Annotated in this window: 53 protein-coding genes, 3 tRNA genes and 1 pseudogene (2 of these 57 cut by a window edge); 36 read left to right on the forward strand and 21 right to left on the reverse strand. The window is 49.9% G+C overall.

Going from position 1 to position 57,671, the window contains the following annotated elements:
- The 4 genes from glnA to lipB all read right to left on the reverse strand — a co-directional run.
- Positions 1-1,399: the 5' portion of a type I glutamate--ammonia ligase gene (glnA, locus tag AC9UCN_RS04140; protein ID WP_509524027.1), read on the reverse strand. 26 nt of this gene lie to the left of the window's left edge; the window shows 1,399 of its 1,425 coding nt (coding positions 1-1,399); it begins with the start codon at positions 1,397-1,399; the stop codon falls past the left edge of the window.
- Positions 1,400-1,489: 90 nt separating this feature from the next.
- Positions 1,490-2,191 carry a DUF4191 domain-containing protein gene (locus tag AC9UCN_RS04145; RefSeq protein WP_509524030.1) on the reverse strand — a complete coding sequence of 234 codons (702 nt, stop codon included), beginning with the start codon at positions 2,189-2,191 and terminating at the stop codon, positions 1,490-1,492.
- A 13-nt stretch (positions 2,192-2,204) separates the two neighbouring features.
- A complete protein-coding gene (lipA, locus tag AC9UCN_RS04150) occupies positions 2,205-3,212 on the reverse strand; it encodes a lipoyl synthase (protein WP_509524033.1) in 1,008 nt (335 codons plus the stop codon).
- Entirely contained in the window at positions 3,209-3,844 is a 636-nt protein-coding gene (gene lipB / locus AC9UCN_RS04155) for a lipoyl(octanoyl) transferase LipB (RefSeq protein WP_509524035.1), read from the reverse strand. The genes lipA and lipB overlap by 4 nt, the downstream gene beginning before the upstream one ends.
- Positions 3,845-3,919: 75 nt before the next feature.
- Between lipB and AC9UCN_RS04160 the strand changes: the two genes are divergently transcribed.
- On the forward strand, positions 3,920-4,660 hold the full coding sequence (locus AC9UCN_RS04160) for a hypothetical protein (RefSeq protein ID WP_509524038.1): 741 nt from the start codon (positions 3,920-3,922) through the stop codon (positions 4,658-4,660).
- Here AC9UCN_RS04160 and AC9UCN_RS04165 read toward each other — a convergent pair whose 3' ends face one another.
- The 3 genes from AC9UCN_RS04165 to AC9UCN_RS04175 are packed head-to-tail and all read right to left on the reverse strand — an operon-like array spanning position 4,661 to position 9,006.
- Positions 4,661-6,061, reverse strand: coding sequence for a 2-oxo acid dehydrogenase subunit E2 (locus AC9UCN_RS04165; RefSeq protein WP_509524041.1), 1,401 nt, complete (start codon positions 6,059-6,061; stop codon positions 4,661-4,663). It abuts the gene before it with no gap.
- A gap of 31 nt (positions 6,062-6,092) precedes the next feature.
- The gene (lpdA, locus tag AC9UCN_RS04170) at positions 6,093-7,472 is read right to left on the reverse strand and encodes a dihydrolipoyl dehydrogenase (RefSeq protein ID WP_509524043.1); all 1,380 of its coding nucleotides are present in this window, start codon (positions 7,470-7,472) and stop codon (positions 6,093-6,095) included.
- A 58-nt stretch (positions 7,473-7,530) separates the two neighbouring features.
- A complete protein-coding gene (locus tag AC9UCN_RS04175) occupies positions 7,531-9,006 on the reverse strand; it encodes a leucyl aminopeptidase (RefSeq protein WP_509524045.1) in 1,476 nt (491 codons plus the stop codon).
- Between the two features lie 30 nt (positions 9,007-9,036).
- On the opposite strand from AC9UCN_RS04175, the gene AC9UCN_RS04180 reads away from it, so the two are divergent.
- Positions 9,037-9,957: a proteasome assembly chaperone family protein gene (locus AC9UCN_RS04180; protein ID WP_509524048.1), complete on the forward strand. Its 921-nt coding sequence runs from the start codon at positions 9,037-9,039 to the stop codon at positions 9,955-9,957.
- Here AC9UCN_RS04180 and AC9UCN_RS04185 read toward each other — a convergent pair.
- Complete coding sequence (locus tag AC9UCN_RS04185) at positions 9,946-10,785, reverse strand: SDR family NAD(P)-dependent oxidoreductase (protein WP_509524051.1); 840 nt, start codon at positions 10,783-10,785, stop codon at positions 9,946-9,948. The genes AC9UCN_RS04180 and AC9UCN_RS04185 overlap by 12 nt on opposite strands.
- A gap of 181 nt (positions 10,786-10,966) precedes the next feature.
- Between AC9UCN_RS04185 and AC9UCN_RS04190 the strand changes: the two are divergent.
- Positions 10,967-12,376, forward strand: a pseudogene (locus AC9UCN_RS04190) (RNA polymerase sigma factor); the annotation flags it as partial.
- Positions 12,377-12,410: 34 nt separating this feature from the next.
- Here the strand turns inward: AC9UCN_RS04190 and AC9UCN_RS04195 are convergent.
- Positions 12,411-12,623, reverse strand: a complete 213-nt coding sequence (locus AC9UCN_RS04195) for a DUF7455 domain-containing protein (RefSeq protein WP_509524053.1) — start codon at positions 12,621-12,623, stop codon at positions 12,411-12,413.
- Between the two features lie 148 nt (positions 12,624-12,771).
- On the opposite strand from AC9UCN_RS04195, the gene AC9UCN_RS04200 reads away from it, so the two are divergent.
- Positions 12,772-14,853 carry a DNA gyrase/topoisomerase IV subunit B gene (locus AC9UCN_RS04200; protein ID WP_509524055.1) on the forward strand — a complete coding sequence of 694 codons (2,082 nt, stop codon included), beginning with the start codon at positions 12,772-12,774 and terminating at the stop codon, positions 14,851-14,853.
- On the opposite strand, the gene AC9UCN_RS04205 is transcribed toward AC9UCN_RS04200, so the two are convergent.
- Positions 14,850-17,243, reverse strand: a complete 2,394-nt coding sequence (locus tag AC9UCN_RS04205; RefSeq protein ID WP_509524057.1) for a DNA gyrase/topoisomerase IV subunit A — start codon at positions 17,241-17,243, stop codon at positions 14,850-14,852. The two genes, AC9UCN_RS04200 and AC9UCN_RS04205, sit on opposite strands and share 4 nt — an antisense overlap.
- 33 nt (positions 17,244-17,276) lie before the next feature.
- Between AC9UCN_RS04205 and AC9UCN_RS04210 the strand changes: the two genes are divergently transcribed.
- Entirely contained in the window at positions 17,277-18,383 is a 1,107-nt protein-coding gene (locus AC9UCN_RS04210) for an alkaline phosphatase family protein (protein WP_509524059.1), read from the forward strand.
- On the opposite strand, the gene sepH is transcribed toward AC9UCN_RS04210, so the two are convergent.
- Entirely contained in the window at positions 18,380-19,342 is a 963-nt protein-coding gene (gene sepH / locus AC9UCN_RS04215) for a septation protein SepH (RefSeq protein ID WP_509524062.1), read from the reverse strand. The two genes, AC9UCN_RS04210 and sepH, sit on opposite strands and share 4 nt — an antisense overlap.
- 156 nt (positions 19,343-19,498) lie before the next feature.
- Here sepH and AC9UCN_RS04220 point away from each other — a divergent pair, with 156 nt between their 5' ends.
- Positions 19,499-19,780, forward strand: coding sequence for a DUF4193 family protein (locus tag AC9UCN_RS04220; protein ID WP_509524064.1), 282 nt, complete (start codon positions 19,499-19,501; stop codon positions 19,778-19,780).
- Here the strand turns inward: AC9UCN_RS04220 and AC9UCN_RS04225 are convergent.
- Positions 19,777-20,235, reverse strand: coding sequence for a DUF3093 domain-containing protein (locus tag AC9UCN_RS04225; protein WP_509524066.1), 459 nt, complete (start codon positions 20,233-20,235; stop codon positions 19,777-19,779). The two genes, AC9UCN_RS04220 and AC9UCN_RS04225, sit on opposite strands and share 4 nt — an antisense overlap.
- A gap of 25 nt (positions 20,236-20,260) precedes the next feature.
- Here AC9UCN_RS04225 and dut point away from each other — a divergent pair, with 25 nt between their 5' ends.
- Genes dut through dxs form a run of 5 tightly spaced genes read left to right on the forward strand, consistent with a single transcriptional unit; the run spans position 20,261 to position 26,637 of the window.
- Complete coding sequence (gene dut, locus AC9UCN_RS04230; RefSeq protein ID WP_509524068.1) at positions 20,261-20,695, forward strand: dUTP diphosphatase; 435 nt, start codon at positions 20,261-20,263, stop codon at positions 20,693-20,695.
- Positions 20,696-21,277 carry a DUF3710 domain-containing protein gene (locus tag AC9UCN_RS04235; protein ID WP_509524071.1) on the forward strand — a complete coding sequence of 194 codons (582 nt, stop codon included), beginning with the start codon at positions 20,696-20,698 and terminating at the stop codon, positions 21,275-21,277.
- Positions 21,274-21,945 carry a DUF3159 domain-containing protein gene (locus AC9UCN_RS04240; RefSeq protein ID WP_509524073.1) on the forward strand — a complete coding sequence of 224 codons (672 nt, stop codon included), beginning with the start codon at positions 21,274-21,276 and terminating at the stop codon, positions 21,943-21,945. Before AC9UCN_RS04235 ends, AC9UCN_RS04240 begins: the two co-directional genes overlap by 4 nt.
- Positions 21,946-21,997: 52 nt before the next feature.
- Complete coding sequence (gene acnA, locus AC9UCN_RS04245) at positions 21,998-24,679, forward strand: aconitate hydratase AcnA (protein ID WP_509524076.1); 2,682 nt, start codon at positions 21,998-22,000, stop codon at positions 24,677-24,679.
- Between the two features lie 17 nt (positions 24,680-24,696).
- Positions 24,697-26,637 (forward strand): 1-deoxy-D-xylulose-5-phosphate synthase, encoded by a 1,941-nt coding sequence (dxs, locus tag AC9UCN_RS04250; protein WP_509524079.1) that lies wholly within the window; start codon positions 24,697-24,699, stop codon positions 26,635-26,637.
- On the opposite strand, the gene AC9UCN_RS04255 is transcribed toward dxs, so the two are convergent.
- The 5 genes from AC9UCN_RS04255 to AC9UCN_RS04275 are packed head-to-tail and all read right to left on the reverse strand — an operon-like array spanning position 26,588 to position 30,472.
- Positions 26,588-27,871: an HRDC domain-containing protein gene (locus AC9UCN_RS04255; protein ID WP_509524081.1), complete on the reverse strand. Its 1,284-nt coding sequence runs from the start codon at positions 27,869-27,871 to the stop codon at positions 26,588-26,590. The genes dxs and AC9UCN_RS04255 overlap by 50 nt on opposite strands.
- A 1-nt stretch (position 27,872) precedes the next feature.
- Positions 27,873-28,442 (reverse strand): DUF3000 domain-containing protein, encoded by a 570-nt coding sequence (locus AC9UCN_RS04260; RefSeq protein ID WP_509524084.1) that lies wholly within the window; start codon positions 28,440-28,442, stop codon positions 27,873-27,875.
- A 48-nt stretch (positions 28,443-28,490) separates the two neighbouring features.
- Positions 28,491-29,141, reverse strand: coding sequence for a dihydrofolate reductase family protein (locus AC9UCN_RS04265; RefSeq protein WP_509524086.1), 651 nt, complete (start codon positions 29,139-29,141; stop codon positions 28,491-28,493).
- A complete protein-coding gene (locus AC9UCN_RS04270) occupies positions 29,138-29,569 on the reverse strand; it encodes a SufE family protein (RefSeq protein ID WP_509524088.1) in 432 nt (143 codons plus the stop codon). The genes AC9UCN_RS04265 and AC9UCN_RS04270 overlap by 4 nt, the downstream gene beginning before the upstream one ends.
- Positions 29,570-30,472: a sulfurtransferase gene (locus tag AC9UCN_RS04275; protein ID WP_509524090.1), complete on the reverse strand. Its 903-nt coding sequence runs from the start codon at positions 30,470-30,472 to the stop codon at positions 29,570-29,572. It lies immediately after the preceding gene.
- Positions 30,473-30,520: 48 nt separating this feature from the next.
- Here AC9UCN_RS04275 and zapE point away from each other — a divergent pair, with 48 nt between their 5' ends.
- Positions 30,521-31,543 (forward strand): cell division protein ZapE, encoded by a 1,023-nt coding sequence (zapE, locus tag AC9UCN_RS04280; protein WP_509524092.1) that lies wholly within the window; start codon positions 30,521-30,523, stop codon positions 31,541-31,543.
- Here the strand turns inward: zapE and nhaA are convergent.
- On the reverse strand, positions 31,506-32,669 hold the full coding sequence (nhaA, locus tag AC9UCN_RS04285) for a Na+/H+ antiporter NhaA (protein ID WP_509524094.1): 1,164 nt from the start codon (positions 32,667-32,669) through the stop codon (positions 31,506-31,508). The genes zapE and nhaA overlap by 38 nt on opposite strands.
- Before the next feature lie 151 nt (positions 32,670-32,820).
- On the opposite strand from nhaA, the gene AC9UCN_RS04290 reads away from it, so the two are divergent.
- The 5 genes from AC9UCN_RS04290 to mqo all read left to right on the forward strand — a co-directional run bounded on the left by AC9UCN_RS04290 (position 32,821) and on the right by mqo (position 35,928).
- Entirely contained in the window at positions 32,821-34,080 is a 1,260-nt protein-coding gene (locus AC9UCN_RS04290) for an ammonium transporter (protein ID WP_509524096.1), read from the forward strand.
- A 97-nt stretch (positions 34,081-34,177) separates the two neighbouring features.
- A tRNA-Gly gene (locus AC9UCN_RS04295) sits at positions 34,178-34,249 on the forward strand.
- Between the two features lie 24 nt (positions 34,250-34,273).
- Positions 34,274-34,344, forward strand: a tRNA-Cys gene (locus AC9UCN_RS04300).
- A 10-nt stretch (positions 34,345-34,354) separates the two neighbouring features.
- Positions 34,355-34,426: transfer RNA gene (locus AC9UCN_RS04305), tRNA-Val, on the forward strand.
- 35 nt (positions 34,427-34,461) lie between these two features.
- A complete protein-coding gene (mqo, locus tag AC9UCN_RS04310) occupies positions 34,462-35,928 on the forward strand; it encodes a malate dehydrogenase (quinone) (protein WP_509524098.1) in 1,467 nt (488 codons plus the stop codon).
- Here the strand turns inward: mqo and AC9UCN_RS04315 are convergent.
- A complete protein-coding gene (locus AC9UCN_RS04315) occupies positions 35,925-36,497 on the reverse strand; it encodes a VIT1/CCC1 transporter family protein (protein WP_509524100.1) in 573 nt (190 codons plus the stop codon). The genes mqo and AC9UCN_RS04315 overlap by 4 nt on opposite strands.
- A 201-nt stretch (positions 36,498-36,698) precedes the next feature.
- Between AC9UCN_RS04315 and thrS the strand changes: the two genes are divergently transcribed.
- The 12 genes from thrS to AC9UCN_RS04375 all read left to right on the forward strand — a co-directional run bounded on the left by thrS (position 36,699) and on the right by AC9UCN_RS04375 (position 48,940).
- Positions 36,699-38,603, forward strand: a complete 1,905-nt coding sequence (gene thrS, locus AC9UCN_RS04320) for a threonine--tRNA ligase (protein WP_509524549.1) — start codon at positions 36,699-36,701, stop codon at positions 38,601-38,603.
- Positions 38,604-39,131: an HIT family protein gene (locus tag AC9UCN_RS04325; RefSeq protein ID WP_509524103.1), complete on the forward strand. Its 528-nt coding sequence runs from the start codon at positions 38,604-38,606 to the stop codon at positions 39,129-39,131. It abuts the gene before it with no gap.
- 30 nt (positions 39,132-39,161) lie between these two features.
- Entirely contained in the window at positions 39,162-40,055 is an 894-nt protein-coding gene (pdxS, locus tag AC9UCN_RS04330; protein WP_509524105.1) for a pyridoxal 5'-phosphate synthase lyase subunit PdxS, read from the forward strand.
- A complete protein-coding gene (gene pdxT / locus AC9UCN_RS04335) occupies positions 40,056-40,631 on the forward strand; it encodes a pyridoxal 5'-phosphate synthase glutaminase subunit PdxT (RefSeq protein ID WP_509524108.1) in 576 nt (191 codons plus the stop codon).
- Between the two features lie 41 nt (positions 40,632-40,672).
- Positions 40,673-41,428 carry a YebC/PmpR family DNA-binding transcriptional regulator gene (locus AC9UCN_RS04340; RefSeq protein ID WP_509524110.1) on the forward strand — a complete coding sequence of 252 codons (756 nt, stop codon included), beginning with the start codon at positions 40,673-40,675 and terminating at the stop codon, positions 41,426-41,428.
- Between the two features lie 2 nt (positions 41,429-41,430).
- Positions 41,431-41,985: a crossover junction endodeoxyribonuclease RuvC gene (gene ruvC / locus AC9UCN_RS04345; protein WP_509524112.1), complete on the forward strand. Its 555-nt coding sequence runs from the start codon at positions 41,431-41,433 to the stop codon at positions 41,983-41,985.
- Between the two features lie 13 nt (positions 41,986-41,998).
- The gene (gene ruvA, locus AC9UCN_RS04350; RefSeq protein WP_509524115.1) at positions 41,999-42,574 is read left to right on the forward strand and encodes a Holliday junction branch migration protein RuvA; all 576 of its coding nucleotides are present in this window, start codon (positions 41,999-42,001) and stop codon (positions 42,572-42,574) included.
- Positions 42,571-43,566 (forward strand): Holliday junction branch migration DNA helicase RuvB, encoded by a 996-nt coding sequence (gene ruvB, locus AC9UCN_RS04355; protein WP_509524117.1) that lies wholly within the window; start codon positions 42,571-42,573, stop codon positions 43,564-43,566. Before ruvA ends, ruvB begins: the two co-directional genes overlap by 4 nt.
- Positions 43,567-43,633: 67 nt before the next feature.
- A complete protein-coding gene (gene yajC / locus AC9UCN_RS04360) occupies positions 43,634-43,963 on the forward strand; it encodes a preprotein translocase subunit YajC (protein ID WP_509524119.1) in 330 nt (109 codons plus the stop codon).
- 15 nt (positions 43,964-43,978) lie between these two features.
- Entirely contained in the window at positions 43,979-45,718 is a 1,740-nt protein-coding gene (gene secD, locus AC9UCN_RS04365) for a protein translocase subunit SecD (RefSeq protein WP_509524122.1), read from the forward strand.
- Positions 45,711-46,661: a protein translocase subunit SecF gene (gene secF / locus AC9UCN_RS04370; RefSeq protein WP_509524125.1), complete on the forward strand. Its 951-nt coding sequence runs from the start codon at positions 45,711-45,713 to the stop codon at positions 46,659-46,661. Before secD ends, secF begins: the two co-directional genes overlap by 8 nt.
- Positions 46,662-46,708: 47 nt before the next feature.
- Complete coding sequence (locus tag AC9UCN_RS04375; protein ID WP_509524127.1) at positions 46,709-48,940, forward strand: RelA/SpoT family protein; 2,232 nt, start codon at positions 46,709-46,711, stop codon at positions 48,938-48,940.
- Here AC9UCN_RS04375 and AC9UCN_RS04380 read toward each other — a convergent pair whose 3' ends face one another.
- Together AC9UCN_RS04380 and AC9UCN_RS04385 are read right to left on the reverse strand one after the other, a co-directional pair.
- Positions 48,941-50,179 (reverse strand): DUF349 domain-containing protein, encoded by a 1,239-nt coding sequence (locus AC9UCN_RS04380; RefSeq protein ID WP_509524129.1) that lies wholly within the window; start codon positions 50,177-50,179, stop codon positions 48,941-48,943.
- Positions 50,180-50,210: 31 nt separating this feature from the next.
- Positions 50,211-50,990: a peptidylprolyl isomerase gene (locus AC9UCN_RS04385; RefSeq protein ID WP_509524132.1), complete on the reverse strand. Its 780-nt coding sequence runs from the start codon at positions 50,988-50,990 to the stop codon at positions 50,211-50,213.
- Positions 50,991-51,111: 121 nt separating this feature from the next.
- Here AC9UCN_RS04385 and AC9UCN_RS04390 point away from each other — a divergent pair, with 121 nt between their 5' ends.
- The 7 genes from AC9UCN_RS04390 to mltG form a co-directional block, all read left to right on the forward strand.
- On the forward strand, positions 51,112-52,377 hold the full coding sequence (locus AC9UCN_RS04390; RefSeq protein ID WP_509524135.1) for a replication-associated recombination protein A: 1,266 nt from the start codon (positions 51,112-51,114) through the stop codon (positions 52,375-52,377).
- 167 nt (positions 52,378-52,544) lie between these two features.
- On the forward strand, positions 52,545-53,174 hold the full coding sequence (rpsD, locus tag AC9UCN_RS04395; RefSeq protein WP_509524137.1) for a 30S ribosomal protein S4: 630 nt from the start codon (positions 52,545-52,547) through the stop codon (positions 53,172-53,174).
- 23 nt (positions 53,175-53,197) lie between these two features.
- Positions 53,198-53,545, forward strand: a complete 348-nt coding sequence (locus AC9UCN_RS04400) for a DUF948 domain-containing protein (protein ID WP_509524140.1) — start codon at positions 53,198-53,200, stop codon at positions 53,543-53,545.
- 2 nt (positions 53,546-53,547) lie between these two features.
- Positions 53,548-53,829, forward strand: a complete 282-nt coding sequence (locus AC9UCN_RS04405) for a hypothetical protein (RefSeq protein WP_509524142.1) — start codon at positions 53,548-53,550, stop codon at positions 53,827-53,829.
- A 6-nt stretch (positions 53,830-53,835) separates the two neighbouring features.
- Positions 53,836-56,493, forward strand: coding sequence for an alanine--tRNA ligase (alaS, locus tag AC9UCN_RS04410; protein ID WP_509524145.1), 2,658 nt, complete (start codon positions 53,836-53,838; stop codon positions 56,491-56,493).
- Positions 56,494-56,964, forward strand: a complete 471-nt coding sequence (ruvX, locus tag AC9UCN_RS04415; protein WP_509524147.1) for a Holliday junction resolvase RuvX — start codon at positions 56,494-56,496, stop codon at positions 56,962-56,964. It begins immediately after the preceding gene.
- Positions 56,954-57,671 carry the 5' portion of an endolytic transglycosylase MltG gene (gene mltG, locus AC9UCN_RS04420; RefSeq protein ID WP_509524150.1) on the forward strand. The gene runs 350 nt beyond the window's last position, so 718 of the gene's 1,068 nt are visible here — the first part of the coding sequence; its start codon is at positions 56,954-56,956; its stop codon lies off the right edge, out of view. The genes ruvX and mltG overlap by 11 nt, the downstream gene beginning before the upstream one ends.

A 57,671-nucleotide genomic window follows, 5' to 3' on the forward strand; every position in this document is an offset into this window, starting at 1 on the left:
CGTAAGGGTGCGGACGAAGTGCCAAAGGAGCGATTTCCTTTTCTCTCTTGTAAGAAATCCAAGTTTCGATTAGATCCTTGGTAAAGACATCACCTGCAAGCAAGTAGTCGTGATCTGCCTCTAGCGCCTGCAGAACCTCTTCCAGGGTTCCAGGAACCTGTGGGATCAGCTTTGCCTCTTCTGGTGGCAATTCGTAAAGGTCTTTGTCCACTGGCTCGTGAGGTTCAATACGGTTCTTGATGCCATCAAGACCGGCCATAAGCATCGCTGCGAAGGCAAGGTAAGGGTTTGAGGAAGCATCTGGCGCGCGGAACTCGATGCGCTTAGCTTTCGGGTTGGTTCCAGTCATTGGAATACGAATAGCGGCAGATCTGTTTCCAGCTGAGTAAACAAGGTTCACCGGAGCTTCGAAACCAGGAACTAGGCGGTGGTAGGAGTTAACGCTCGGGTTTGTAAAGGCAAGCAAGCTCGGTGCGTGTTTTAGGATTCCACCGATGTACCAGCGAGCCATGTCGCTTAGACCACCGTAGCCACTCTCGTCGTAGAACAATGGCTTGCCGTCTTTCCACAGTGACTGATGCACGTGCATACCTGAACCGTTGTCGCCAAATAGCGGCTTTGGCATAAAGGTTGCAGTCTTGCCAAATGAGTGAGCAACGTTTTTCACAATGTACTTGAACTTCAAGATGTCATCGCCGGCGTGAAGAAGGGTGTCAAAGCGGTAGTTGATTTCACCCTGACCTGCGGTGCCAACCTCATGATGGCTTCGTTCAACTGACAATCCTGCAGCTTCTAGTTCGAGCACGATCTGGTCACGAATGTCTGCGTGCTGATCTACTGGAGAAACTGGAAAGTAGCCTCCCTTATAAGGAGTCTTGTTAGCCAAGTTTCCGCCGGACTCTTCTCGACCGGAGTTCCAAGCAGCCTCGGAGCTATCGATGAAGTGGTAGGCGGTGTTGGCCTTAACTTCGTAACGAACATCGTCGAAGATAAAAAATTCTGCTTCTGGAGCAAAGAACGCAGTGTCTGCAATACCAGTAGTAGAAAGGTATGCCTGAGCCTTCTTGGCAACCTGACGAGGGTCACGGCTGTAGATTTCACCAGTTCTTGGGTTGTAAATATCAAAGATCATGTTCAGTGTCTTCTCAACTCGGAAGGCATCCAAATATGCAGTTGTTACATCGGGGATTAGCTGCATGTCTGATTCATGGATGGAGGCAAAACCCCTAATTGAAGAGCCGTCGAAGAGTTGACCGTCAACAAAGAACTGCTGGTCGATCATGGCAGCTGGAAGGTTGAAGTGCTGCTGCACACCAGGCAGATCGGTGAAGCGAACGTCTAGAAACTTTACGTCGTTGTCTTTGATGTATTTGACTACTTCTGCTGCGGTTTTGAACATTAGAGATCCCTTCAAATCAACTGGTTATAGACAAATCTTAGCTAGCTAGATGTTTCAAGCTGTTTTAGGAATGTTTCGGGAATGTAAAATCTACATTCTCCGGCCGGCGCGCATCCGGTTAGGGTCAATGCCCTTCGGGATCGGTATGTTCAGCCCAAGGCCCGCTAGCCGCTTGTTGACAACAGAGATTTCTGCTCGGCTGAGGGTCCTTTTGAGCTTGTAGATGGCCTTGGTCAAGGCATGCAGCGGAACTGAACCTGGTTGGTCATTCACCGAAAGCACTGACACGGTTACTCCAGGAATAGCCCTTGAGACCTTGCGTTTTTCGTCTTCGACTATCTGCCTCAGGCGCGCTGAGCTTCCTTCGCCGATTAGAACAACGCCAGCTCGGCCAACAGCTCGATAGACAGCGTCGCGGGATTTAGGGTCTACTGCAACTGGCATATCACTTGTCGAGTAGCCGCGCTTTAGAGTCGCAGTAAGTACGGCAGCCACCGCGCCCGGTTGGCCAGAGATTCTCATGAACGCAGCGCGTTCGGCTCTTCTGGAGAGCACACCGAGGGCCAAAAGAATTGAGAACAGCACGGTCGATACCGACCAGAGGAATATCGAGAGCGGGGAGTCCATAAAGAACAGCAGGATAACTACGATTCCAGCCGCCATTGGTCCAACAAAGGAAAGTATTCCAAGTGGAACAAAGTTCTTATCAGCCTTGGCGGTTAACTTATAGACCTGCCAAAGTTGCTTGATTCTGCCTGGCTCTTTTTTAACCTTTGGCTTTTTCTCTGCCATCATTTCCTTCTTGTTATGCAACAGCCTGCGAGAAGCCATCTCTTGCTGCAGCTTCTGCTAGGTGTTGGAGATTCTCTGGCACTGGAAGCCCCTTTTTGTTCATCGATTGAGCCCACAGTCTGCCCGCACGATAAGAAGACCTGACCAGTGGCCCGCTGAGCACTCCCAAGAAGCCAAGCTGCTCCGCTTCATTCTTGAGCTCAACAAACTCCTGCGGCTTGACCCAGCGTGAAACTGGATGGTGCTTTGGAGTTGGTCGCAAATACTGGGTAATAGTCAAGATGTCAGTTCCTGCATCATGCAAATCTTTCATTGCTTGGGAGATCTCTTCAATGGTTTCGCCCATCCCCAGTATCAAGTTTGACTTTGTTACGAGGCCATATTCTCTTGCCTGAGTGATTACATCAAGCGACCTCTCGTAACTGAAGGCTGGGCGAATCTCCTTGAAAATGCGTGGAACTGTTTCTACGTTATGAGCGAAGACCTCTGGCTTAGCGTCAAAAACTTTCTTTAGTAAAAGTGGTTTACCTGAGAAGTCAGGAACTAAAATCTCAACACCGGTGCCCGGAGACTTCTTGTGTATTTGCTTGATGGTCTCGGCGTAGAGCCAAGCACCCTCATCTGGAAGATCATCTCTTGCAACTCCGGTGACGGTCGCATAGCGAAGCTGCATTTGCTTTACCGAAACGGCAACACGGCGTGGCTCATCAGGATCGAATGCCACTGGCTTGCCAGTGTCGATCTGACAAAAATCGCAACGCCTGGTGCACTGCGAGCCACCAATCAAGAAAGTCGCTTCGCGATCTTCCCAGCACTCGTAGATGTTTGGGCAACCAGCTTCTTGGCAAACAGTGTTTAGATTCTCAGCTTTAACAAGTTTTTGCATGGCCTGATACTCAGGACCCATTTTTGCAACTGTTCTAATCCACTCAGGCTTGCGCTCAATGGGAATGGCCGAGTTTCGAGCCTCGATTCGAAGCATCTTTTTGGCAGGCTTTTCGCCCTGGTCGATCTGGCTCATAGGACAACTTTAGCAATGTCGGTCAGGCGCAGCTTTACTCGCTCAGCAGCCATAGCCGGAGTGACCAAAGTGCCAGTCAGTTCAGTAATCGAGCTGGTCCCAGCATCATCAATTCCACAAGCCACGATGTGATCATAGGCATCAAGTGAATTGGAGCAATTCAAAGCAAAGCCATGCATGGCTACCCGCTCGGAGACCCTGATGCCAATAGCCGCAACTTTCAAGTGGGTGTCACCAGTTGGAGCCCAAACTCCCGAGCGGCCTACCACGCGCTCAGTGGCTAATCCAAAATCGCTACAGACGTCAATTAGCACTTGCTCGAGAAAGCGAACGTAACCCACAACGTCAAAAGGCTCTGGAAGTCTCATAATCGGGTAGCCAACCAATTGGCCAGGGCCATGCCAGGTGAGCTTTCCTCCACGGTCAACCTCGATGACCTCGGTGCCATCATCTGGTCGTTCGGAGTCTTCAGTTCTTTTGCCCGCTGTGTATACGCTGCTGTGCTCTAGCAAAATGACAGTGTCGGGCCTTGACTTGGCGACCACTTCCTTGTGAACCTCGCGCTGCAACCGGAGACCTTCGTTATAAGCGACAAAGTCAGGTTCAAATCCTGCAACTAGAAAATCGGGCACTTCATAAGTCTAAGAGTTATCCCAAACCTTGAATCAAGCTCTCACTTCTTTGCCCGCTCAAACTAGCGTTTAGGGATGCGAGCCGTGGTAGCAAGAAAACTGACAGCGTCGGGATACTCAACAGGCAAGAAGCTAAAGCTTGCAGGCGTTGAGGCCATCTGTGTCCAGGAACCAATCGGGCACTCGATGTTGCTTGTTTCAAATGTTTTCTATGGACCAAGTTGGGCTCAAATATACAAATCAGTTGAGCATCTCAATCCGAGCCCAAGCCTGATAACTCTTGGAAAAACTCCTGCTGTACTAATAGCAGACACAGCTAGCAACAGAGAGCTAATCGGGAGCCTTTTTGAACGAGCAAACACTTCGCGGAGTAAGCAAGTGCATCTAGATGGGGTCGGCTTTGTTGAGCTTGAGAACAAAGCAAAACCAGAATTGAAACTTTTCGCTTTACCTCTGATTTCTATCATTTTGGTAGTTGTCCTCGGGCTCTTCTGGAGTAGCAGCCAGCAGCAAAGCCAGCAGCTAAACGAGGGCACAGAGGTAATTACAGTTGCGGACTCTTGCATTGTTGATGCGAACAAGTCTGAGTTTGAGCGTTGGCTTGGTGAGTCTTTAGAGAAACAGCCAGCACTTAGTGCGGGACAAGAGATTCAAATGAACACTGGACTTGGTGAGATGACTGTTCTTGTTGAGAGCGTCATCGGTTCAGCAGCCAAAGTATCAGGTGTGGCGGAATGTAGCGATGGAAGAAAACGCGCGATAAACCATCGAGTGGACACTTCTGGTTCCGGTGTGGTTTTGGAGCTGGGGCAGTAGTTAGATTCCTAGGTTTGCCTGGAAGTTTGCAGACTCAAGTCTTGCCTTCACATCTACCAAGAACCTGGAAGCATCGGCACCATCAATTAGACGGTGATCGTAGCTAAGGGCTAGATAAACCATCGAACGAATAGCGATTGATTCTTGGCCATCAGCAGTTGTGATTGCAACTGGCCTTCTCTGAACAATTCCGGTTCCCAAAATTGCAACCTGTGGCAAGAACACAACAGGAGTGTCAAATAGTGCTCCACGTGAACCAGTGTTAGTCAAGGTGAAGGTGCCACCCATCATTTCATCTGGCTTTAGTTTGTTTTCGCGGGTTCTTGAGGCAAGGTCTGCGATCTGAACCGCAATTTGAGCGAGGTTCAAGCTCGCAGCGTCCCTGATTACCGGAGTTAGCAAACCACGCTCAGTGTCTACCGCGAAGCTAATGTTCTCGGTCGGGTGGTAGTTGATCATCTCGCCCTCAATAGAAGCGTTGAGCTTCGGGTGAGATCTAAGAGCTTCGGCTGCAGCTAGGAAGAAAAACGGCATGAAGTTCAGCTTGGTACCGGTTGCCGCCTGGAAAGCTGGCTGGACCGCCTTGCGCATTTCGGCAATTCTTGAAACATCAACCTCAACAACAGTTGTTAGTTGGGCCGAGGAAACCATGGAGGCAACCGCGCGTTCCGCGAGAACTTTTCTCAGTCTTGACATTGGCTCGGAAGTTCCGCGCTGCGCACTAACTGGTGATGGAACGTGAGCGGCAGAAGGCACAGACATCGCTTGTGATGTTCCGGCTGTTGCCGACAAAACATCTTCCTTGCGAATTCTTCCACCTACACCGGTGCCAACTACTCGAGTTAGATCCACTCCGGAATCTTGGGCGAGTTTACGAACAAGAGGAGTTACGTAACCCGCGTCCATCGATGCAGCGGCTGCGGGTACGGCAACCGGTGCAACAGGAGCTACTGGTGCAACAGGAACTACCGGGGAAACTGGAGCCGCTGGTGTGTAAATCATTGGGGTGGAAACCGGAGCTACAACTGGGGGAGCAACGGGTGCAGGTTGCGCAACCGGAGGTGCAACTGGGGGAGCAACGGGTGCCGGCGGCGCAACCGGAGGTGCTACCGGTGCTTGCGCTACTGGCTCTGCTGCAACCGGTGCAGCTGGCGCGGCACCGGATCCGCCGGAGATGATTACAAGAACTGCGCCAACTCGCACTGTTTCGTCTTCTTGGACCAAGATTTGCTCGATAACTCCAGCAACAGGGGAAGGGATCTCGGTGTCCACCTTATCGGTTGATACCTCTACTAGGGGTTCGTCAACAGCTACGCTGTCTCCAACTTTTTTAAGCCATCTAGTTACTGTGCCTTCGGTTACTGACTCACCGAGGGCTGGTAGCACTACTGATTCGCTCATTTTCTAAACTCCTTGTGGGTATTTTCTAATTCTAGGCGTGGGCGTGCAGCGGCTTACCGGCAAGGGCTAGGTGAGCCTCGCCGATAGCCTCGTTCATGGTTGGGTGAGCGTGAACCAAGCTGGCAACATCCTCAGGATATGCTTCCCAGTTCACAATTAGCTGCGCTTCACCAATTTGCTCTCCAACTCGAGAACCGATCATATGAACACCAACAACTGGTCCGTTGTTTTGGCGAACGAGCTTGATAAATCCAGCGGTTCCAAGGATGTTTGACTTTCCGTTTCCAGCGAGGTTGTACTCGTAAGTTGAAACGTTCTCGGCACCAAACTTTGCTTTTGCTTTTGCTTCAGATAGTCCAACGGAGGCAATCTCAGGCTCGCAGTAAGTGACCTTTGGGATGCCGTCTTCATCGATAACGGCTGGCGCTAATCCTGCGATATCTTCAGCGATGAAGATGCCCTGCTGGAATCCACGGTGAGCTAGCTGTACGCCAGGAACAATGTCTCCTGCTGCGTATACCCCTGGAAGGTTTGTTTGTAGGCGCTCGTTAGTGATGACCCAACCACGATCCAGCTTCAGACCCTGCTCTTCGTAACCCAACCCTGCGGTGTGTGGTCCACGACCAACAGCAACGAGCATTAGTTCTGCTTCGACGCGAGTTCCGTCTTCCAGAACTGCGGTAACAGAAGTGTCGGTTTGCTCAACACCTGAGAAGCGAACGCCAAGTTTGTAGTCAATGCCACGCTTGCGATAAGCGCGCTCAAGAGCCTTGGAAATTGACTCTTCTTCGTTTGGAACAAGATGAGGTAGGCCTTCGATAATTGTTACTTCAGCACCGAATGAGCGCCAGATAGATGCGAATTCCACACCGATTACTCCTCCGCCAAGAACGATGACGCTTTTTGGCACGAAGTTGAGCTTCAGTGCGTGGTCAGAGGTAATGACTCGACCACCAATGTCTAGTCCCGGCAAGGTCTTTGAGTATGAGCCGGTTGCTAGAACAAGATTCACTCCCGTGTAGGTATCACCGTTCACGGTGACAGTTTTTGGGCCGGTTAGTCGACCTTCACCGGAAACCATAGTGATGTTCTTACCGGCACCAACTAATCCAGTAAGTCCCTTGAAAAGTTTGTCGACAATTGAGTCGCGGTAGGCATTGACTTTTGGCATGTCAATTGATCCGAAGGTGGCGTTTATGCCAAAGGAGGCAGCTTCTCGGGTGTTGTCCGCGATCTCTGCTGAGTGAAGCAGGGCCTTGGTTGGAATACAACCGCGGTGTAAGCAGGTTCCGCCAAGCTTGTCCTTTTCGATTAGAGCTACGGTCTTGCCTAGCTGCGCTGAGCGAAGAGCGGCTGCGTAACCGCCACTTCCACCGCCAAGGATTACAACATCGAATGAGTTATCAGACAAGGCGAATTCTCCTAGTTGTTGGATTCTTATGGGGACCAGAAGAGTTTACTACTGTTGCCTAGTTGGCCAGGTCACGCGCCAGCTGGACCAGAGTTCTCACAGTTACCCCAGTAGCACCTTTGGGTGTGTGGCCGTAGGCAGCAAAGTCGTTGTTGGCGGGACCTGCAATATCAAGGTGGGCCCAGGCTGGCTTCTTAGCCTGATCGGCGCCAACAAACTCCCTCAGAAACAGACCACCGATAAGCATTCCACCGGCTCTATTTCCGATCTTGACGTTTGCGATGTCGGCAATGTCGGAATCAAGAAGCGGTCTTAGCTCTTCGGGAAGTGGCATATGCCACACTAGTTCACCAACCGACTCGGAGGCTTTTTCTACCTTCTTTACTGCTGCTTCGTCTCCCATTAAACCGGCATACCTATTACCTAAAGCGATGGTGGCAGCTCCGGTTAGGGTCGCCACGTCAATCAGGTAATCAGGAGACTCCTCAACGGCCATAGACAAACCATCGGCGAGAACTAAGCGGCCTTCGGCATCGGTGTTTAGAACCTCAACGGTTTTTCCGTTTCGGATCTTGATGATGTCGTTTGGCCTTGTTGCTGTGCCCGAAGGCATGTTCTCTGCAAGGCAAAGCCAAGCGGTGGCTTTTACCTTTATACCTAGAGTTGCAATCGCAACCAGCGCTTGCATAACTGCTGCCGCACCAGTCATGTCGTATTTCATGCCAACCATAGACTCGGCGGGTTTTAGAGAAAGACCCCCGGTATCAAAAGTGATTCCCTTGCCAACTAGGGCAAGAGATACTTTGGCACCAGCAGGCTTGTATTCCAACTTCACAAGACGCGGGGGCCTAGAAGAACCCTTGCCAACGGCATGGATTCCTCCAAGACCTGCGGCGACAAGATCCTTTTCTTCCCAGACCTTTATTTTTATCGGAAGATTCTTGGAAGCCTTTTTTGCGTGCTGGGTCATGACCTCCGGGTATAGATCATTGGCTGGCTGATTGACAAGGTCACGACATGCATGCACCGCTGAAACAACAGTTTCAACCGAGGACAATTCCGCAGGCTTCGGCTTTGATTTGGAGACGATAGTTACCTTTGCAAGGCTGCGCTTTACCGGCTTTGACTTGTAGTTCTGAAAATCGTAGTTGCCAAGCAAGAAGCCTTCAAAAACAGCCAAGGTTTCAGACGCTGATTTCAGCGGAACATCGATAACCACGTGCTCAGCTGCGCCGAGCTCGCGCGCTGCGACGCCGCCGATGAACCTGAAAGAGTCAAGGTCTTTCGAAGGGCCTAACCCAATCAAAAGCACGACGCTCGAACTTGGCCCTGAAACCTTTGTGGTTTTGCCTAGCGCCGCACTTACTCCAAGGGATTCCAAGTTGATGGATGCCAAGAATTTGGCATCAAGGCTGGAGTGGGTAAGAGCTGACTTTGCTCCATCTGCTTTTACACCTATTACATAGGCGGTTGCTTTAGTGGCTGCTGGAGAAGTTTCGCTGATGGCGTGCTTAAGTTTTGTCATGTTGACCATGATAATCGAGCCAGTGCTTAGGATTGAATCATGTCATCCGAGCCCATCTATCACTTCGAGCCTGATCACCAAGAGATTCCTGCTGGCCTGCACCTGATTGCTGGCTTAACTGGGTTCACTGATGCCGGTGGAGTGCTGAATCAGTTTTCCGAGCATATTTTTGCAAATCTAGATTCTGTTCAGGTTTTGCACTTTGATAACGACGAGTTGCTGGATTACAGATCCAGGCGACCGGTGATGTTCTTCGAGAAAGACCACATCGAAGATTACGAGCCAGCAAGTTTGGCGCTTTATCTAGTGCATGACGAAGTGAACCAGCCCTTTTTGTTCCTGCATGGCTATGAACCAGATTTTCGCTGGGATGCATTCACCGACGCGGTTTTGAGGCTCATCAAGCGCCTGCAGGTAAAAGATGTCACTTGGCTTCACTCAATTCCGTTCCCAATTCCGCACACTAGAGAAACCGGTGTTACGGTTTCTGGAAACCGGATGGACATTGTCAACCAGCTTTCCGAGTGGAAGCCCCAAACTCAGGTTCCTGGCAACGTCTTGCATCTTCTAGAGTTCAAGGTAGCCAAAACTGGGCTGCCGATTGTTGGTTACGTATTACTCTGCCCGCACTACTTGGCCGACAACGACTTCCCGCAAGCCGCAGTTTCTGCTTTTGAGCTAGTTGCGTCTTCAACCGGGCTGGTCTTTCCAACTGATGACCTTCGAGACGACGGCACAGAGTTTCTGACCAAACTAAACGATCAGATTTCAGAGAACGCCGAGCTGCAGAAAATGATTGCAACTTTGGAGCAGGGTTACCAAAACGAAGTGACTGGCCCGTCAAGAGCTCCTATTAGAAAACCTGCAGTAAAGTTACCAAATGCGGAAGAAATCGCCGCCGAGCTAGAGGGTTACCTTGCCTCAAGGCAAAGAAACAAGCCCGACGAATCAAACGATTAGTTTTTTACCGGATAGATTCTCAAGAATTTTCCAATTCTCACCGAGCTCGTTAGGTGTTAGCCTCGCTGGAATTTTTGCGGAGGCCGAATCTCCCCACAGCTCCAGATATTTTGGACCAAGGTAAGAAGCGCCTGGGATCTCATTGTTAGTAGCAGCCTCAACAATCGGTCTCGCACCTGCTTTTGCCGATTGGGCAAGAAATGACTCAAAGAATCTAGTCGTCTTTGGCCCATAGGGTTCTGCACTTGCAAAACCTGGGTGAGCAGCCAACGACGAAAAACTGCCTGAGCCTAGAAGGTTCTCGAGCTCTAGCGCGAAGGCAAGGTTTGCAAGTTTGCTTGCGCTGTAGCTCATCCCAGCTTGGTAGCTCTGCTTGGAACCAGCGGGTCCAAGTTTGCTAGGTGCGAATCGAGCAATTATCGATGCAACGGACACGATTCGAGAAATTCCTGCACGATGTTTTAGTAGATCCATCGTGAGAGCAAAGTGACCTACCGCGTTTACGCCGTAGTGGTATTCGACTCCGAAATCTGTTTCGGCGTAGTTAGAAAGTATCTTGGCTCCGGCATTGTTTACCAGCACATCCCAGGTGCCATAGTTGGCGCGATAGGCAGAAACAAACTTGTTGATTGATTCCATTGATGCCAGATCAAGCTCCATCATTGAAACCTTGGACATTGGGTTGGCACTAGTGATTCTTGAAACCGCCGCATTACCTTTGAGAGTGCTTCGACTCGTGATTAGCACCTCGAAACCCTTGGAGGCTAGGGCAACTGCGGTTTCGAATCCAAGCCCAGTATTGGCCCCTGTGACTATCGCTAATGGCATGTATCCAAGGCTAGATCAGGAATAGTTGAAGCCAAACCAGGGTTCTAGATCTTCCAAGGTGCCGTGTACAAGAACTGCTGTAAATAGGTGCCATAATTGAAGAAGACCCAGTCGTCGAAGCAACTTTTCGACTTGACATGGGTCTTAGTAATTCCCGAAATCAAGGCATCATCGAGAGGTTACATTGGCAAAGGCGACAGTAGCTACAAAGAAGGCTTCCCCCAAAGCCTCCTTGAAGGCCGACCCGAAGATCAAAAAAGCTGCCGGCGCAACCAAGGCAGATCCCAAGAGCTCGAAGCCCAAGACTTCTTTGAAGACGGCTTCCGCAAAAAATCCCAAGCCTGCTAAACCTGCCTCAAAGAAAGCTACGAAGTCTGCCGCGGTGAAGCCAGCGGCAAAGTCTAAAGCGAGTTCTAAGGGACCGGCAGTAAAGGCTAAGAAAACTGATTTAAAAACCAAGCCTGCAAAGTCCAAAATATCCGACCTTCCCGAAGATGAGTTAGACGATGTTGATGTCGACGTCCTGGAGTCTGTGGAGGACATAGTCGCGGACGTAGCAGAAGCGGTTGATATTACTGCGGTCGAAATTGACTTAGCAGTTGAAGAAGTCGAAGAAGTAGTTGTTCCAGGTGGCGGATTTGTTCTAAAAAACAACGAAGACGATGACATTCCGGCTCAGACAACAACCATTACGGGTGCAACAGCCGACCCAGTTAAGGACTACCTAAAGCAAATCGGTAAAGTTGCTCTTCTAAATGCCGAACTTGAGGTTGAGCTCGCAAAAAGAATTGAAGCTGGATTGTTTGCCGAAGAGAAGCTCGCTGGGAAACGTCAGCTTTCTAAAGATCTAGAGCGCGATCTGCGTTGGGTAGTAAAAGACGGACAGAAAGCAAAGAGCCATCTTTTGGAAGCAAACCTAAGACTCGTTGTTTCGCTAGCGAAGCGTTACACCGGTCGCGGAATGCAATTTTTGGATTTGATTCAAGAAGGAAATCTCGGACTTATCCGTGCTGTGGAGAAGTTCGATTACACCAAGGGTTACAAGTTCTCTACCTATGCAACTTGGTGGATTCGCCAGGCAATTACTAGGGCCATGGCGGACCAGGCAAGAACGATTCGTATCCCGGTTCACATGGTTGAAGTTATTAACAAGCTAGCCAGAGTGCAAAGGCAGCTGCTTCAAGATCTTGGACGCGAACCAACCCCAGAAGAGCTAGCTAGAGAGCTAGACATGACACCTGAAAAGGTCGTCGAGGTTCAAAAGTATGGGCGCGAACCTATTTCCCTTTCCACACCACTGGGTGAAGATGGCGACAGCGAGTTTGGCGACTTGATTGAAGACACTGAAGCCGTGGTTCCAGCCGATGCGGTTGGCTTCACAATGCTGCAGCGCGAGCTGGAACGAATTCTTGGTTCATTGCACCCGCGCGAGGCTGGGGTTATAAAGAGCAGGTTTGGTTTGGGCGACGGAGTTCAAAAGACTCTAGATCAAATTGGTGAAGAGTTTGGTGTGACCCGTGAGCGCATTAGGCAAATTGAGTCTAAAACAATGTCCAAGTTGAGGCACCCTTCTAGATCGCAGATGCTTCGAGACTATTTGGAGCAGTAGCTCAAGTCTTTAGAAATTACTTGCTAAGCAGTTTGGCGGTTTCGTCTAGCCAGCCTTTTGCAATTGGCTCTAGCTTCGCCTTGTTGGCGTTTCCGTGATGGGCACAAAATAGCAGCTCACCAGTAGCCAGTGACGCACGAATGTAGGCCTGAGCTCCGCAGGCGTCGCAGCGGTCAGCCGCACTTAGCACTTCACTTGGGTTCTGATCCTGTGTTTCTAATGGCTGCATATGTTTTGTTTCCCTTCTGGCTCCTATTTGAGCACACCAATCACTTGCTTTCGTTCAAATTGACCCATATTTCGCTAACTGCGAAGTTATTTCCCGACTTCGGGTGTTTGGATGCGCTCAAGGGCTTGGCCGAGATTAGCATTTCAGAGTGGCAACCGAAGACTATTCAGCTAGACACCTCTCCGTCCTTGAAGGGCTAGAGGCCGTTCGGAAGCGCCCTGGCATGTACATCGGTTCAACCGATGGCCGCGGATTGATGCACTGCCTCTGGGAGATCATCGATAACAGCGTGGACGAGGCGCTTGCTGGTCACGGCAAGCACGTCACCATAGAACTGAATAAAGACGGCAGCGTGACCGTAGAAGATGATGGCCGCGGTGTGCCTGTTGATATTGAGCCAAAAACTGGACTTTCTGGTGTTGAGGTTGTTTTCACCAAACTGCACGCTGGTGGAAAATTTGGCAGCGGATCTTATGCAGCCTCCGGTGGTTTGCACGGTGTTGGCGCCTCTGTTGTCAACGCTTTGTCCGAGCGATTAGATGTTGAAGTTGATCGAAACGGTCAAACCTACGCCATGTCTTTCCATCGTGGAGAACCAGGGGTTTTCGACGACAAGAAATCCATTTCGCCGCAAAGCCCCTTCAAGGCATTCGCCAAGAAAAGCGAACTGAAGATTCTTGGAAAAGTTGCCAAGAACAAAACCGGCACCAGGGTCAGGTACTGGCCAGACCCGCAGATTTTCGTAAAAGAGACCGCCTTCGATCTCAAAGACCTTGAAGACCGAGCAAGGCAGACCGCCTTCTTGGTTCCCGGATTAGTTCTTTCAGTAGTGGACAAGAGAAGTGGCAAACCAACCAAGCAGCAATTCAAATTTGATGGCGGTATTTCCGAGTTCGTTGACTACCTGGCACCAGATGCTGCCCTTACGGCTATTTGGAGGCTCAGGGGAGAAACCGAGTTCACCGAGACCGTTCCCGTCCTAGACAAAAAAGGCAACATGGTTTCCACCGAAGTCACTAGAAAGTGCGAGGTGGATATAGCTCTTCGCTGGGGAACAGGATACGAAACCAGCTTCCGGTCCTTTGTGAACGTAATTGCCACACCTAAGGGCGGAACCCACGTAACTGGCTTCGAGCAGGGAGCTGTAAAAGCCATTCGCGCTGAAATCGAAGCAAATTCCAGAAAGCTAAAGCTTGGAAACGACAAGGTTGAAAAAGAGGACATCCTGGCAGGCCTCACAGCTGTTGTTGCTGTTCGCCTTGCAGAGCCACAGTTCGAAGGACAAACCAAGGAGATTCTTGGAACGCCAGCAGTAAAAAACATTGTTGCTGCAATTGTTGCCAAGAGGCTAAACGAGCGATTCTCTTCCGGCAAGCGTGATGATAAGACCCAGTCTGCTTTGGTTTTAGAAAAGATTGTTGCTGAAACAAAATCGAGGGTATCGGCACGAACCCATAAGGAAACTCAGCGCCGGAAGAATGCTCTCGAGAGCTCATCATTGCCAAGCAAGCTAGTCGATTGCAGAACTTCGGAAACTGAAGTTTCAGAACTGTTCATTGTCGAGGGAGATTCAGCTCTTGGAACGGCAAAGCTTGCTCGCAATAGCGAATACCAAGCTCTTTTACCTATTCGCGGAAAGATTCTCAATGTTCAAAAGGCTTCGGTCGCGGACATGCTTTCAAACACAGAGTGCGCCTCAATCATTCAAGTATTGGGTGCAGGTTCTGGACGTAGCTTTGAGCTGCCTTCCGCACGATATGGCAAAGTGATTTTGATGAGCGATGCTGATGTCGATGGTGCTCACATTAGAACTTTGCTTCTAACTCTCTTCTTTAGATACATGAGGCCCCTAGTGGAAGCCGGAAGAGTTTATGCAGCAGTTCCACCGCTTCATCGAGTGACTGTTATTAATGCTGGCTCCAAATCCAACGAACACATCTATACCTATTCGCAAGCAGAGCTTGAGAAGTTGCTTGCAAAGCTAAAGACCGCGAAGAAAAGTTACCAAGAACCAATTCAGCGCTATAAGGGATTGGGAGAGATGGATGCCGAGCAGTTAGCGGAGACAACCATGGACCGATCAAAGCGCGCGCTTAGAAGAGTCACCGTAAAAGACGCTGCGGCGGCTGAAAAGATGTTCGAGCTATTGATGGGCAACGAAGTCGGTCCGAGAAGAGACTTTATTATCGACTCAGCAGATACACTCGAGCGCGAACGAATTGACGCTTAAGCTAAGCCGATAAAACTAATCGCAGGCGCTGCATCTCCTGATGTGTCGCGCTTCTGGATCTCATACTCAATACCGATTGCCTTACCTTTGGCATCTAGTAATTGGAAACTTTCAGGTCCCGCATAAGCCAAAGCAATCTGATCCCTAGCCTTGGTGAACTTGTGAGCCCTCATACCTCCGGTGGCGCGGCCTTTCTTCGGGAATTCGTCAATCTTGCTGACTTTTAGTGCTCCGGGATCAGTGCCGGGAAGTGCTTTTGAACTGTTTGCAATCGTGAGCACGATGTTCTTGGTTTTTGCTTTCAAGACCCCAAAGTAGACAACTTCGGATTCGGTCTTTATCCCAGCCATTCCGGCTCCATTTCTACCCTGAGGGCGAACGGTCTTGGCGTCAAATCGAAGCAGTTGCGCGTCTTGGGTTATAAAAACTAGCTCATCATTTTCTTCCGAGAGCGCTGCCCCCACAACTTTGTCTCCAGCCTTCAGGTTTATGCACTCAAAGTCCGATTTTTGTGGGAAGTCTGGCAGTACTCGCTTGACGGTTCCATTCTTGGTTCCCAGCGCGACGATACTCTTTTCGTCAACCGGAATGACGGCAACAACTTTCTCCTTCTTGCCAAGGCCAAGAAACTCGGCGGCAAGTGGACCGGGGTTTTGAGCACCGTAGTCACCGACTGGGATGTCCCCGATGTGTGTTCGAAGCATTCGACCCAAATCTGTTATGAATACAACATCTGATCTCGTGGTCGATGAGAACCAGTTCCTATAGCCGACTTTTCTTGAAGCTGGGGCTTCGGGTGACTCAGAGCGAAACACGCGCCCATTTGAAGTAAGAGTGATGGCTGTGGGGGAGTCGGTTAATTGCGCGGAAACTTGCTCTTTGCCACTTGACACCGGTGCAGTTGTTTCTTCGGCTTGGATTGATGTCCTGCGGTCATCACCGTAGTTGTCGGCTACCTCTTGCAGCTCTGTGGCAACTAATTCTTTCAAGATCTTGTCTGAAGACAGAATCTTCTCAAGTTCTTCGATTTCCTTCTTGAGCTGCTTCTTCTCGTTGTCTAGTTCTAGCTTGGAGAACTTAGTTAGCCTTCTTAGTCGAAGCTCCAGAATGTATTCGGCTTGAATGTCCGAGAGCTTGAATTTCTTCATGAGCTTTGTTTTGGCTTCTTGGACCTCTTCGGAGGCCCTGATGATCTTGATGACCTCGTCGATTGCGACGATTGCAAGGAGCATTCCTTCGACGAGGTGCAGTCTGGCCTGACGCTTACCCAGGCGGTTTTGACTGCGCCGTTTGGTTACAACCACCCGGTGTGCTAGATACACACCCAACAGGTCTCGAAGCCCAAGGGTTTGGGGTTGGCCATCAACTAGAGCAACGTTGTTGATACCGAAGCTGTCTTCCATCGGGGTGTAGCGGAACAGAAGATCAAGAACAACTTGTGGGTCAAAGCCAGTTTTTAGTTCAATAATCAGCTTGAGTCCGTTGCTTCGATCGGTCAAGTCGATTACGTCTGAAATGCCCTGCAATTTCTTGCTGTTGACACCTTCTTTGATCTTCTCAATAACTTTTTCTGGGCCAATCAGGTAAGGAAGTTCAGTTACCACCAGCCCCATTCTTCTTGGAGCAACGCTCTCGACCGCAACTCGCGCCCGCGTCTTGAAGGAGCCGCGACCGGTTTCGTAAGCTTCGGCGATTCCCTCCCCAGCGATGATGATTCCACCGTTTGGAAAATCTGGCGCAGGAACGATCTTCATTAGATCCTGGAGCGTACTCTTTGGGTTCTTCAGAAGGTGAATTGCCGCTTTGATTACTTCTCGCATGTTGTGAGGGGGCATGTTTGTTGCCATACCTACTGCAATTCCAGATGCACCGTTCACCAATAGGTTTGGAAAAGCAGCGGGTAAGACCTCGGGCTCTGAAAGCTGAGCGTCATAGTTGGGCTTGAAGTCAACTACATCCTCGTTCAACCCCTCGTTCATCATTAGCGCGGCAGCTGAAAGCCTTACCTCGGTGTATCTGGCAGCTGCCGGGCCATCGTCCAAACTTCCGAAGTTTCCGTGGCCGTCAATCAACGGTGCGCGCAGAGAGAACGGCTGTGCCATTCGTACTAGTGCATCGTAAATAGCACTGTCTCCGTGGGGGTGGAGCTTACCCATTACCTCGCCGGTAACTCGAGCAGATTTGACGTGACCCCTGTCTGGGCGAAGACCCATCTCACCCATTTGGTAAACGATGCGCCGGTGAACCGGCTTTAGCCCATCCCTGGCGTCGGGTAGCGCTCTTGAGTAAATGACGGAATAGGAATACTCAAGAAAAGAATCCTGCATCTCCTTGGATAGGTCGATGTCGAAGATACGCTCTGGAACTACTTCAATAGGATCTTTGGCCATGGTCTTCCTGTTGCTGTGGCAAACTTAGCTTCGATGCTACCTTCTGTTCCCAAATCACTCGGGAGGCTTTCCGACGCCTACCTAAGCGCCTATCTCGCGCTTAGCTCCTCCGATAATCCCCTAAAGCTCGCTCAGAAGAAGAGTTATCTGGTGATTCTGGTAGATGGTCTTGGCACCGCAAACATTAAAAGCGCTGCCGGACACGCAGGATTTCTCAATCAAAAGCTCGTGTCAGCTAAGTCTTTGTTCTCCGGGTTTCCTGCAACAACTAGTTCCAGCCTTACTTCACTTGCAACAGGTGCTGCTAATGGCAGCCACGCGGTGCTCGGACACCGAGTTTATGACCGAGCTAAAAGTCGGAACATCAACTTTCTAAACGATCTTGGTTCGGAACTTGATCCACGCGAGTATCAAGACCTAGAGACAATCTCTGAGAAAGCTGCAAAAAATGGGGTGGTGGTTTCAACCATTGGTCCATCCGAGTATGACAAGTCTGGGTTCACTATGGCCACCATGCCAAACGCCAACTACATTCCAGCCCTAAGTTTTCAAGACCGTTTCACGGCTGCCAAAAAGGCTCTTAGTGTTCCCAACAGCTTGACGTATTTATACTTTCCCGAACTCGATCAGTTCGCCCACCGCTATGGTTCTAACTCCAAGCAGTGGCTAAACGCTATTGAAGAGTTGGATTCCGAACTGAATAAGTTTTCTCGATCAATACCGTCAACTGTCGGAGTTATTCTCACCGCAGACCATGGAGTAATTGATGTTGAACCAGAAAGGCATATTTACCTCGATGAGTATGAATGTTTTAGTGATCTTGAGCAAATAGGGGGAGACCCACGAGTTAGCTTTCTCTATTTTCAAGAAAACACTGACTTAGCTACCAAACTCGTTGAAATTGCTGAAGCAATCGGAAACAATTGCGACGTTGTCACGATTGCTGACTTGATAGCTGCTGGTTGGCTTTCGAGCTTGTCTGAGCAAGCCAAACGCGTGGCTCCGGATCTGGTGCTACTTCCTAAGGCCGATAGGGTGGCCTACCACCGAGGATTTGCAAAAGCTAGATCGTTATTGATGGTCGGACAGCACGGAGGTATGACTCAGGCCGAGTGGGAAGTTCCGCTTATCGTTTTTTAGTCTTCGGTCTTTGTTCCAAAGACGATTTCGTCCCAGCTAGGAATAGACGCTCTGCCTTTTTTGGGTGCGGGAGGATTATCCGCAACAACAATTTCTGGTTCCTGACTTACATCTTCATCAGCGAACCCAGGCTGCTCATCGAGATCAGGGACAACTGACAAGAACTCGGTGTGCGGAGATTCTTCCTGGTCTTCCAGCAACTCCCGCTCGTTGCGTTTTTTCCGGAGTGCCTCCAAAAGATCTGCCGTATCGGAAATTGGAGCAGAGGTTGGAGTTGGCGCAGTGAACTGGCTCGACGCTGGCATAGGAGGTTCTCGGACGATTTCTACGGTGTCAGCAAGATTTGATGTGAAATCCGAGACCGGAGCGCTTACAGGACGCAACCTTGGAGCGGGTGCGGCAATTTTGTCACCAGAGGATAAAGAAATGGCGGATGCGTTTTCGGGAATTAACGCCAGCCGCTTCGGGTCATAGAGCCATGTCGCTTTGTTTTGCTTTCCCTCAAGCTCAAACTCGCAATAGATGAAAAAGCCATGCTCGGGGGCTTTCATGGCTGACCACTTTTCGATTCCCGCACCACTGGCAGCAAGTCGTGCCTTGATGATTTCGCCAAACTCTCTAGTGGCGGGGTTATTGAAGCGGTCCCCAGGAACCTCAAGCCGAACGGTCAATGCGTTCAAAACTGCGTGATTTAGCTCATCTAGAACCGGTTGAGCGAATTTCATTACATAGTCAACTGGAGCGCCGCTGGCTTGGACTATTTCCTCAATGCTTCGGCCAACCCTTATTTCTTCTTGGATTTCCCTTGGGCTCAAACGAGGCTCATCGAGCATTCGCGGGGCTTCGTTTCTAATCGCACTTCTTACAGACTGATCTAGAAGCAGGCGAAACCTTTGGCCCTCGGAGTCTTCCAGCAATAGAAAGTCACCATCTGAACCTAAAAACTTGATGTCTTTCATGTCGGGTTATCTCCTGCCTATGAGTTTGCCAGCAAGCTTGGTGACTGAGCGCAAAAACACGGCATTTTCTAAGGAAATTCACGCTGTGTCAGTTTGCTATTGGGGGGTATTTGTTAGACACTACTAGCGCCTAAAGAACAAACGAAAGGGCCACCCATGGCTACCGACTACGACGCTCCTAGAAAAGCTGACGACGACACCGAGTCCCTCGAAGCTATCAAAGAGCGCGGCCCTGCTAAGACAGCCTCGGACACCGAGGATATCGACGCCGGTGACTCTTTCTCAATCCCGGATGTAGTTTCCGAGGACCTAGACGTCGTCGTTTTGCCGCCGCAGGATGACGAGTTCACCTGTTCTAACTGCTTTATTGTCAAGCACCGCTCGCTGGTTGCCAGAAAGACCAAGAATGGTCCAATTTGCTCTGAATGTGATTCCTAGCTCTTATTTAGAAGTTCAGCCAGCTTGTCGGGATTTCTGGTGGAGATGAGCCAATAGGGTGTTGGATCTTCTGGGTCCGTAATTGGAATCTTGATTGCCGTTTTCACCGAGCCTTGAAAAACCTTGTGAGCTCCCGGATCCAAGTTTGGCCCCCGCTCCAAGAAGATCCCTTCTTTGGAAATCACCTCTGCTTCGCCAATAAAGTTCCTCAAGATGGCTACTCTGCCTGCCTTTAGCTCCAGTTGCGAAAGCTCAATTTTTGGGGCCCGCAGAATAAGTAGTGTCCAAATAGTTATCACGGCTAGAACTCCAATAGCCAAGCCAATTCTTATATCAAAGGGCTCAGAAATTATTGCTATCGATGGCAGCAAGGCAAAAGTGGCGGCAAAGGTCCCGATATTTGGCAGGACTCGTTCCCTGTATAGCGGGGATTTGGGCTTCTCTGGTTCGCTCACACTCAATAGATTACGCTGGGAATCTATGACTCACGTACCCGTATTAGTAATGGCATCGCCTGGATTCGAGCCTCGCTACGCCAAAGCTGGTGACGCCGGCGCCGATCTTCGTTCTACCAAGAAGATGGCGATTGGTCCGGGAGCTCGCGAACTAGTTCCAACCGGAGTTTCGATTGCCTTACCTGCTGGCTTTGTTGGTTTGGTGCACCCACGCTCTGGCCTAGCGCTAAAGCACGGAATTACAGTTTTGAATTCCCCTGGCACCATTGATGCCGGCTATCGTGGCGAAATTATGGTCACGCTCTATAACTCATCGACAGAGAAATTCGAGATTGAAGTTGGCGACCGAATCGCGCAGCTTCTAATCCAAAGCGTTGAGCAAGCCAATTTCATTGCCGTTGACAAACTTCCTGATTCTGACCGGGGTCAAGCTGGCTTTGGATCGACGGGAAATAAGTAGATGGACAACTACGGCAAAGCAAAATCCCAACCGATTGATCGGCTAAGTGGTGGCCCGTTCGACGTTACCGAGCTGGTCCAAGTGCGGCCCACCATTGATTTTGGTGCCATTCAACTTCCAATGCGTGACGACGTCACTTACAAGCTCGAGGTGGAATCATCAACAAATAAAATCGTTGCTTTGACCGTTGAACACAAAGGCTCCACCTTGCAACTGCAAGCATTTAGTGCCCCCGGAGCTGAAGGAGTTTGGCACGAGATTCGTGCCTCGTTAGAGCAATCAATTTTGGCGCAGGGGGGCAAAACTGAAAGCGTGGTTGGGCCGTTAGGGCCAGAACTAAACGCACAGATCCCAACCAGTGATGGTGGCACCAGGCTGGCAAAATTCATCGGCGTCGATGGACCCAAATGGTTCTTGCGCGGTGTGATAACAGGCCTTGCTCTGGGCGACACTCTCTCGATGTCGCACGTTATTGAAATCTTTAGGTCAGCAGTTGTTATTCGAGGTAGCTCGCCAATGCCGCCAAAGGAGCTTTTGGAACTAGTAGCACCTTCAGGTGCTCAAAAGAGCGTTAGCAAATGACCGACGATAAGTTTAGAGATTCGGCGGCCAAAAAACTTGGCGTTAATTCGGTAGATGGACAACTAAGCCTAGACAGCAAATCACTTCTTGAAGGAATGGGTGGCAAGTTAGGCATTGCGGAGACGATTATTCCAAGCCTGATGTTTGGAATCAGTTTTGCGCTAACCGGACAAGCAATTGTTTCGGTTTCCTTGGCAGCATCAGCTTCAGCATTGTTTATTGTTTATCGCTTGATTACTCGCAAATCTCCCAGCAGTGCTTTGATCGGTGCGATAGCTGTTGGCTTTGCAGCTTGGTTGGCTCTTCGCGAAGGTGGAGAAGCAGTTGATTACTTTGTCCCAGGATTTATAACCAATGCTGTTTACGGCAGCGTGCTCTTGATTTCTATTTTGGTTCGCTGGCCAATTATCGGTGTTCTGGTCGAGGTTCTTCGTGGCAATGCCACTAGTTGGCGCAAGGACCGTAAGAAGGTAACAATTTACTCGCTAGTAACAGCGATGTGGGTGGGTTTCTTCAGCCTTCGTCTCGCTGTTCAGGTTCCGCTGTATTTGGCTGGGAGTGCTGAACTGTTGGCTACAGCCCGTGTTGCCATGGGGCCACCGCTTTATGCACTAGTTATTCTTGTGACTTGGCTGATACTTCGAGCCACGGTGCTTCGGACCCGGTAAGTGGTAAATTTGATAGCTGGAGCTGATTTGCTCAAAATTTTAGGAGTTATAGATGTCCAAGATTGACAGTTTCGGCGTAGCGCGCGAGCTTAAGGTAGGCAACGAGTCTTATCGAATCTTTGATATCAGCAAGCTTGATGCCAAGACCTTGCCATACAGCCTCAAGATTCTTCTTGAGAACCTTCTAAGAACCGAAGACGGTGCAAACGTAACTTCTTCTCATATCCAATCCGTCGTGGACTGGGACCCAAAGGCGGAGCCTGATACTGAGATTCAGTTCACCCCGGCACGTGTAATCATGCAGGACTTTACTGGTGTGCCATGTGTTGTTGACCTCGCAACTATGCGCGAGGCCATGGTGGATCTTGGGGGAGACCCGAAGAAAATCAATCCGCTAGCTCCTGCCGAGCTGGTTATCGATCACTCGGTTGTTATCGATGTCGCAGGATCCAAGGACGCATTTGAAAAAAACGTTGAATATGAATACCAGCGCAACGCTGAGCGTTACCAATTCCTTCGCTGGGGTCAAATGGCTTTCGATGATTTCAAAGTGGTACCTCCTGGCACTGGAATCGTGCATCAGGTCAACATTGAGTACCTAGCTCGAACAGTCATGACCAGAAATGTTGGTGGCCAGTTACTTGCCTACCCAGATTCCTGCGTTGGCACCGACTCTCACACCACAATGGTCAACGGTCTTGGAGTTTTGGGCTGGGGCGTTGGAGGAATCGAAGCAGAGGCAGCGATGCTTGGCCAGCCAGTTTCCATGCTGATTCCTAAAGTTGTTGGTTTCAAGCTCACTGGACAGATTCCGATGGGTGCAACTGCTACTGACGTTGTGTTAACCATTACTGAGAAACTTCGCCAGCACGGAGTAGTCGGAAAATTCGTTGAGTTCTACGGAGCCGGCGTTGCTTCTGTTCCACTAGCAAACCGAGCAACTATTGGAAACATGAGCCCTGAGTTTGGTTCTACTGTCGCGATTTTCCCAATTGATGAAGTAACCCTTGATTACCTTCGCTTCACTGGAAGAAAGCAATGTGAGATTGATCTAGTTGAGCAGTACAGCAAAGCACAGGGTCTGTGGCACGACCCTTCGATTGAACCTCGATACAGCGAGTATCTAGAACTTGATCTTGCAACAGTAGTGCCTTCTATTGCAGGCCCTAAGCGTCCTCAGGATCGAATCGAATTGTCTAAGTCAAAGAACCAATTCGCAAAAGACATCCTTACCTACTCATCAATTGCTTCCAAGCCAGCAAAGGTTTCTGGTAAAGATTTCTCGATGGATAACGGACACGTCAGTATCGCGTCAATTACCTCTTGCACAAACACCTCTAACCCATCGGTAATGATGGCGGCCGGATTGCTTGCTAGAAAAGCTGTTGCCAAGGGACTCAAGGCCAAGCCTTGGGTGAAAACATCCTTAGCTCCCGGTTCCAAAGTTGTAACTGACTACTACGACAAAGCAGGTCTCACTAAGGACCTAGACGCACTAGGTTTCCAACTAGTTGGCTATGGCTGCACCACCTGTATTGGAAACTCAGGGCCTCTTGACGAGGAAATCTCCGCAGCCGTGAACGAGAATGATTTGGCTGTTACCGCGGTACTTTCTGGAAACAGAAACTTTGAAGGTCGAATCAACCCAGATGTGAAGATGAACTACCTGGCTTCACCGCCATTAGTTATCGCTTACGCGTTAGCTGGAACCATGGACTTTGATTTCGAAAAAGACTCTCTTGGTGACGATGCTTCTGGAAATGATGTTTTCTTGAGAGACATCTGGCCAACACCAGAAGAAGTGCAGAGCACTATCGACTCTTCAATTAACTCAGACATGTTCACCACCCAGTACGCGGGTGTTTTCGATGGCGACAAGAGATGGCAGTCTCTCGACACTCCAACGGGCGACACATTCTCTTGGGATGCGAAATCAACTTATGTTCGCAAACCGCCTTACTTCGACGGTATGAAAATGGAGCCTACTCCGGTTACAGATATCCACGGGGCTCGAGTACTTGCGAAGCTCGGTGATTCTGTGACAACTGATCACATCAGTCCAGCTGGATCAATCAAGGCTGATTCACCTGCCGGTAAGTACCTAACCGAGCACGGAGTCTCACGGGTTGATTTCAACAGCTATGGATCTCGTCGCGGTAATCACGAGGTAATGATTCGTGGAACTTTTGCCAATATTCGTTTGCGCAATCAGCTACTTCAAGATGTTGAAGGCGGCTACACCAGAGATTTCACTAAAGCCGCTGGCGATCAGGCATTTATTTATGACGCATCCCAGAACTATCAGGCTGCCGGTACACCGCTAGTAATTCTTGGTGGCAAAGAGTACGGTTCTGGATCTTCAAGAGACTGGGCAGCAAAGGGCACCAGCTTGCTTGGTGTTCGTGCAGTAATTACCCAAAGTTTCGAGCGCATTCACCGCAGCAACCTTATTGGAATGGGTGTTCTACCTCTGGAGTTCCCAGCAGGAGCCTCGGCTGATTCTTTGGGCCTTGATGGCACAGAGATTTTTGAAATCTCGGGTGTTGAGAAACTGAACGAGGGTCTCACACCTAAGACCCTAAAAGTTGTTGCTAAACCAAGCGAGCACTCCAAGCCTGGCAAGCAGGCTGTCGAGTTTGAGGCGACTTTACGAATCGACACCCCTGGAGAAGCCGACTATTTCCGCCATGGCGGAATCTTGCAGTATGTGCTTCGATCGTTAGTAACGGCATAGAGGAAGTTAGCCTTCGAATGAGCATCCTAGATAGAGTCAACGGACCAGAGGACCTAAAGGGTCTAAAAGACGCTGAGGTCATCGAGCTTGCCCAGGACATTCGCGAATTCCTGATCTCCAAGGTTGCAAAAACCGGCGGACACCTAGGTCCAAACCTTGGCGTAGTTGAAACAACCTTGGCCATTCACCGTGTTTTTGATTCTCCCAAAGACAGCATCATCTTTGATACCGGCCATCAGTCATATGTTCACAAGCTGCTTACTGGAAGAAAAAACTTTGACAACTTGCGTTCTAAGGAAGGCCTTGCTGGCTACCCGCAACGCTCGGAGTCGATTCACGACATCGTCGAGAGCTCACACGCTTCTTCTTCAATCTCCTGGGGTGATGGAATCGCCAAGGCCTATCGCCTAACCAAGCAAGATGACCGGTACGTGGTTGTTGTTGTTGGAGATGGCGCACTTACCGGAGGAATGACCTGGGAAGCTCTGAATAACATTAGCGATGATAACGACCGCAAGCTTGTGATTGTTGTTAACGACAATGGTAGATCCTACGCTCCAACTATTGGTGGTTTGGCGAGGTACCTAAATGGAATCCGAACCGAGCGTATCTATCGCAGGCTCTACAGACTCAGCCGTAAGGTGTTTTACAAATTTGGTATGCCAGGAAAAATGGCTTACTCCACTTTGCGCGGCGCGGCTAAAGGCCTTCTTGGAACATTTGCACCAAAAGGAATCTTTCCAAATCTAGATTTGAAGTACATCGGTCCAGTAAATGGCCACGACATGAACGCGATGGAAGAGGCTCTCAAGCAGGCAAAGAAATATGCCAATCCAGTTATCGTTCACGCCATTACCCAAAAAGGTAAGGGTTACGAACCAGCCGTCAGCGATGAGGCGGATCAATTCCACGCAGTTGGTCAAATTGATCCAGACACCGGTAAATCTGTTGGCGACTCGGGCAAGCAGAGCTGGACTGGTGTCTTCGCCGATGAAATGGTCGAGATTGCCAAGAACAAGCCAAATGTAATTGGCATCACGGCAGCGATGCTTATTCCGGTTGGGCTACACAAATTTGCCGATAAGTATCCAGAGCGCGTGTTCGATGTTGGAATCGCCGAGCAGCACGCAGTTACCTCAGCGGCTGGTATGGCCTTTGGTGGACTGCATCCAGTTGTTGCCGTGTATGCGACTTTTATGGGACGCGCTTTTGACCAGGTCTTGATGGATGTTGCTCTTCACAAGGCAGGAGTCACCTTCGTACTTGACCGCGCCGGTGTGACAGGACCTGATGGCGCTAGCCATCACGGTATGTGGGATCTGGCCATGCTGCAAATTGTTCCGGGAATCAGAATTGCTTCACCTCGAGATGGAAAACGACTTGTTGAGGAATTGAATGAAGCTATCGAGGTATCCGATGCGCCGACTGTTATTCGATTCCCGAAGGGCTCTGTTTCTTCCGAGATCGAGGCCGTTAGGCGACTAGCTGACGGCGTCGACGTGCTCATGGAAAGCCCGGCAAAGGACGTGCTGATTCTGACTGTTGGCTCTATGGCTCACATGGGACTACAGGTAGCCAAGATGCTTGCCGATCAAGGAATCGGCGCGACGGTTATTGATCCTCGTTGGGTCATTCCAGTCCCTGAATCTGTTGTTTCACTTGCGAGCAAGCACAGGTTGGTGGTGACAATCGAAGATGGAATCCGAGTTGGTGGAATTGGAACCCGCGTTCGTCAGGACCTTCGCGCGGCTCAGGTTGATACTGCACTCAGTGAAATCGGATTACCTGATGAGTTTCTGGAGCATGCTTCCAGAGATGAAATTCTAGATCGCGTTGGCTTAAACGCTCAGGACATATCCCGCGAGATTGTTGCACAGGTTCTTGGAGCACGCGTCCCACACGCTAGAGCTATTCCTGAGGACTCTGTGGTTTCTGATCAGGCTCGTCTAGCCGAGTAATTGAATCCGTAATCGCATTAGCGGTTAGATCAACCTGCCACCTTCTTGCACCAAATCCCGTCAGAGTCAGACTCACGCTCTCAAGCGTTGCTGGTTCTGGAGGCGCAAAACAAATCTGCCTTAAGAAATCTGGAGTGAGAAGGTTCTCCAAGGGGACATTTGCTATCTCGCTAATTTGAGTTAAAGCATTCTTAGCGTGACGCAAACGCCGATCAGCCTCTGGATACTTGGCCGCCCAGTTGCGGTGATTTGGAATACCTTCTGTTCTTTCTGCTCTAACAGGCGGTAGAACCGTTGCCTTGAGCGCTGATTGAAGCGCGTCCCACCAAAGATCCAGATAGCTTCTGGAAGCTCGCCCATTAAAGCTTCGAAGCGAAGCTAGCTCTGGTCTTGTATTTGGTTTAGCAATGGCGACAGCCAAGATCGAAGCGTCAGGAATCAACCTTCCGGGAGATACATCCAGCTTGATGGCGAGCTCTTCACGTCCCAACCAAAGTTGCCTCGCTACCTCCAAAGAAAGCTGGTCAGAAACTTTTGAAAGACCGGATATTCCACGCCAGCGATCTTGTTTAGCTGGCTTTGGCTTGAATGACAGCAGGTTTTCAAACTCCTGGTTAGCCCATTCGGATTTACCTTGAGCTTCAAGCAGCTGTTGCAGGCTTGTTCGAAGTTGATGCAGTAGCTCAACATCGAGTGCTGCGTAGTTTAACCAGCTCTCTGGTAGCGGCCTGGTGCTCCAATCGGCGGCAGAGTGCTCTTTGGCAAGCCCGATTTGGAGCAGCGATTCAACCAAAGAGCCAAGGCCAACCCGTGGTTGGCCAGTCAGCCTTCCTGCTAGCTCGGTATCGAAAATTGATTTGGGGTGTAAGCCCAGCTCTTCGAGGCAAGGTATGTCCTGAGTAGCTGCGTGGAGTATCCACTCACGGTCGGAAAGAAACTCGCGAAGTTGAGAAAATTCATGAGAATCAACCAATGAAGAATCGGTTGTTGGGTCAATCAAGAATATGTCGGAGTGCTCGGTTTTTAGCTGAACTAAATACGCTCGCTGCGAGTACTTGAAACCCGACGCTCTTTCGGCATCAACTGCGACTGGACCGGGTGTGCTTGCAAGGTGGTCAATTGAAACAGCGAGCTCTTTGGGATTTGTAACAAGGTGGAATTTGGATCTAGGTGCTGCAAGTGTTTCAAGTGATACGGGTTCAGCTTCGAGCGGGCTTGACTCTGTAGCAGTCAAATTAGATTCTGCTTATTCCTGATTCTGGAGGCAATCCAGACATCATGCATAATAGGTCCTGCCATGCTTCGAGATGGGCTGAAAAATTCGAATCAGTGGGCGACCATGATGCTCTTAGCTCGAGCTCGGCGTGATCGCTCTGACCGGACATCGCCCCATATCCCTGCGAGATAATTCTGGTGATGGTGCCTGCCTGGAGGGTGTATCCGGCGCCGCGGGCTTTCAACGAGTCTTCTAACCAGGCCCAGCAGACGTCGGTGATCAGCTCATCCTGACCTATGTCGGTTTCTAGAGGGGACTTTGCGAAGCAGATAATTCGAAAGTTTCCACCCCACCCCTCTTGCGGGGTGTCGGAGTTAAGAAGCACGAATCTTCCAGTTCCCGCATCAGCTTGGGCAGCGTGTGACTGCGCTCCAACGTGGGCGGCTAGAGCAAGCGAGTGTTTAGCTAGCTTGTCTGGAGAAGGAATCTCTGTGACGTTTAGATCAGATCGAATATCCGCTTGGCGCAACGACATGACAGCTAGCTGAAAATCAGCAGCCGTATTGGTCACATCCGCGATCTCAAGCATTTTTTCCAGCTTAAGAGCCTGTCTTGAATTTAGGCTCCAGCCACGCCGTTAGTAGGCCCAGAGGGTAAATGTCGCATCCTCGGATTCTGCGAGAGACACCAGAGATCCTGAGTCGCTAAATGGATTCCATTGTGGCGTTAGTGATCCGGGTGAGAGCTTAGGAGTGACGGTGATGGCAGATTGTGCCACTTCAGTGGTTGCGAAGCACACCTTTGTCAAGGTCGGCCCCGCCTCAAGAAGAAGAGCTCTCATGTTCATTCGCCTAGCCCAGTCCAAGAGCGCAACAAAGGGCTCGGATGGATCAATTTCGACGTGTTCGAGCTTGGAATCGTCATGACTTGCATTGCTGGGGCTAAAAAGTGTGGCCCCGGAAGAGGCGTTAGCAGCTGGAATCGACTTGAAGTTTCCCGATGCCGAAACAATCGCCAGATGCGACGAAGAGAGTTTCTTGTATTGCTCGTTACGCGCTGTTGCCGCATCCACAATCACAAGATCGGCTTGCTTTCGAAGCGCCAATAGCAGCTCGAGATCTTCCCTGGTTGATAGACCCCTGGATGATCCTGATTCGTCGAAAAAGCTTCCAGTTGAACTAATCACATGGTTAGTGCGGATGCCGTCCCAGCTACCGTAGCTTTTTGCCAGCTCTTCTACAGTTGAGACTTGATTAGAAAGCGCGAGCCCGGAAAGCGCTGCAATCATTGAATGGATTTTTCCCTTAACTGACGCTTGATGCGCGAAAGTATTCCAATCATTCCACGAAGCCTTAGGGGAGACACGACCTTCTGTAGCGATAGCTTCGATGGAAAATCAATATCGAAATCAAGCGCCTCTTGCACGCTCAGTCCATCAATGACGCTAAAAAGTATGCTGGCGAATCCTCTGGTCGTCGGAGCTTCCGGAGGTGCACTAAAAAACAGCCTCGTCAGATTGTCTTGGTCAATCTCCACAAACAAATAAATAGGGGATTGACACTCTTCAACTCTTTCGAGAAGTTCTGGATGATCGGCGTATCGAGCTGGCAATTCAGGTAGTGCTTCTGAGAACTCCAGCAACAAATCCAGTCGTTCAGGCTCTCTGATTGAGGCGAAGTCCTCAATCAGGGTTTCGGGAAGTTCAAGTGTTGCCAATTAGACCAGCTGAGGTACCGGGCCAGGTTCGCTACCCAAAGCTATGGGTGCCCGAACTAGAGAACCCCACTCGCTCCAAGAGCCGTCGTAGTTTCTAACGGTTTCAATGCCAAGAAGGTACTTCAACACAAACCAGGTGTGGGATGAACGCTCGCCGATTCTGCAATAGGCGATTACATCTGAGTGACCCGCTAGCTTGGCACCCTTGAGGTAAACCTCTTCTAATCCAGCAAGATCTTTGAAGCTCTGATCTTCGTTGCAAGCTTTAGACCACGGCACAGACGCTGCGGTAGGGATATGTCCTGCGCGAGTGGCTCCCTCATCAGGGTAGCCAGGAGCAGTGAGGCGATCACCGGCATATTCTTCTGGGGAACGAACGTCAATTAGTGGTTTCCCAAAGTGTGAAACAACATCGTCGCGGAAAGCGCGTAGTTTCTTATCATCTCTTTCGATAATCGGATAGTTAGAAGGCGTTGGCTTCGGCTCATCTTTAGTTAGCTCCCTACCTTCAGCAATCCACTTGTCTCTTCCGCCATCCAGAAGTCGAACGTCTTCATGGCCAAAAAGCTTGAACACCCAAAGGGCGTAGGCTGCCCACCAGTTACTTTTGTCTCCATACAAAACGATGGTGTCTTCACGGTTGATTCCAAGTCTTGAAAAGACCCTAGAAAAGCCCGCTCCGTCGATGTAATCGCGGGTAACTTGATCGTTGAGGTCGGTGTGCCAGTCGATTTTTAGGGCAGTTGGGATGTGTCCGGTTTGGTAAAGCAAGACGTCCTCGTCGGACTCAAGTAATACAAGTCCAGGCTTTCCAAGGTTCTCTTCTAGCCACTTGGTGCTCACAAGAGCCGATGGGTCTGCGTACTGTCTAAACTTGTCGGAACTGTCAATGTCGATTGGCAAAGTTATCTCCTTGTAGAATTGGGGATTCAACTGATCCACATGTAGGCGGTGCTATTGTCAACCAATTCAGGAACAATTTGTTCCCTGGTTGAAATCCAGCCCAACCCCACTCTTGGGGAGGTTCTAGACCAGCTTGTTCCTCCAAGAGAGTTTACCAAGGCCCGCTTCGATAACTATCTTCCAAATTCGAGCTTCCCATCTCAGGCACTGGCTCTTGGCTCAGCCAGGGCTTTCGTAAAGCCAGGGGTTATAAAGTCACTGTTCTCGAAGGGGAAAGCCCCTACCTACTCGGGCATTTACCTTGATGGCGGTTTCGGTGTTGGTAAGACTCATTTGCTTGCAGCAATCTGGCATGAGTTCACCGGGAAGAAAGCCTTTGGAAGCTTCCTTGCCTACACCAGCCTCATTGGATTACTAGGTTTCGCAGATGCACTAAAGCACCTGAGCCAGTATCAATTAATTTGCATTGATGAGTTTGAGCTTGATGACCCAGGCGACACTATGTTGATGTCCAGGTTGCTTTCAGAACTAGGGGCCAAAGGAATTAGATTTGCCGCCACCTCTAACACCCCGCCAAATGCACTGGGGGAGGGAAGATTTGCGGCAAGGGATTTTGCTAGGGAAATATCTGCCATGGCCGACAGATTCCAAATTGTGAGCGTTGATGGCGATGATTATCGCCATCGGCCAATCGATGGCCACACCGCTGCCTTGTCTGATTCAGAGATGGAGAAACTGGCCACAGACTCACTTGCCACGGGTAAAAACGTATCTCGTGACGACTTTTCCAAATTGCTTCAGCACCTAGCTAAGGTTCATCCTTCAAAGTTTCTAAAGCTAATCGAGTCAATCGACGTTTTGATTTTGACTTCCGCCCACAAGCTAACGGACCAGTCCGCTGCGCTTAGATTCGTTTCATTCGTAGACAGGCTTTATGAGTCAAGGATTGCGATTGCTTCAACCGGCATTGGTTTAACAGAAGTGTTCTCTGATGAGCACATTGCCGGCGGTTACCGAAAAAAGTACCTTAGGGCTATTTCGCGGATCGGGTCTTTGACCGAGCTGGCTTAGCTTTCTTTTTCTTTTTCGATAGGTGCCATCTGCCTCGAAACCACAAGGCCGCTCCACCCAGCGACATTGCAACAAACGAGCCAAGCAAAACACCAAGAGTTGCCTGAGCATAGAGCTCTCGATCATCAATGAATGCCAGATGCGCAATCAGAAGTGAAACCGTGAACCCAATTCCAGCCAAAAGACCTAGCGGGATGAAATCAAGCACTGTTAATGGAAGACGATCTTTTGGTGCTAGAAGCCTGTTTGCGATAACCGCAGCTATAGAAATTCCAACGACTTTACCAACGGCAAGACCAAAGAAGATTCCAAAGAAAACCGGTTGCGAATCGCCAGCCATTGTCGGCATTACAACAGCAACTGCCGTGAATGCAAAGATTGGAAGAATGAAGAAATTAGTTGCTGGTTGAACCTTGTTCATTACAGTGTGTGCTCTGACAGCGGGAATCAAGATTCCTAAGATCACACCGGCAACTGTTGCGTGAACGCCGCTTTGATAGATCGTGTACCAAAGGACTGATCCAAAGATCGCCCTTACAAGCCACTTGTTTGCAAACTTTGAAGTCTCTGCAAACCTAAAAGCAGTAGCAACCACTGCGCTAGCTACCAGCCAGGCTGGTTCCAGCTTTGTGGTGTAGAAAACCGCAATGATGCTAATCGCAATGAGGTCATCAAAAATTGCCAACGCTAGAAGAAAAATGCGCGCTGCGGGAGGCATGCCTCTTCCAAAAATCGCGAGAACTCCAAGGGCAAATGCGATGTCAGTCGCGGCCGGGATGGGCCACCCGATGATCCCATCGGTGCCCCAGTTTAGATAAGCGTAGATCGCCGAAGGAACGATGACTCCCGCCGAGGCCGCAATAACGGGAACCATGGCTTTCTTGGGAGAGGACAGGGCTCCACTTTTAAGCTCGTACTTGAGCTCCAACCCCGCGGCGAAGAAGAACACAGCCAGAAAAAGGTCAGAAATGATGTGCCCGACGGTGATCTTGATGCCGATTGGTTCCAGATTTAGCGTGGCGGCGATTAGGTCAAGAAGCGGCCCGCCGAAAGGGGAGTTTGCTAAAACTAGCCCAAGCATCGCTGCTGTCATCATGATCATGGCAGCGTTGCGTTCGGATTTCATAGCTCAAAAATACCGTATTTACGAAACAAGATGTTCATCCGAGATTGAAGTTCGAAACATTCTGGAAATCCAATATGCAACTATTTGAAACCTTATGCCTCCATCATCTAGCTAATAGTTTGCACTCACGCTCTTTCGAGAAAGGCTCCCAGTGGATCAAGGAAATACCGCATTCGTTCTGTTCTCAGCTGCATTAGTTCTATTAATGACTCCAGGACTTGCTTTCTTCTATGGCGGGCTCGTGAAGGCAAAATCAGTGGTGAGCATGATCATGCTCTCTTTCGGCTCACTTGCTCTGATATCCGTTTTATGGGTGCTCTATGGTTACGCGATTACCTTTGCAGATGTTGGGGACACTGGCTGGATAGGTATTCCACACATCATAGGAATCGACACCAGCTCGCTTGGACTCAGTGCTCAAGTTGCAGAATCAGCCAACCCGGTTGGCGCTTTTCCGGAACTTGCATTCGTTAGCTTCCAGGCAACGTTTGCAATCATTACAGTCGCCCTGATTTCGGGTGCGATTGCCGACCGAGCAAAGTTTGGAGCTTGGATGGTGTTCGCGGGTCTTTGGGCAACATTGGTCTATTTCCCAGTTGCTGGCTGGGTATTTAACTTCTCTCCTGAAGATGACGGGGGCTGGATTGTAGACAAGCTGGGCGCGATTGATTTTGCTGGCGGAACTGCTGTTCACATAAACGCCGGTGCTGCAGCTTTGGCGCTAGCCATTGTTTTGGGAAAGCGCTTTGGTTTTTCTAGGGGGATAACGCAGCCTCACAACGTTCCGCTGACCCTGATTGGCGCCTCACTGCTTTGGTTTGGTTGGTTTGGCTTTAATGCCGGATCGCAGTTGGCAGCAGACGGTATTGCGTCACTAGTTGTTATCAACACCATTGCCGCCCCAGCAGCGGCGATGCTCGGCTGGATTTCAATCGAGAAAATTCGTCACGGTAAAGGAACATCGATTGGAGCCGCCTCTGGTGCGATTGCCGGCTTGGTTGCAATCACCCCGGCCTGTGCTTCGATTGATCCGGTTTGGGCAATAGTGCTGGGCTTGGTTGCTGGATCGCTTTGCGCTCTGGCAGTTGATTTGAAGTTTAGATTCGGCTTCGATGATTCGCTTGACGTTGTGGGAATCCATTTAGTCGGAGGTGTCATTGGAACACTGTTTATTGGTTTGGTTGGCGTTGATGTTGGATTGTTCTTTGGATTCGGCTTTGATCAACTGATTGCTCAAACAATAGGTGCAGCCGCAGTCTTTGGCTACAGTTTCGTGATGGCCCTCGCCATTGGATTCGCAATCGAGAAAACGATGGGCTTCCGGGTCCAAGCCGATGCAGAGCTAGCCGGAATAGACACTTCAGTCCATGGTGAAGAGGCTTATTCGTTTGGAAGCGACCGCCAGAACTAGCTAGTTGATGCGTGCCCTTTAGAGTCAAGGCTCGCATCGGGGCTACTGGCAGCTAGCTTAGATTTGGGTTAGAGTAGCCAAGCAACCTAGGTTGCACGCGGATGTGGCTCAGTGGTAGAGCATCACCTTGCCAAGGTGAGGGTCGCGAGTTCGAATCTCGTCATCCGCTCGCAGTGGCCATGAGCTACGCATCGGTGGAGTGGCCGAGAGGCTAGGCAGCGGCCTGCAAAGCCGTCTACACGGGTTCGAATCCCGTCTTCACCTCGAATTACCCGGGCGATTGGCGCAGTGGTAGCGCGCTTCCCTGACACGGAAGAGGTCACTGGTTCGAACCCAGTATCGCCCACGAGAATGTATCGAGGTTTCAAAGAAGGAAAGTAAGTGCCAACAACTAGGCAGTACGACTTGATCCTCGTGGGTGGCGGAATCATGAGCGCCACTTTGGCCGTGTTACTTCGTCAGGCAAATCCAGATCTAGAAATGATTGTTTTGGAGCGCCTAGACAAAGTCTCCATGGAATCATCAAACGCTTGGAACAACGCAGGCACGGGACACGCAGCACTTTGCGAACTCAACTACATGCCAGATGACCCAAGTGGTAATCTTCCATCTGCAGAAAAAGCAATATCCATAAACCAGCAATTCCAGGAGTCCAGGGAATTCTGGTCAAGCTTGGTTAAAGATGGTGTCCTTGGTGAGCCAGAAACATTCATTCATTCAGTTCCGCACATGACATTTGTTCAGGGCGCTAAGGACGTTAGCTACCTCGAGCGTCGATTCAAAGCCCTAAAAGACCAACCTCTGTTTGCCGGAATTGAGTTCTCCAAAGACTTTGAAAAGATTGCTAAGTGGGCACCAATCATGATCGAGGGCCGTCCGTCATCTGAAATTGCCGCGACCAGAATCGAGCAAGGTACAGATGTCGACTACGGTGCGCTGACCGAGCAACTTTTTGCCTGGCTGAAAACCAAAGATGTCGAAGTGCTAACCAGTCACGAAGTTCGCTCACTTTATCGCAACAACGGTTTGTGGCAAGTTGCAGGGAAAAACACTGACTCCAAATTTGAATTCAGCTCGCCGCGGGTGTTTGTAGGTGCCGGGGGATGGGCTCTGAAGCTTTTGCAGAAAGCAAAGATCAAAGAGATCAATGGCTATGGAACATTTCCAGTCAGTGGACACTTCTTTAAGACCGAAAATCCTAAACTGGTTGCAAGGCATCAGGCAAAGGTCTATTCACAAGCAGCGGTTGGCGCGCCACCCATGTCTGTTCCTCACCTTGACACCAGAGTTATTGACGGTAAGACCTCTTTACTATTTGGACCCTTTGCTGGTTTGAACCTGAAGTTCCTCAAAAACGGCTCATGGCTTGATCTTCCAGCCTCAATTCGTTTTGGAAACATAGTTTCTTACCTGTCCGTGGCTCTAAAGAACTTTCCTTTGGTTATCTACTTGGTCAAAGAGATTTTCAAATCCTCAAAACAAAAGCTTGAAAGCCTTAGAGAGTTTGTTCCAAACGCGAAGGCGGAAGATTGGCAGCTTTACGAAGCTGGACAAAGAGCCCAAGTTATAAAGCCAGTGAACGGGCTAGGGGTGCTTCAGTTTGGAACCGAGGTCATTAGCTCGGGCGATGGATCGATTGCTGGTTTACTTGGAGCCTCACCTGGTGCGTCGGTTGCGACTCGGGTGATGCTTGATGTTGCGACAAGAATGTTCCCGGAATCTCAGAACGCCTGGATGAAGGGTATTGCAAACTCGGTGCCAAGCTACGGTTTGAAGCTAAATGATGACCCATCAAAAGCTCGTGAATCATTGAGCGCGACGGCAAAGACTCTAAAGCTGAAGGCCTAGGCCACCGCAACGCCAAGGAGCATTCCCACTCCATAAGCTGCTGCCATCGTCACTAACGAAACAGCCACATTCCGAAGTACTGGGCGAAGCGGCTTGGCTCCTCCGATAATTGCGGCAACATATCCTGTGATTGCAAGCGAGATTACCACTGAAACTATCGTTGCTGCTTCGCGATACTCGGTCCAGGGTCCAGTGATGGCAACGATCGGTAGTACGGAACCAAGTGCGAACGAGATGAATGACGCAACAGCGGCTGACATCGGAGAGACGTGCTCGTCTTTTGCAAACTTTCGCGGGCTTCCCTCGTGCTTTATTCTTGAGGCAATCTCGCTGTCTCGTTGTGCGCTGACTGACGCGTATTCGCCTCCTGCCATGGAGATTGATCCCGCTACCAGTGCTGCAACACCGGCAATCAAAATCGCACCATTATCGGTTGTTGCTCCAGCCACACCCATCACGAGGCCCGCCGTAGATACGATTCCATCATTCGCTCCAAGAACCGCAGCTCGCAGCCAATTGAGCTTCTTTGCAAGTTCGAGCGTGATTACGTGAGGCTGAGAGGTTTCCATTTTGCTTCTTCCAAGGCTTATCTAGACTCGCAATGTTACCAAGACCAATGCTCCTAGCTGGTTAGGATTGACCATAGTCAAAGGCCAGATTGGAAGATTCACTTGGAACAACAGATATCCATCGCTGTGGATGGCGTAAAGCAGCAGGTAAAGCCTGGCACCACAGGCTTTGAGCTGTTTGCCGATAAGGCCGTTGTTGCGATGCGCGTTTCTGGTGATCTAAGGGATCTGGCGCACATCGTTTCAGAAGGCGACTTGGTTGAGGCCGTTACTATTTCTTCCCCAGACGGACTGAGCATTCTTAGACACTCAACCGCTCATGTGCTGGCGCAAGCCGTTCAAAGCATCAACCCCAAGGCCAAATTGGGAATTGGCCCACCTATTGTTGATGGCTTCTACTATGACTTTGATGTTGCCGAGGCTTTTACCCCGGAAGATCTAAAAGGTATCGAAAAAGAGATGGAGCGAATTATTCGCTCGGGTCAGCGCATTGTTCGAAAGGTTGTAAGCGAGGAGGAGGCCCGCACGCAATTGTCCGATGAGCCTTACAAACTTGAACTGGTTTCACTCAAAGGCTCTAGTGATCTATCTGAAGGTGCTGCGGAAGTGGGAGCAGGGGAGCTAACGATTTATCACAACACCGATTCAAAATCGGGTGAAACTATTTGGAAGGATCTATGCCGCGGTCCTCACTTGCCAAACACTCGCATGATTGGCAATGGCTTTAGCCTCACTAGGCTAGCCGCGGCTTATTGGCGAGGCAATGAAAAGAACAAGCAGCTACAAAGAATTTACGGAACCGCTTGGGCCTCTAAGGACGAACTAAAAGCTCATTTGGAGCGAATGGAAGAAGCTGCCAAAAGAGATCATCGACGTTTGGGTCAAGAGCTAGATCTTTTCTCTTTCCCTGAGGAAATCGGATCAGGCTTGGCGGTTTTCCATCCCAAAGGTGGAACTATACGTCGCGTGATGGAGGATTACTCGAGACAGCGTCACGAGCAAGCCGGATATGACTTTGTTTATTCGCCTCACATTACTAAATCCAACCTCTTCGAAACTTCTGGTCACTTGGCTTGGTATTCAGAAGGCATGTTCCCCCCAATGAAGCTTGATGAAGAGCTCGATGACAATGGAGTTATTCGCAAGCAAGGCCAGGACTATTACCTGAAGCCGATGAACTGCCCTTTCCACATTCTGATTTACAAATCCCAGGCTCGCTCCTACCGAGATCTTCCGCTTCGAATGTTCGAATTTGGCTCGGTTTACAGATATGAAAAATCAGGCGTTGTTCATGGTCTAACCAGAGTGCGCGGCATGACTCAAGACGACGCTCACCTGTTCGTGACCTTAGAGGACATGGAATCAGAGCTAACGTCGGTATTGAATTTTGTGCTGGATCTACTTCGCGACTACGGGCTTACCGATTTCTATCTTGAGTTATCTACTCGTGATCCAGACAATGACAAGTTTGTCGGCGATGATCAGCTCTGGGAAAAAGCAACGTCCACTTTGGCCAAGGTTGCCACTGATTCAGGTTTGGAGCTCGTTCCAGATCCAGGAGGAGCCGCTTTTTATGGTCCAAAGATTTCTGTTCAGGCCCGCGATGCAATCGGCAGAACCTGGCAGATGTCAACAATTCAGTTGGACTTTAACTTGCCCGATCGATTCGAGATCGAATACACCGCTAGTGACGGTCTAAAAAAGAGACCGGTAATGATTCACCGAGCCCTTTTTGGGTCGATCGAGAGATTCTTTGCTGTGCTTACCGAGCACTATGCCGGACACTTCCCACCATGGCTAGCTCCGGTCCAGGTGATGGGAATTCCGGTCGCCGATGAATTTGCCCCATATCTTTCTTACGTTATAGGAAAACTTAAATCTCACGGGGTTAGAGCAGAGATTGACCTAGGCGATGATCGGATGCAGAAGAAGATTCGCAATCACACCAAGGACAAGATCCCGTTCCAGTTAATCGCGGGTGCGGAGGATCAGCAGTCAAACTCCGTTAGCTTCCGTTACCGATCAGGTGAACAGGTGAACGGGGTAGCCGTCGATAAAGCTGTTGCTCTGATTCTTGAAGCTATTGAGTCTAAGAAGCAGGTTTAGTTGACCGGACCGGAGTTTCTTCCAGGAGTACCAGATAACTATCAAAGGCTTTGGACTCCGCATCGCTTGGTTTACATCCAAAATGGACAGCAACCCAAGAAAGACGAGTGTCCTTTTTGCCTAGCACCAAAAGGTTCTGACGAGGATGGACTCATTGTTTTCAGAGGAGATACCTGCTTCGTTCTTATGAATTTGTTTCCCTATAACTCGGGTCACATGCTTGTGTGTACCTATCGCCACGTTGCTTCTTATGAGGACACAACTCTTGAGGAAGCTGCAGAGATGGCTGCTCTTAGTAAGCGTGGAATGCAAGTTCTTCGGAAAGTCTCCAGGGCTCAGGGCTTCAATTTGGGCATGAACCAGGGCGAGCTTGCCGGGGCGGGGATAGCCGAACACTTGCACCAGCACATCGTTCCACGTTGGAGTAATGACTCCAACTTCTTCCCAATAATCGCTCAAACCAAGGCGATACCAAGGCTGCTGGGTGAAGTACGAGCCGAGATCCAAAAGGCCTGGCTGGATAACTAAATGGCCATTTTGGCGGGTTAGAATATCTAAATGAACCCTTCAAAAAATGAATCAACACCCCTAGTTAAGCGCGGCCTAGCAGAAATGCTAAAAGGTGGCGTGATCATGGATGTTGTTAATGCTGAACAGGCAAAAATTGCCGAAGATGCTGGTGCTGTAGCAGTCATGGCTCTGGAGCGCGTTCCAGCCGACATTCGCGCCCAGGGTGGTGTCGCAAGAATGAGCGACCCAGATCTTATTGAGCAGATTATTGCAACTGTTTCAATCCCAGTTATGGCTAAAGCACGAATCGGTCATTTTGTTGAAGCCCAGGTTCTGGAGTCCTTGAAAGTTGACTACATCGATGAGTCCGAGGTGCTTTCCCCAGCGGACTATGTAAACCACATCGACAAGTGGAAATTTGATATTCCGTTTGTCTGTGGCGCAACCAACTTGGGAGAAGCCCTCAGAAGAATTACCGAAGGTGCCGCAATGATTCGTTCGAAGGGCGAGGCAGGTACCGGAGACGTGTCGGAAGCAACCAAGCACATCAGAACTATCCTTGGCGAGATTAACGTTCTTGCTTCAAAGACAGAGGATGAGCTTTACGTTGCAGCCAAGGAGCTTCAGGCCCCTTACGACTTAGTTAGGGAAGTAGCAAGAACCAAGAAGCTCCCTGTGGTTTTGTTTGTTGCCGGTGGTGTTGCCACTCCAGCCGACGCTGCCATGATGATGCAACTTGGTGCTGACGGAGTGTTCGTTGGTTCGGGAGTTTTCAAATCGGGCGAACCTGCTAAGCGTGCCGCTGCAATAGTTAAGGCTGTTGCCGCATTCAATGACCCTGCAGTGATAGCAGAAGCTTCAAGAGGTCTCGGCGAAGCAATGGTTGGTATAAACGTGAAAGACCTTCCCGCACCTCATCGACTTTCGGAGCGCGGTTGGTAATTGCGTATCGGAGTACTAGCTCTTCAAGGTGACGTTAGAGAGCACATTGAAACGCTCACCAAACTAGCTTGTGAAACAGTAGAGGTTCGCAAGAGCGCAGACCTCGAGAATCTGTCGGGCTTGATTCTTCCAGGTGGAGAATCTACAACAATTTCGAAACTGATGGACATTTTCTCGCTGCGGGAGCCAGTTCTCGAATTTGTGCAATCAGGCAAAGCAATTTTCGGAACTTGCGCAGGCATGATCACATTGGCAAACGAAGTTTTGGATAGCGCTTCTGGTCAGCAAAGTTTGGGGTTGATGAACATTTCTGTTCGCAGAAATGCGTTTGGGTCACAGCTTGATTCATTTGAGGAAGTCATCGACTTTGATGGGACTAATCTGAATGTCGCTTTCATCAGGGCTCCAATCGTTGAGAGAGTGGGGGAGGCCGTCCAGGTCCTCTCGAAACTTAGCGACGGGAGAGTGGTTGCCGTGAGGCAACAAAACATGTTGGCAACATCGTTTCACCCCGAGATAACCGGTGAAACCTTTGTCCACGAGTACTTTTTGAAGATGGCAAGTTCACCCCAATAGTTCTGTTTTAGAATTCATAGCGAAAGTATTCAAGGAGCAAAATGTCAGGTCATTCCAAGTGGGCCACCACCAAGCACAAAAAAGCGATCATCGACTCTCGTCGCGCCAAACTTTTTGCCAAGCTGATCAAAAACATTGAAGTCGCTACTCGAATCGGTGGCCCCGACCTAGACGGAAACCCAACGCTGTATGACGCTGTTCAAAAAGGGCGCAAGAGTTCGCTACCTAACGACAACATCGAGCGTGCTATCAAGCGAGGATCTGGTCAGGATGCGGATTCAGTTGAGTATCAGACCATTTTCTACGAAGGATATGGTCCAAATGGAATTGCGATTTTAATCGAGTGTTTGACCGACAATAAGAATCGCGCCGCAGCTGATGTTCGATTAGCTATCAGCAGGAACGGCGGAACCATGGCTGACCCTGGAAGCGTGTCATATCTGTTTAGCCGTAAGGGTGTAATCACCATCGAGCGCTCGGATTCAGTGAGCGAAGATCAGATCCTCGAGGCCGGTTTGGAGCACGGTCTCGAAGACATAGAAACCAGAGAGTCAAGTTTTGTTCTAACAACCGATCCTTCGGCAATGGTTTCAGTTCGTTCAGCATTACAGAACGCTGGTCTGGATTATGAAAGCGCTGACGTTGAGTTCGTTCCCGCTGCTTCAATTCAAGTAGACGTTGATACTGCGCGCACAGTTATCAAATTGATTGACGCACTAGAAGACTCCGATGAAGTGCAAAGCGTTTATTCAAACTTCGACATGTCCCCAGAAGTGCTAGCGGAGCTAGAAGCCTAAGCGTGACCAGAATCCTGGGAGTTGACCCCGGCCTTACTCGCTGCGGTGTTGGTGTGATTGATCTTGGCAAGTCTCGTAAGACCACATTGGTTTACGTGGGAGTGATTCAGTCGCTGAAAACCGCCGAGCTCGACACAAGAATTGGTGCGATTGGAACCGAGCTCGAGACTTTGATTTCCAAGTTCAAGCCCGATGTGATTGCAATTGAACGAGTCTTTTCGCAACAAAATCTGTCATCGGTGATGGGGACTGCCCAAGTCGCCGGGGTGGCGATCTTCTTGGCTCACAAGTACAAGATTCCAATGGCTATGCATACTCCGACTGAGGTCAAAGCTGCGGTCACTGGGTCTGGTCGTGCGGGAAAAGTGCAAGTGGGTGCGATGGTTGCGAAGCTTCTCGGTCTCGATGAGGTCCCCAAGCCAGCAGACGCCGCGGATGCTCTAGCTATCGCCATCTGTCAGGGCTACAGAGGATCCAATAGCTCCGCTAGCTACACCAAGGCACAACAGAAGTGGCACTCCGCAGTGAAATCAGCAAGAGGCAAATCCAATCGCTAGTTAGGCTAAGTTCGTGATTGCCTCAGTGTCAGGAAAAGTGTTAGCAAGCACGCTTGGCGCGGTCACCCTAGAAGTTGGCGGTGTCGGGCTGCTCGTGCACACCACCAATCGAATCGCATCAACAATGACTATCGGCCAGAACGCGACTCTCCACACGGTGCTTGTGGTCCGCGAAGATTCACTCACTCTCTATGGATTTCTGGACGCTATGGAGCTTGAGACTTTCGATCTTCTTAGATCCGTAAACGGCGTCGGTCCGAAATTAGCACTTTCTATTCTGACTTCACTGTCCGTAGCGGAGATCGCCGACGCGGTTGCCAGCGAATCCGATGCGGTTTTCAGGTCAGTATCCGGGGTGGGAGTAAAGACTGCGAAGTTAATAACCCTCTCATTGGCTGGAAAGATTTCTGGTGGCTCTAGCACGCTTATCACTGGAACAGCTAGAGCAAGCGTGGAAGCACTTATAGGACTTGGCTATAGCGAGAAAGAAGCGACAATCACGGTCCGCAAGGTTTCCAGTCCGAACATGTCGGACCAAGATATATTGAAGCTTGCACTTCAGCATCTTGCGAAGGCGGGCTCTAAGTGAACGACATCTTGAGCCCAGCTCTTTCAGAAAGTGATTTGGCATTTGAGTCTGCATTAAGGCCAACAACTCTTGCGGAGTTTGTTGGCCAAGACAATGTCTCGAAGCAACTGGGTCTACTTCTAAAAGCAGCGTCTTTACAAAATCGCGCACCAGATCACATCTTGCTTGCTGGCCCTCCAGGCCTAGGTAAAACCACGCTGGCCATGATTGTCGCTTCTGAAATTGGATCGGGTTTTCGCATCACAAGCGGCCCTACCATCCAGCACGCGGGGGACCTTGCGGCAATTCTCTCCTCGCTTTCCGCTGGCGAGGTTTTGTTCATTGATGAGATTCATAGAATGGCCAGACCTGCAGAGGAATTGCTATATCTGGCGATGGAAGATTTTCGGGTAGACGTGATGGTTGGAAAAGGTGTTGGTGCATCTTCTATTTCTCTCGATTTGGAACCATTTACTCTGGTTGGTGCAACGACTAGGTCTGGGATGTTGCCGAATCCACTGCGTGACCGTTTTGGCTACACCGCCAACCTTGAGTTTTACGGCAACGAGGATTTAGCTACCGTGCTGGTTCGCGCAGCTAAGCAGTTAGCGCTTGCAGCAGAGACTGAGGCTATCGAGTTAATTGCGTCTCGATCCAGAGGCACCCCAAGAGTAGCCAACCGGCTTCTTCGCAGGGTTCGCGATTTTGCATTGGTTGATGGCGCCGGTGTAATTACGGCCGATGTGGCGACAAAGGCACTTGAGCTTTACGAAGTAGATTCTCTCGGTTTGGATCGATTGGACAAGCAGATACTTGAGGCGTTGATCGTAAAGTTCCAAGGCAAGCCTGTTGGGCTATCCACTCTTGCTGTGGCGATTGGGGAAGAGCCTGACACTATCGAATCGGTTGTTGAACCCTACCTCCTTCGAGAAGGCCTGATTCAAAGGACCAGCAAGGGTCGCCAAGCGACCTCTTTGGCCTATCGGCACCTGGGTGCCAGTGAATCGAGTTAGCTGGCCTACTGAGGGTTAAGTTATAATTAGGGACGCGCAAAAGCGCGTTTTTTGACGTTAGGCCCTCATGTCGGACACCTTATTTTTCTTCCTTGCCCTGACTTTCTTGGGCGTTTGGATCTTTATCTCTGGACGTAACCGTAAGAAAGCTGCTGAAAAGCTTCGCTCCGAAGTGGTGAAGGGTGCGGCAGTGATGCTAACCAGTGGCATTTTCGGAAAGATTTTGAGCGTCAAAGAAGATCGAGTCGAACTCGAAACCGCTCCGGGCCAGAAGCTGACTGTTGCAATCGGGGCAGTAAGCAGGATAGAGCAAGCGCCGAAGGCCGCAGCTGCTTCCAAGTCTTCTAGTTCAACTGCAAAAAAGCCAAAGGCCCCTAAAGCCGATTCTGGAAAGTAATAGGGGAGTAAAGAGTTGGCAGCTAGCAGCACCGTAAAGTCGGCACGCAAATCCCTGATTTGGTTACTAGTAATCATTTTCGGACTCGCTGGACTTATCGGCTTCGGTTCAACTACCGATGAGAACGCTAGCTTCACCCCTAAGTTGGCCCTTGATCTTCAGGGCGGAACTCAGATTATTCTTTCTCCGCTCTTGCTTGATGGCCAAGCTGTTACGACCGAACAATTGGATCAAGCTGTTTCTATTATTCGCCAGCGTGTTGACGCCAGTGGTGTTAGCGAATCTCAGGTGACCACACAGGGTGACACAAACATCATCGTTTCCATCCCAGGTATCCCTGACGAGAACACTCTTGCCCTAATCAAGGCATCCGCAAAATTGGAGTTTCGACCTGTTCTGGTTACTAGTGCCGGCACACCAACTGCCGCGGTTGATGGTTCGGAGACTCCTGACCCAGACGCAACAGAGACTCCTGCCCCAGATGAAACACCAGCAGCAGAAGCACCATCCGCTGTGCCAACTGACGGCAGTGATTTGAATTGGATCACACCAGAAATCCAAAAAGAATTTGATGATCTAGATTGTGCATCTGTGTTTAGAGAGCCTGGCCAGATCGATGATCCAACTGTTCCTTTGGTTACCTGTGACGTTAACGGATTCTCGAAGTTCATTCTTGGTCCTGTTGAAGTCGATGGAGCAAACATCTCGGACGCATCAAATGGAACGGTCACATCATCTACTGGTGCTTCGACTAACACCTGGGCTGTGAACCTTGAGTTCGATGAAGTCGGCACCGTGGGTTTCTCGACAGTGACTCAGAGATTGTTCCCACTTGAGCAACCGAGGAACCAATTCGCAATCACCCTTGATGGATTTGTGATCACTGCGCCTACCACCCAAGCTGTTATTACAAACGGCTCAGCTCAGATCACGGGTAGCTTCGATCGCGATTCTTCTAAAGTTCTTGCTGATCAGCTGAAATACGGATCTCTACCAATTGGCTTCGAGGTTCAGAGCCAGGAGAACATATCCGCGACTCTAGGCCAAGATCAGTTAGTCAGTGGGGTTATTGCCGGTGTTATTGGTTTAGTCCTCGTAGTCATCTACTCCGCTTTCCAATACCGTGGCCTGGCAATCGTGACGATCGGTTCACTTATTGTTTTTGGAATTCTTGTTTACCTAGTGATTGCTTTCTTGTCCTGGAGGCAAGGCTATCGATTATCCATGGCTGGTGTAGCAGGGCTTATTGTTTCGCTTGGTGTCACGGTTGATTCGTTCATTGTTTACTTTGAGCGTATTCGAGATGAAATTCGTGAAGGAAGAAATATTGAGGTCGCTGTTGAAAACGCATGGAAGCGTTCAATAAGAACTATCCTTGCATCGGATGCGGTGAGCTTTCTAGCGGCTGCAACTCTTTTCCTCTTAACTGTTGGAAACGTGAGAGGCTTTGCTTTCACGCTTGGCCTTACAACAATCATCGACCTATTTGTGGTGACCATGTTTACCTATCCACTCATGAAGCTTATGGCTCGAACAAAGTTCTTCAGTTCAGGTCATCCTTGGTCGGGTTTTGATTCCAAAGCTTTGAAGGCCGCGGGTTATGTTGGACGTGGTCAATTCAGAATGGACCCTACTTTGAATCAAGGTAAAATCCTTCGAGTTTCAAATGAGGCCATGAAGAGACAAACAATTGCAGAACGTAAGGCGCAAGCCGCGATTGAAGAAGCCAACAATTCAGGGGGTAAGGGTGTCTAAATTCCGTGAACTTGGAAACGATCTCTACAGTGGCCGTGTTTCTTTCAACATCGTAGGTCGTCGAAAATTGTGGTACACGATAGCTGCGCTGATGGTTGTAATCTCAATCGTTGCTCCGATTGCCCGTGGTGGCTTCAACTTCGGAATTGAGTTTCGAGGAGGTAGCGAGTTTCGAATTGATGGAGTTAGCTCTAGTTCCCAGCAGGTAGCTAGAGACGCTGTTCAATCAGTGGAACCCACTAGTCAACCTGTGGTCACCACAGTTGGAGAGGATTCGATAAGGGTTCAAACTGAGCAGCTCGACGACGTCACCACTGAAGAGATTCGAATCGCTCTAGCTAGTGCTTATGGGTTGAGTTCGGGTTCCGTAACTTCCTCGTTTATCGGCGCAAACTGGGGTGCTGATGTTACATCAAAAGCCCTCACTGGATTGATTGTGTTCCTTCTCTTGGTTTCACTTTTTATGGCACTTTACTTCAGAACCGTTAAAATGTCAGTGGCTGCACTAATAGCCCTGGCGCACGATGTTGTAATCACAATTGGAATCTATGGCCTAGTGGGTTTTGAGGTGACCCCAGCAGCTGTAATTGGATTCCTTACAATTCTCGGATATTCCCTCTATGACACTGTCGTGGTTTTTGACAAGGTGCGCGAAAACACATTGGATGTCGAGTTCTCCGAGACAAAAACTTTCGCTTCTCAGGTGAACTTGGCTGTAAATCAAACCTTGGTTCGATCCATTAACACCTCAGTGGTCGCAGTTCTTCCAATCGGATCGATTTTGCTTATAGGTGCAATCCTGCTCGGGGTTGGAACCCTGCGGGACATTGCTCTCTCGCTTTTCATCGGAATGATTGTTGGCACGTACTCTTCAATCTTTATAGCTTCTCCGGTATATGTTCACCTGCGAGAGAACGAACCTAGATTCAAAACAAAAAAATAGAGCTATTCCCTTCGCAAGAGTAGGCTTGAGCCTGGAAGGGCAAGAGCATGACTGATTTAGACTCCAGTTCAATCAGGTCGCGTCTGCCGCGCATTTTCTCCAAGCAGCCCTCTTATACCCAAGAGCTCCAGCAGGTAATAAAGTCCCTCAAAACCAATCACCCCAAGGCCGATGTTGGCTTGGTGGAGAAGGCATTCGTCGCCGCTGAGAAAGCGCATTCGGAGCAGCTTAGAAAATCGGGTGAACCGTACATTTCTCACCCAGTTGCGGTGGCCCAGATTCTTGCCGATCTTGGAATTGGCGCAACCACCATTGCCGCGGCATTACTTCATGACACCGTAGAAGACACTCCCTATTCTCTGGAAAAACTAAGGGGCGATTTCGGCGATGAGGTAGCCATGCTAGTTGACGGAGTCACAAAACTGGACAAGATCAAGTTTGGAGATAGCGCCCAAGCAGAGACAGTTCGCAAGATGGTTGTTGCAATGTCCAAGGACATTAGGGTTTTGGTGATCAAACTTGCCGATAGATTACACAACGCTAGAACTTGGAAGTTCGTACCCGAAGAGTCTGCTAAGCGTAAAGCGCAGGAAACCCTCGAAATTTACGCTCCTTTGGCTCACCGTTTAGGTATTAGCACGGTCAAGCTCGAATTAGAAGATTTATCCTTTGAGATTTTGTACCCGAAGGTTTATGAGGAGATAGTAAACCTCGTCACCCAACGGACTCCTATGCGCGAGCAGTACTTGGAAGAAGTGATTGGTGCAATCGAGGCAGATCTGAAGGCTGAAAAGGTCAAAGGCAAGGTTGCCGGAAGACCTAAGCAGTACTACAGCATTTACCAAAAGATGGTGGTTCGAGGTCGTGAATTCGATGAGATTTACGATCTGGTTGGCATTCGCGTTTTAGTTCAATCAGTTAGAGATTGCTACGCAGTGCTCGGTGCTATTCACGCCAGGTGGAATCCAGTTCCAGGACGTTTCAAGGACTACATTGCAATGCCCAAGTTTAATCTTTATCAGTCACTTCATACGACAGTCATCGGTCCCGAGGGACGGGCCGTTGAGATTCAAATAAGAACCGCTGAGATGGATCAGCGTGCACAGTACGGAGTTGCCGCGCACTGGATGTATAAAGAGCAGGCTGGAAAGTCGCAAGCTACAACACAGGACGATTTGGTTTGGCTCAAGCACCTATCCGACTGGCAGGCCGAAACTCAAGATCCGGGGGAGTTCCTAGACGCGCTCAGGTTTGAAATCGGAGCCAAAGAGGTCTATGTCTTTACGCCAAAGGGTAAAGTCATCGGTTTGCCCTCCGGAGCAACAGCAGTTGACTTTGCGTACGCCGTGCATACCGAAGTCGGGGATAGGACTATCGGTGCGAAGGTGAATGGTCGAATCAGCCCTTTAGATAGCACTCTAAATTCTGGTGACGTAGTTGAGGTGCTGACTTCTAAGTCATTAGATGCATCGCCGTCAAAGGACTGGCTGAACTTTGTCGCCTCACCACGAGCCCGCGCAAAGATCAAACATCACTTTTCTCAGGAACGGCGCGAGGATGCAATTGAGCTAGGCAAGGAAAATCTCACCAAGGCTATGCGCAAGCTTGGACTTCCATTGCAGCAGCTAATGTCTTCGGACTCGCTCGCCAAGCTTGTCGGCGACCTAGGTTTACAGGACGTAAGTGCTTTGTATGCCGCTCTTGGCGAAGGTCAGCTATCTGCTCAATCGATTATCGATCGCCTCACGGTCAGCTCTAGTTCCGAACAAGAAAGCGATACAGAATTCGAGTTGCCAGTTGCAACCAAATCCCCGCGAAGGATAAATGAGGGCGACTCCGGTGTCTTGGTCAAGGGCGATGGCGATGTGATGGTCAAGCTTGCTCGATGCTGCACGCCGGTTCCAGGTGACAAGATTATGGGATTTGTCACCCGTGGTAGTGGAGTTTCAGTTCATCGGGATGATTGCAAAAACGCAACGGCTCTAAAGCTTGAGACAGAGCGACTGGTTGACGTTTCTTGGGCACCATCTTCAAAGCGAATGTTCTTAGTCCAAATCCAAGTTGAAGCACTTGATCGCTCTGGACTACTAAGTGATGTCACAAGGGTTCTAAGTGAGCACCATGTCAACATTTTGTCTGCTTCGGTATCAACCAGAACAGACCGGGTAGCGCTCAGTAGATTTGTGTTTGAGATGGGTGACCCCGCTGCGTTGGATCATTTGCTTGCCGCTGTCAAGCGAATTGAAGCGGTTTACGACGTGTATCGAGTCTCGCAGTAGTTAGTTCTGGTTTTGCTTGACTACTGTCAGCCAGCTTCTTCTTGCCTCTAGTGCGTCTTTAGCTTCTTGAATCTTGGAGCTATTGCCTGCTAGTTCGGCGGTTTGCAATTCCTTCTCTAGTTTCGCAATCGACTGCTCCAGCTGAGAAAGAACCCCGCTAGTTCGCTCAATTGCAGCAGGATCGGATTTACGCCAATTTTCTTGTTCCGCGTCCTTAATTTTCTTTTCAACCGCACGCATGCGGTCATCGGTCTCGCGAATCTTGTCCTTTGGTACCTTCCCGGCTTGCTCATAGCGAGTTTGAATCAGGAGCAGCTGCTTCTTAGCCTCTGCCAGGTTTGCTACTGGGTCAAGCTTCTCCGCTTCGGCAATAAGTAGCAGTTTGGCTTCATAGTTCGCCTTGAATTCAACCGATTCTTTAGCGATAACCTCCTTGCGAACCGCATAGATACTGTCTCCGGCTGCTTTGAACCTGTCCCAGAGTTGATCATCCTGTGTTCCTTGAGAACGGCCCGCTAGCTTCCACTGATCCAAAAGTTTGCGATAATCGGCCGCTGAGTCAGCACCTTTGGCAACCAGTGCTTCGGCTTGCGCGACGAGAGCTATCTTTTTGGCTCGAACAGTCTTGCTTTCGGCAGATAGAGCAGAGAAGAATGCGCGCTTGTTGGATTCAAACTTGGTTCTAGCCTGCGAGAAGCTCTTCCAGATCGGCTCCGAGTCCTTGCGCGAGATTTTTGGCGCGTTCTTTTGGGATTGCTGCCACTTCTCGAACAAATCGTTCATCTGTGCAGAAGCGGCTTTCCACTGTGTCTTTTTCGGGTCCTTGTCGGCAAGCGCCTGAGCTTTAGCGGCAATGTCTCGTCTGTTCGCAAGTGTCTCAGCAGCAGCTTTCTCGGAAGCTTCACTCTTGTCTTTTTTCATCTGCTCGATGCTTGGAGTGATGCTAGCTACCCGTTCTCGCAGTTCCTGAATGTTTCCCACTGCGGCAGGTTCGGCTAGATCCGAGGATAGTTTCTGAGCGGCTTTAGAGATGCTGGCTGCGTCGGCTTTACTTTTAACACGCTGCTCGAGAATTCTTACATTGCCTTCTAGCTCGGCAAACTTTCGCTCGAAGTAAGCCAGGGCTTCCTCCATGGAGACACCTGGATACTGACCAACCTTGCGCTCCGAACCATTGTCGAAAACGTAGACGTTGTTATCTTCGTCTACTCGACCATGGCTGTTTACTGTTTGTGTCACCGGTTTGCTCCTGCGGGCTAGTGGTAAGTAATTATCTTAGTTCGATTGCGCCAAGCTTAGTTTCCAGGGCCGGGGGGCCATCGACTCCGCCTCCATCGACACCGGCATCAATAACTGACTGCAGATCTTCTAACCCGCTATTGACCTTGCCAAATACGGTGTATCCGCCTGCATCATCTGAAGATATAGTCGAGTCCTCGTAAACAATGAAGAATTGACTTCCCATGCTGGTAGCGGCTGCTTCTGCACCCAAAACCGAGGAACCAACTCGGGCCATCGCAAGTGTTCCCTTTACATACAAGTTATCTGCTGGAGCATTCTCAATTGGACCAAAAGTGTAACCAGGACCACCATCTGGGGTAGTGCTCGATTGTCCGCACTGCAGCACGAAAATGCCACCGGTAGTAAGCCGATGGCAAGTTATCCCGCTAAAAAAATCCTTACCCGCAAGATCAATAAAGCTCGCAACAGCCTGCGGTGCTAATGCACCGTCGAGTTCAATTTCTAGGTTTGCACCACCAACTTGCATTGTGCCTGTCCAGGTTCTTCCCTCAGCAATCGAAACATCAGGAATCGGAGCCGATGGTTCGGTAGGAGTTACCTCCGGAATTATTGCTTCTGGCTCAGGTTTGAGCGCGGTGTAAGTCAGTTGGGAACCCACTGCTAGAGCGATGGCTAGCACTGAAACAACAACGGCAAGACGGTTATCCTTTTTTCTTCGAATAGCTTTACTGGCCTCAAGTTCTTGCTTGGCAGCAAATCTTGCAAGTCGTTCTCGGTCCGAAGATTTTCCGATTGGCGTTTTTGTCAAGGCTGTTCAACTTCCTGTTTGGGTTCATTAGAGAGTTTACAAAGCTTTTCAAGGGCTTTCTAATAGCCTTGTGCTTATGAGCCAATCACTGTTTTCGGGGGGAGCCCCATTGGCTGCTCGGATGCGTCCCAGGACTCTAGAAGAAGTGATCGGTCAGGAAAAGGCTTTGCTTTCTGGCTCTCCATTGCAAATTCTGGCTAAGGCCGAATCCGCAAACTCGTCTCACACTTCAATCCTGATTTGGGGACCACCCGGCACGGGAAAGACCTCAATTGCCAAAGCGGTTGCAAATTCATCCGGGCGGAGATTTGTTGAGTTATCGGCTGTGTCTACTGGGGTCAAAGAACTTCGCGATGTCATTGAGAAAGCTCGCCTAGACCAGGAAACTTACGGCGTAACAACGATCGTGTTTCTTGACGAAATTCATAGATTTTCCAAAGCTCAACAGGATGCTTTGTTGCCTTCGGTTGAGAGCGGTGGCATTCTGCTCATCGCTGCTACCACTGAGAATCCCTCGTTTGCCGTAATTGCACCTTTACTTTCCAGATCATTACTGGTGCGGTTGGAACCGCTATCGCAGGACGCCATTTCCGATCTCATAAAAAAAGCAATAGTCGAACCCCGTGGACTTGGCTCCAAAGTGCAAATTGACGATGCTGCCCTAAATCGAATAGTCGAGGTTTCCGGCGGTGACGCTAGAAGGGCTCTAACCGTTTTAGAAGCTGCGGCTTCTAGGGTTCTGGAGTTGTCAAAGTCCAGCGCTGCGGTGATCGGATTGGAAGACGTGGGAGCGAGTTTGGAATCCGCTCTGGTGCGCTATGACCGTGATGGCGATCAGCACTACGACACCATTAGTGCTTTCATAAAGAGTGTACGTGGCTCTGACGCGGATGCCGCGATTCACTATCTAGCTCGCATGCTCGAAGGGGGAGAGGATCCAAGGTTTATCGCTAGGAGACTCATCTTGCTCGCCTCTGAAGACATAGGCCTCGCTGACCCAACAGCACTTTCAATTGCCGTGGCGGCCCACGAAAGCGTTGCGCTAATCGGCATGCCAGAGGGCAGAATTCCATTAGCGGAAGCAACTGTGTATCTCGCTCTAGCCCCAAAGTCGAACTCCGCCTATCTGGCAATCAACCAGGCCATTGCGGATGTTAGAAACGGCTTTGCCCCCACTATTCCTGCCAGTCTACGTAGCAATTACTTATCCAAAGGGGACACCGAGCAGGCTTATAAGTATCCCCACGATGACCCGAACTCGGTAGTGAGCCAGGTCTATGTTGAGGGTGTGCCAGAGTATTTCACCCCTAAGAGCTCAGGTTTTGAGAAGGGTCTTGTGGATCGCTGGCCAGCACTGAAGCGCATTATTCGAGGCAATAGGGCTTGATGGGCCGCTAGTTGCGGTGCTAAACTGTCAACGTTGCCAATTTGAATCCTGAGCGCGGCTGCAAGGGATTAACCAAATAGACAAGAGTCATTTAGCAGACCTTTCTGGGCACACGGGAACGAACCTCTGTCGTTTCATTCTTTGTTTGCCTAACTTGAAAGGAAGCTGTGTCTAAGACATCGCGTACCCGCAGTAAAACTCGTCTGTCTCGAGCCCTAGGACTAGCGCTAACACCAAAAGCCGCCAAGTATCTTGAAAAGCGCCCTTACGCTCCAGGTGAGCACGGACGAACCAAAAGAAAAGCCGACAGCGACTTCGCCGTTCGTCTTCGTGAAAAGCAGAGACTAAGGGCCCAATACGGTATTCGCGAGGCTCAGCTTAAGAAGACTTTCGAAGAGGCCAAGCGTGCCACTGGCTTGACTGGTGAAAACCTTGTAGAGCTTCTAGAAATGAGACTCGACGCAATTCTTCTTCGCGCAGGTTTTGCCCGCACAATCGCTCAGTCACGCCAGTTGGTTGTACACAGACACATTCTTGTAGATGGCCAGCGCGTTGACAGACCATCTTTCCGTGTAAAGCCGGGTCAACTAGTTCATGTTGCCGAGAAGAGTGAAAAGACTGAACCGTTCCAGGTAGCAGCTGCCGGTGGACACGTCGATGTTCTGCCACCGCTTCCTGGCTACCTAACCGTGGAACTAGAGAAGCTTCACATCACACTTAACAGACGACCATTGCGCTCAGAAGTTCCAGTGACTTGTGAAGTTCAGCTCGTTGTTGAGTACTACGCCGCAAGATAGTTCAATCGCTCAAGGAGATCGCCATGTCACCATCAGAAATAGCGAGCCTAATAGCCGCTGGTGGATTTGTCTTGCTTGTGCTTTTCCTTGCAGTGCCGATCTTGAAGCTTGGAAAGCTGATTGATAGAAGCAGTGAATCTCTAGTTCAGATGACCGATGAGTTAACGCCGCTAGTTAGCGAACTAACCGTTACTTTGGAAGAGACTAATCGACAACTCAAGAAGTTTGATGGGATTTCCACTGATGTTGCTCAGGTCACCAAGAGCTTCGCCTCAATGGTCGCAATTTTCTCATCTTCAATAGGTGGGCCAATGGCAAAGATTGCAGGGTTCGCTGAAATTGTGCGCAAATTAGTCGGAAAGAGGAAGTAGCAATGAACAAACTTTTCTGGTTAATAGCTGGCGTTGCTATTGGTGCCGTCGTTGCTAAGCAAATTGAGGAAAACCCTCAAGCTCGCAAGGCCTATGAGGAAGCAAAGGCTTCTTTGCAAGAATTCGCCGATGCGGTAGCAGAAGGCTACAAGGATCGCGAGACCGAGTTAGCAAAGACATCAGGTAAGAAGTCTTCCAAGTCGACAGCAAAGCCACGTGCGAAGGCAGCTTCACGCTCAACTGCGAAAAAGCCCGCAGCTAAGTCAAAGCCCGCTGGCAAGTAGGTAACTTTGCTTACGGCCGAGATACGTCGCCGCTGGCTCGATTACTTCGCCAGTAAAGATCACGAGATTGTGCCGTCGGCATCGCTGATCTCTGAAGACCCAACTCTCATGTTCACTGTGGCCGGCATGGTGCCATTTATCCCGTACATGACCGGTTTAGTACCAGCTCCTTACAAGAGAGCAACAAGCGTACAAAAGTGCGTTCGCACACTCGACATCGATGAGGTTGGCAAGACAACAAGGCACGGAACGTTCTTCCAGATGAATGGAAACTTCTCTTTCGGTGATTACTTCAAGCGTGAAGCGATTTCTTACGCATGGGAGTTTTTAACATCCCCGCAGTCAAAAGGGGGATTGGGATTTGACCCAGAGAAACTATGGGTAACTGTCTACAAAGATGATGACGAGTCCATCAAGTTGTGGCGTGAAGAAGCTGACATTCCTTTGGAGCGTATTCAAAAACGCGGAATGAAGGACAACTATTGGTCGACTGGGCAACCAGGACCTGCAGGACCATGCTCAGAAATCTATTTCGATCGCGGACCAGACTATGGCGTTGATGGTGGACCTGAAGCTGACGAGAATCGCTTTATCGAGATCTGGAACCTAGTTTTCATGCAGTATCAACGAGGTGCAGGCGATGGCAAAGATGGTTTCGAAATCCTCGGCGAATTGCCTTCAAAGAACATCGACACCGGTATGGGGCTCGAGCGAGTCGCGTTCATCATGCAAGGCGTTGACAACTTGTACGAGATTGATGAGGTTAAGCCAGTTCTAGATCTGGCAGCAAAGCTCTCGGGTAAGACCTACGGAGCGAATGAATCAGATGATGTTCGTCTCAGGGTGGTTGCAGACCACGTTCGCTCCGCTCTAATGCTTATTGGAGATGGGGTAGTTCCAGCTAATGATGCACGCGGCTATGTGGTCAGAAGACTACTCAGAAGAGTGGTCCGCGCAATGCGCCTACTGGGTGTTGAAAAACCGGTCTTCGCGGAGCTATTTACTCGCTCCAAGGACTCGATGAAGGCTAGCTACCCTGAGCTAGACACAGACTTTGCTCGCATCTTGCGAATTGCCGTAGCTGAGGAAGAAGCATTCCTTCGCACCCTTAACGCTGGACTCCTGGTGCTGGACGAGGAAATTTCCAAAGCTAAGAAAGCTGGAAAGAGCAACCTCAGCGGTGAAAGCTCCTTCTTATTGCATGACACCTACGGATTTCCGGTCGATCTAACCTTCGAAATTGCCGAGGAACAAGGTTTATCTCTAGACCGCGAGGAGTTTAATGTTCTTATGAATGTCCAACGTCAGCGCGCGAAGGATGACGCGAAGATGAAGCGCTCAGGTAATGCCGATCTTTCGGTCTACGGAGAATTCCGTGCCCTTGGATCCACTAAATTCACCGGTTATGACGAGCTAGTAACCAGCGCAAAAGTTGTGGGTCTTATTCGCGATGGAGCGGTAGTTTCCAGCATCAAACAAGGCGACGTAGCTGAAGTGATTCTTGACGAGACATCCTTTTATGCAGAATCCGGTGGCCAAGACAGTGACTCTGGATTCATTTTCGCAGAGGGCCTATCTCTTGAGGTTCTGGATGTTCAAAAACCAGTCAAGGGACTCGTTTCTCACAGCGTGACGGTCCGAAGCGGAGAAGTAGGTGTTGGATCTAAAGTTTCCGCGCAGGTTTCGGCTGACTGGCGACTAGGTGCAGCGCAGGCCCACTCAGCGACACACGTGATGCATGCCGCTTTGCGTCAAGTGCTGGGCCCAAGTGCGCTTCAGTCTGGCTCTTACAACAAGCCAGGATATATGCGTCTAGATTTCTCATGGAACGAGTCATTGAGCCAATCTTCAATTACTGAAATTGAAGAGGTTGCAAATCTAGCTATTCGTCAAGACCTTGCGGTGCAGGCGGAGTTCATGAGCGTAGAGGAAGCCAAAGCCAGTGGGGCAATTGCCCTTTTTGGAGAAACCTATGACGAACTTGTGCGCGTGATTCAAATAGGCGGGCCATGGTCAAGAGAGCTTTGTGGTGGTACTCACGTGTCGCGCTCGTCTCAAGTTGGGCTAGTTTCCATTCTTGGCGAAGCATCGGTTGGGTCTGGTTCGCGTCGTCTTGAAGCACTTGTTGGATTCGAAGCCTTTCAAGCCCTCTCCGCAGAGGCTCAAATAGTTGGGCAAATTCTTGAGTCCCTTAGAGTTCCAAAACAAGAATTGGCAGCCAAGGTTAGACAAACTCTTGAGCAGCTAAAAAAAGCTGAGAAGAAGCTAGCAGCTCTAGCACTCGAAGGCTTTCGCTCGCAAATTCCTGTAGTAATCAAATCCGCCAAGACGGTTGGAAAGTTCGACTTCCTGCACTACCCAGCCGGCGAAGATTTATCCGTTGATCAAGTTCGCGAGATGGCGACGGGTCTTTCGCAAGCTTTAGAGAGCAAGGCGTCTGTTGTTGCGGTTACGGCTCTGGTAGATAGCAAGATTGCTTTGATAGTTGCTACATCCAGTAAGGCAAGAGAGCAAGGTGTTTCCAGCGGGAACCTAGTAAAGGTTGCCTCTGGAATTTTGGGTGGTGGCGGTGGTGGCAAAGACAACATCGCTCAAGGTGGCGGTCCAGAGACTTCAAAGCTCAAAGAAGCAATTGCTGCTATCGAGAAGGAGCTGAACTCCTAAATGCGAACTGGCCGGAGGTTAGCGGTTGATGTCGGTAAGGTGCGAATCGGCATTGCGATTTGCGATCGTGAAGCAATCTTGTCCTCACCGCTAGAAGCGGTTGCAAGGTTATCTAGCGCATCGGAAACGGTTACCTCAATTGCTCAACTTGCTGACACGCACGGCGTTATTGAAGTTTATGTGGGGGAACCTCTCTCGCTAAGTGGCAAGGAGACCGATTCAACCAATGATGCGAGGTTTATCGCTTCGGAGCTTTCCAAAGCGCTTTCGGTTCCGGTTCGAATGATTGATGAAAGGCTCACTACGGTCTCTGCTAGCGCAAAGCTTCGCGCTTCAGGCATTAATGCCAGAGACAGCAAATCGATTATTGACAGCGCAAGCGCGGTGGAGATTCTAGAAAGTGCTCTCAGTTACGAAAAGAGTTCAGGGTTAGCTCCCGGACATTTGGTGGGTGATTCTGTTGGGGCGTAGATCGGTGTCTGTTGGCATGTCCAGGGGTTCAAAACTTCTTGTTGGTGCTCTTGTTCTGTCCCTGGTTGGTGGCATTGCAGTAGTAGCAAACTTTGATTGGCTTCGAGATCAGTATCAGAAACTCACAGCTTTGGATTATCAAGGAACCGGCGTTGGCGAGGTAATCGTTCGAATTGAAGCCGGTGAAGACGGACTTATCGTGGCTAACAAGCTTTTTGAAGCAGGTGTTATTAGAGATGTCGACTCGTTCTATCGAGTACTGCTTGAGCGCAATCCAATTTTCTACCCCGGTAGTTTCACTCTGAAGCTCCAAATGAGTAATGAATCCGCGTTGGCAGCGGTTACCGATCAGTCCAACATCCTAAGCTTCCAGGTGACTATCCCAGAAGGATATCGCGTGGTCCAGATATTCAATGAGGTATCCAGAATTACCAGCATTCCAGTCGACGAGCTTTGGTTGGCAGCAGAAGATTTGACCGTGTACGGAATCCCTGAAGAAGCTCCCACGATAGAGGGCTACCTGTTTCCGGACACCTACAGCTTTGATTTGAAGGTAACTGCTGAAGAAGTCATCTCCATGATGGTTACGAGGATGGAAACTGCTCTTACGGAAGCAGGGGTTGCAAAAGAGGATTGGCACGATGTGCTAACTCTTGCTTCAATAACGCAGCGCGAGGCAAAGCAGGAGCCAGACTTTTACAAGGTGG

Origin of the sequence: Rhodoluna sp. (assembly GCF_036721215.1) — a bacterium.
Classification (GTDB): Bacteria; Actinomycetota; Actinomycetes; order Actinomycetales; family Microbacteriaceae; genus Rhodoluna.

Bases quoted from the DNA above. Each gene is read 5' to 3' on its own strand.
- AC9UCN_RS04145 (WP_509524030.1), bottom strand. From the start codon at position 2,191: ATGGCAGAGAAAAAGCCAAAGGTTAAAAAAGAGCCAGGCAGAATCAAG.
- lipA (WP_509524033.1), bottom strand. From the start codon at position 3,212: ATGAGCCAGATCGACCAGGGCGAAAAGCCTGCCAAAAAGATGCTTCGA.
- AC9UCN_RS04160 (WP_509524038.1), top strand. From the start codon at position 3,920: ATGCGAGCCGTGGTAGCAAGAAAACTGACAGCGTCGGGATACTCAACA.
- AC9UCN_RS04165 (WP_509524041.1), bottom strand. From the start codon at position 6,061: ATGAGCGAATCAGTAGTGCTACCAGCCCTCGGTGAGTCAGTAACCGAA.
- AC9UCN_RS04175 (WP_509524045.1), bottom strand. From the start codon at position 9,006: ATGGTCAACATGACAAAACTTAAGCACGCCATCAGCGAAACTTCTCCA.
- AC9UCN_RS04180 (WP_509524048.1), top strand. From the start codon at position 9,037: ATGTCATCCGAGCCCATCTATCACTTCGAGCCTGATCACCAAGAGATT.
- AC9UCN_RS04185 (WP_509524051.1), bottom strand. From the start codon at position 10,785: ATGCCATTAGCGATAGTCACAGGGGCCAATACTGGGCTTGGATTCGAA.
- AC9UCN_RS04195 (WP_509524053.1), bottom strand. From the start codon at position 12,623: ATGCAGCCATTAGAAACACAGGATCAGAACCCAAGTGAAGTGCTAAGT.
- AC9UCN_RS04205 (WP_509524057.1), bottom strand. From the start codon at position 17,243: ATGGCCAAAGATCCTATTGAAGTAGTTCCAGAGCGTATCTTCGACATC.
- AC9UCN_RS04210 (WP_509524059.1), top strand. From the start codon at position 17,277: ATGCTACCTTCTGTTCCCAAATCACTCGGGAGGCTTTCCGACGCCTAC.
- sepH (WP_509524062.1), bottom strand. From the start codon at position 19,342: ATGAAAGACATCAAGTTTTTAGGTTCAGATGGTGACTTTCTATTGCTG.
- AC9UCN_RS04220 (WP_509524064.1), top strand. From the start codon at position 19,499: ATGGCTACCGACTACGACGCTCCTAGAAAAGCTGACGACGACACCGAG.
- dut (WP_509524068.1), top strand. From the start codon at position 20,261: ATGACTCACGTACCCGTATTAGTAATGGCATCGCCTGGATTCGAGCCT.
- AC9UCN_RS04235 (WP_509524071.1), top strand. From the start codon at position 20,696: ATGGACAACTACGGCAAAGCAAAATCCCAACCGATTGATCGGCTAAGT.
- AC9UCN_RS04240 (WP_509524073.1), top strand. From the start codon at position 21,274: ATGACCGACGATAAGTTTAGAGATTCGGCGGCCAAAAAACTTGGCGTT.
- acnA (WP_509524076.1), top strand. From the start codon at position 21,998: ATGTCCAAGATTGACAGTTTCGGCGTAGCGCGCGAGCTTAAGGTAGGC.
- dxs (WP_509524079.1), top strand. From the start codon at position 24,697: ATGAGCATCCTAGATAGAGTCAACGGACCAGAGGACCTAAAGGGTCTA.
- AC9UCN_RS04260 (WP_509524084.1), bottom strand. From the start codon at position 28,442: ATGCTTGAGATCGCGGATGTGACCAATACGGCTGCTGATTTTCAGCTA.
- AC9UCN_RS04265 (WP_509524086.1), bottom strand. From the start codon at position 29,141: ATGATTGCAGCGCTTTCCGGGCTCGCGCTTTCTAATCAAGTCTCAACT.
- nhaA (WP_509524094.1), bottom strand. From the start codon at position 32,669: ATGAAATCCGAACGCAACGCTGCCATGATCATGATGACAGCAGCGATG.
- AC9UCN_RS04315 (WP_509524100.1), bottom strand. From the start codon at position 36,497: ATGGAAACCTCTCAGCCTCACGTAATCACGCTCGAACTTGCAAAGAAG.
- thrS (WP_509524549.1), top strand. From the start codon at position 36,699: ATGCGCGTTTCTGGTGATCTAAGGGATCTGGCGCACATCGTTTCAGAA.
- pdxS (WP_509524105.1), top strand. From the start codon at position 39,162: ATGAACCCTTCAAAAAATGAATCAACACCCCTAGTTAAGCGCGGCCTA.
- AC9UCN_RS04340 (WP_509524110.1), top strand. From the start codon at position 40,673: ATGTCAGGTCATTCCAAGTGGGCCACCACCAAGCACAAAAAAGCGATC.
- yajC (WP_509524119.1), top strand. From the start codon at position 43,634: ATGTCGGACACCTTATTTTTCTTCCTTGCCCTGACTTTCTTGGGCGTT.
- AC9UCN_RS04375 (WP_509524127.1), top strand. From the start codon at position 46,709: ATGACTGATTTAGACTCCAGTTCAATCAGGTCGCGTCTGCCGCGCATT.
- AC9UCN_RS04390 (WP_509524135.1), top strand. From the start codon at position 51,112: ATGCGTCCCAGGACTCTAGAAGAAGTGATCGGTCAGGAAAAGGCTTTG.
- AC9UCN_RS04400 (WP_509524140.1), top strand. From the start codon at position 53,198: ATGTCACCATCAGAAATAGCGAGCCTAATAGCCGCTGGTGGATTTGTC.
- AC9UCN_RS04405 (WP_509524142.1), top strand. From the start codon at position 53,548: ATGAACAAACTTTTCTGGTTAATAGCTGGCGTTGCTATTGGTGCCGTC.
- ruvX (WP_509524147.1), top strand. From the start codon at position 56,494: ATGCGAACTGGCCGGAGGTTAGCGGTTGATGTCGGTAAGGTGCGAATC.